At 50.6% G+C, this 55,803-nt stretch carries 63 protein-coding genes and 1 tRNA gene (2 of these 64 running past the window's edge); 5 read left to right on the top strand and 59 right to left on the bottom strand.

Annotated features, from left to right (window positions below):
* The 15 genes from yqeK to INF30_RS01835 all read right to left on the bottom strand — a co-directional run.
* Window positions 1–193, bottom strand: partial view of a bis(5'-nucleosyl)-tetraphosphatase (symmetrical) YqeK gene (yqeK, locus tag INF30_RS01905; RefSeq protein WP_076777401.1) — the beginning only. 404 nt of this gene lie to the left of the window's left edge; only the first 193 of its 597 coding nucleotides appear in the window; its start codon is at window positions 191–193; the stop codon falls past the left edge of the window.
* A 30-nt stretch (window positions 194–223) separates the two neighbouring features.
* A complete protein-coding gene (gene nadD, locus INF30_RS01900; protein ID WP_076777402.1) occupies window positions 224–835 on the bottom strand; it encodes a nicotinate-nucleotide adenylyltransferase in 612 nt (203 codons plus the stop codon).
* A 21-nt stretch (window positions 836–856) separates the two neighbouring features.
* Window positions 857–1,147 (bottom strand): ribosome assembly RNA-binding protein YhbY, encoded by a 291-nt coding sequence (yhbY, locus tag INF30_RS01895; protein WP_076777403.1) that lies wholly within the window; start codon window positions 1,145–1,147, stop codon window positions 857–859.
* 29 nt (window positions 1,148–1,176) lie between these two features.
* Window positions 1,177–2,466: a GTPase ObgE gene (gene obgE / locus INF30_RS01890; RefSeq protein WP_205147575.1), complete on the bottom strand. Its 1,290-nt coding sequence runs from the start codon at window positions 2,464–2,466 to the stop codon at window positions 1,177–1,179.
* A gap of 69 nt (window positions 2,467–2,535) precedes the next feature.
* On the bottom strand, window positions 2,536–2,820 hold the full coding sequence (rpmA, locus tag INF30_RS01885) for a 50S ribosomal protein L27 (protein WP_033125260.1): 285 nt from the start codon (window positions 2,818–2,820) through the stop codon (window positions 2,536–2,538).
* 5 nt (window positions 2,821–2,825) lie between these two features.
* On the bottom strand, window positions 2,826–3,158 hold the full coding sequence (locus INF30_RS01880; protein ID WP_205147574.1) for a ribosomal-processing cysteine protease Prp: 333 nt from the start codon (window positions 3,156–3,158) through the stop codon (window positions 2,826–2,828).
* Window positions 3,159–3,175: 17 nt separating this feature from the next.
* Window positions 3,176–3,484: a 50S ribosomal protein L21 gene (gene rplU, locus INF30_RS01875; protein ID WP_033125258.1), complete on the bottom strand. Its 309-nt coding sequence runs from the start codon at window positions 3,482–3,484 to the stop codon at window positions 3,176–3,178.
* A 184-nt stretch (window positions 3,485–3,668) separates the two neighbouring features.
* Window positions 3,669–4,679: an aspartate--ammonia ligase gene (gene asnA / locus INF30_RS01870; protein ID WP_076777406.1), complete on the bottom strand. Its 1,011-nt coding sequence runs from the start codon at window positions 4,677–4,679 to the stop codon at window positions 3,669–3,671.
* A gap of 120 nt (window positions 4,680–4,799) precedes the next feature.
* On the bottom strand, window positions 4,800–5,597 hold the full coding sequence (locus tag INF30_RS01865; RefSeq protein WP_226394052.1) for an amidohydrolase family protein: 798 nt from the start codon (window positions 5,595–5,597) through the stop codon (window positions 4,800–4,802).
* Window positions 5,590–6,030 carry a CBS domain-containing protein gene (locus tag INF30_RS01860; protein WP_076777408.1) on the bottom strand — a complete coding sequence of 147 codons (441 nt, stop codon included), beginning with the start codon at window positions 6,028–6,030 and terminating at the stop codon, window positions 5,590–5,592. Before INF30_RS01860 ends, INF30_RS01865 begins: the two co-directional genes overlap by 8 nt.
* A gap of 29 nt (window positions 6,031–6,059) precedes the next feature.
* A complete protein-coding gene (locus tag INF30_RS01855; RefSeq protein WP_226394051.1) occupies window positions 6,060–7,391 on the bottom strand; it encodes an aspartate kinase in 1,332 nt (443 codons plus the stop codon).
* Window positions 7,392–7,434: 43 nt separating this feature from the next.
* Window positions 7,435–8,052 (bottom strand): HAD family hydrolase, encoded by a 618-nt coding sequence (locus INF30_RS01850; RefSeq protein WP_076777410.1) that lies wholly within the window; start codon window positions 8,050–8,052, stop codon window positions 7,435–7,437.
* The gene (gene ybaK / locus INF30_RS01845) at window positions 8,049–8,543 is read right to left on the bottom strand and encodes a Cys-tRNA(Pro) deacylase (RefSeq protein WP_226394050.1); all 495 of its coding nucleotides are present in this window, start codon (window positions 8,541–8,543) and stop codon (window positions 8,049–8,051) included. The genes INF30_RS01850 and ybaK overlap by 4 nt, the downstream gene beginning before the upstream one ends.
* Before the next feature lie 117 nt (window positions 8,544–8,660).
* Window positions 8,661–9,350, bottom strand: a complete 690-nt coding sequence (locus INF30_RS01840; RefSeq protein WP_226394049.1) for a TIGR03936 family radical SAM-associated protein — start codon at window positions 9,348–9,350, stop codon at window positions 8,661–8,663.
* Window positions 9,334–11,199 (bottom strand): TIGR03960 family B12-binding radical SAM protein, encoded by a 1,866-nt coding sequence (locus INF30_RS01835; RefSeq protein WP_226394048.1) that lies wholly within the window; start codon window positions 11,197–11,199, stop codon window positions 9,334–9,336. The genes INF30_RS01840 and INF30_RS01835 overlap by 17 nt, the downstream gene beginning before the upstream one ends.
* A 256-nt stretch (window positions 11,200–11,455) precedes the next feature.
* Here INF30_RS01835 and INF30_RS01830 point away from each other — a divergent pair, with 256 nt between their 5' ends.
* Window positions 11,456–12,220, top strand: coding sequence for an EFR1 family ferrodoxin (locus tag INF30_RS01830; RefSeq protein ID WP_226394047.1), 765 nt, complete (start codon window positions 11,456–11,458; stop codon window positions 12,218–12,220).
* A gap of 22 nt (window positions 12,221–12,242) precedes the next feature.
* On the opposite strand, the gene INF30_RS01825 is transcribed toward INF30_RS01830, so the two are convergent.
* The 5 genes from INF30_RS01825 to INF30_RS01805 form a co-directional block, all read right to left on the bottom strand.
* Window positions 12,243–12,590 (bottom strand): hypothetical protein, encoded by a 348-nt coding sequence (locus INF30_RS01825; protein ID WP_226394046.1) that lies wholly within the window; start codon window positions 12,588–12,590, stop codon window positions 12,243–12,245.
* 84 nt (window positions 12,591–12,674) lie between these two features.
* On the bottom strand, window positions 12,675–13,328 hold the full coding sequence (locus INF30_RS01820) for an ABC transporter ATP-binding protein (protein ID WP_226394045.1): 654 nt from the start codon (window positions 13,326–13,328) through the stop codon (window positions 12,675–12,677).
* Window positions 13,329–13,342: 14 nt separating this feature from the next.
* On the bottom strand, window positions 13,343–14,596 hold the full coding sequence (locus INF30_RS01815) for an ABC transporter permease (RefSeq protein ID WP_226394044.1): 1,254 nt from the start codon (window positions 14,594–14,596) through the stop codon (window positions 13,343–13,345).
* Window positions 14,597–14,650: 54 nt separating this feature from the next.
* Window positions 14,651–16,159, bottom strand: coding sequence for an ABC transporter permease (locus tag INF30_RS01810; RefSeq protein WP_226394043.1), 1,509 nt, complete (start codon window positions 16,157–16,159; stop codon window positions 14,651–14,653).
* 1,158 nt (window positions 16,160–17,317) lie between these two features.
* Window positions 17,318–17,391: transfer RNA gene (locus tag INF30_RS01805), tRNA-Val, on the bottom strand.
* Window positions 17,392–17,581: 190 nt separating this feature from the next.
* Between INF30_RS01805 and INF30_RS01800 the strand changes: the two genes are divergently transcribed.
* Window positions 17,582–18,850 (top strand): ArsB/NhaD family transporter, encoded by a 1,269-nt coding sequence (locus INF30_RS01800; RefSeq protein WP_076777416.1) that lies wholly within the window; start codon window positions 17,582–17,584, stop codon window positions 18,848–18,850.
* Window positions 18,851–18,883: 33 nt separating this feature from the next.
* On the top strand, window positions 18,884–19,348 hold the full coding sequence (locus INF30_RS01795; protein ID WP_076777417.1) for a hypothetical protein: 465 nt from the start codon (window positions 18,884–18,886) through the stop codon (window positions 19,346–19,348).
* A gap of 90 nt (window positions 19,349–19,438) precedes the next feature.
* Here INF30_RS01795 and hisIE read toward each other — a convergent pair whose 3' ends face one another.
* The 14 genes from hisIE to INF30_RS01725 all read right to left on the bottom strand — a co-directional run bounded on the left by hisIE (window position 19,439) and on the right by INF30_RS01725 (window position 33,982).
* Window positions 19,439–20,722, bottom strand: coding sequence for a bifunctional phosphoribosyl-AMP cyclohydrolase/phosphoribosyl-ATP diphosphatase HisIE (hisIE, locus tag INF30_RS01790; RefSeq protein WP_226394042.1), 1,284 nt, complete (start codon window positions 20,720–20,722; stop codon window positions 19,439–19,441).
* A 20-nt stretch (window positions 20,723–20,742) separates the two neighbouring features.
* Window positions 20,743–21,330: an imidazoleglycerol-phosphate dehydratase HisB gene (gene hisB, locus INF30_RS01785; protein WP_226394041.1), complete on the bottom strand. Its 588-nt coding sequence runs from the start codon at window positions 21,328–21,330 to the stop codon at window positions 20,743–20,745.
* Window positions 21,331–21,337: 7 nt separating this feature from the next.
* A complete protein-coding gene (hisD, locus tag INF30_RS01780) occupies window positions 21,338–22,639 on the bottom strand; it encodes a histidinol dehydrogenase (RefSeq protein ID WP_226394040.1) in 1,302 nt (433 codons plus the stop codon).
* A gap of 75 nt (window positions 22,640–22,714) precedes the next feature.
* Window positions 22,715–23,350 (bottom strand): ATP phosphoribosyltransferase, encoded by a 636-nt coding sequence (gene hisG, locus INF30_RS01775; RefSeq protein WP_076777421.1) that lies wholly within the window; start codon window positions 23,348–23,350, stop codon window positions 22,715–22,717.
* 2 nt (window positions 23,351–23,352) lie between these two features.
* Window positions 23,353–24,609, bottom strand: coding sequence for an ATP phosphoribosyltransferase regulatory subunit (hisZ, locus tag INF30_RS01770; RefSeq protein ID WP_226394039.1), 1,257 nt, complete (start codon window positions 24,607–24,609; stop codon window positions 23,353–23,355).
* Between the two features lie 65 nt (window positions 24,610–24,674).
* Entirely contained in the window at window positions 24,675–25,223 is a 549-nt protein-coding gene (locus tag INF30_RS01765) for a Holliday junction resolvase RecU (RefSeq protein WP_076777423.1), read from the bottom strand.
* A gap of 2 nt (window positions 25,224–25,225) precedes the next feature.
* Window positions 25,226–26,230: an RluA family pseudouridine synthase gene (locus INF30_RS01760; protein ID WP_226394038.1), complete on the bottom strand. Its 1,005-nt coding sequence runs from the start codon at window positions 26,228–26,230 to the stop codon at window positions 25,226–25,228.
* A 13-nt stretch (window positions 26,231–26,243) separates the two neighbouring features.
* On the bottom strand, window positions 26,244–26,819 hold the full coding sequence (locus INF30_RS01755; protein ID WP_226394037.1) for a hypothetical protein: 576 nt from the start codon (window positions 26,817–26,819) through the stop codon (window positions 26,244–26,246).
* A gap of 1 nt (window position 26,820) precedes the next feature.
* A complete protein-coding gene (locus INF30_RS01750; RefSeq protein WP_226394036.1) occupies window positions 26,821–27,603 on the bottom strand; it encodes an SDR family NAD(P)-dependent oxidoreductase in 783 nt (260 codons plus the stop codon).
* A gap of 60 nt (window positions 27,604–27,663) precedes the next feature.
* Window positions 27,664–29,595, bottom strand: coding sequence for a YgiQ family radical SAM protein (locus INF30_RS01745; RefSeq protein ID WP_226394035.1), 1,932 nt, complete (start codon window positions 29,593–29,595; stop codon window positions 27,664–27,666).
* Entirely contained in the window at window positions 29,592–30,311 is a 720-nt protein-coding gene (locus tag INF30_RS01740; RefSeq protein WP_226394034.1) for a pseudouridine synthase, read from the bottom strand. The genes INF30_RS01745 and INF30_RS01740 overlap by 4 nt, the downstream gene beginning before the upstream one ends.
* Entirely contained in the window at window positions 30,308–31,696 is a 1,389-nt protein-coding gene (locus INF30_RS01735) for an RsmF rRNA methyltransferase first C-terminal domain-containing protein (protein ID WP_226394033.1), read from the bottom strand. Before INF30_RS01735 ends, INF30_RS01740 begins: the two co-directional genes overlap by 4 nt.
* A gap of 67 nt (window positions 31,697–31,763) precedes the next feature.
* Window positions 31,764–32,396, bottom strand: a complete 633-nt coding sequence (locus INF30_RS01730) for a M23 family metallopeptidase (RefSeq protein WP_311135988.1) — start codon at window positions 32,394–32,396, stop codon at window positions 31,764–31,766.
* A 137-nt stretch (window positions 32,397–32,533) separates the two neighbouring features.
* A complete protein-coding gene (locus INF30_RS01725) occupies window positions 32,534–33,982 on the bottom strand; it encodes an aminoacyl-histidine dipeptidase (RefSeq protein ID WP_226394031.1) in 1,449 nt (482 codons plus the stop codon).
* Window positions 33,983–34,103: 121 nt separating this feature from the next.
* Here INF30_RS01725 and INF30_RS01720 point away from each other — a divergent pair, with 121 nt between their 5' ends.
* The gene (locus INF30_RS01720) at window positions 34,104–35,051 is read left to right on the top strand and encodes a transporter (RefSeq protein ID WP_226394030.1); all 948 of its coding nucleotides are present in this window, start codon (window positions 34,104–34,106) and stop codon (window positions 35,049–35,051) included.
* A 24-nt stretch (window positions 35,052–35,075) separates the two neighbouring features.
* Here the strand turns inward: INF30_RS01720 and INF30_RS01715 are convergent, their stop codons facing one another.
* From INF30_RS01715 to INF30_RS01620, 20 genes are all read right to left on the bottom strand, one after another.
* Window positions 35,076–35,702 (bottom strand): ATPase, encoded by a 627-nt coding sequence (locus INF30_RS01715; RefSeq protein WP_076777433.1) that lies wholly within the window; start codon window positions 35,700–35,702, stop codon window positions 35,076–35,078.
* Window positions 35,699–36,196: a pantetheine-phosphate adenylyltransferase gene (coaD, locus tag INF30_RS01710; protein ID WP_076777434.1), complete on the bottom strand. Its 498-nt coding sequence runs from the start codon at window positions 36,194–36,196 to the stop codon at window positions 35,699–35,701. The genes INF30_RS01715 and coaD overlap by 4 nt, the downstream gene beginning before the upstream one ends.
* On the bottom strand, window positions 36,190–36,759 hold the full coding sequence (gene rsmD / locus INF30_RS01705; RefSeq protein ID WP_226394029.1) for a 16S rRNA (guanine(966)-N(2))-methyltransferase RsmD: 570 nt from the start codon (window positions 36,757–36,759) through the stop codon (window positions 36,190–36,192). The genes coaD and rsmD overlap by 7 nt, the downstream gene beginning before the upstream one ends.
* 220 nt (window positions 36,760–36,979) lie before the next feature.
* The gene (locus tag INF30_RS01700) at window positions 36,980–37,186 is read right to left on the bottom strand and encodes an alpha/beta-type small acid-soluble spore protein (protein WP_076777436.1); all 207 of its coding nucleotides are present in this window, start codon (window positions 37,184–37,186) and stop codon (window positions 36,980–36,982) included.
* A gap of 63 nt (window positions 37,187–37,249) precedes the next feature.
* Entirely contained in the window at window positions 37,250–39,280 is a 2,031-nt protein-coding gene (gene recG, locus INF30_RS01695) for an ATP-dependent DNA helicase RecG (RefSeq protein ID WP_226394028.1), read from the bottom strand.
* A gap of 98 nt (window positions 39,281–39,378) precedes the next feature.
* Complete coding sequence (locus INF30_RS01690; protein WP_264176838.1) at window positions 39,379–41,037, bottom strand: DAK2 domain-containing protein; 1,659 nt, start codon at window positions 41,035–41,037, stop codon at window positions 39,379–39,381.
* Window positions 41,038–41,081: 44 nt separating this feature from the next.
* Complete coding sequence (locus tag INF30_RS01685) at window positions 41,082–41,441, bottom strand: Asp23/Gls24 family envelope stress response protein (protein ID WP_076777439.1); 360 nt, start codon at window positions 41,439–41,441, stop codon at window positions 41,082–41,084.
* A 148-nt stretch (window positions 41,442–41,589) separates the two neighbouring features.
* Window positions 41,590–41,775: a 50S ribosomal protein L28 gene (gene rpmB / locus INF30_RS01680; RefSeq protein WP_076777440.1), complete on the bottom strand. Its 186-nt coding sequence runs from the start codon at window positions 41,773–41,775 to the stop codon at window positions 41,590–41,592.
* A gap of 113 nt (window positions 41,776–41,888) precedes the next feature.
* On the bottom strand, window positions 41,889–42,041 hold the full coding sequence (locus INF30_RS01675; RefSeq protein WP_173829255.1) for a hypothetical protein: 153 nt from the start codon (window positions 42,039–42,041) through the stop codon (window positions 41,889–41,891).
* A 74-nt stretch (window positions 42,042–42,115) separates the two neighbouring features.
* Window positions 42,116–42,526 (bottom strand): GerW family sporulation protein, encoded by a 411-nt coding sequence (locus tag INF30_RS01670; protein WP_076777441.1) that lies wholly within the window; start codon window positions 42,524–42,526, stop codon window positions 42,116–42,118.
* Window positions 42,527–42,547: 21 nt separating this feature from the next.
* A complete protein-coding gene (locus INF30_RS01665) occupies window positions 42,548–43,561 on the bottom strand; it encodes a DUF2953 domain-containing protein (RefSeq protein WP_226394026.1) in 1,014 nt (337 codons plus the stop codon).
* 1 nt (window position 43,562) lies between these two features.
* Complete coding sequence (locus INF30_RS01660) at window positions 43,563–43,886, bottom strand: hypothetical protein (RefSeq protein WP_076777443.1); 324 nt, start codon at window positions 43,884–43,886, stop codon at window positions 43,563–43,565.
* Window positions 43,887–43,939: 53 nt separating this feature from the next.
* On the bottom strand, window positions 43,940–45,283 hold the full coding sequence (locus tag INF30_RS01655) for a peptidoglycan D,D-transpeptidase FtsI family protein (RefSeq protein WP_076780844.1): 1,344 nt from the start codon (window positions 45,281–45,283) through the stop codon (window positions 43,940–43,942).
* Window positions 45,284–45,320: 37 nt separating this feature from the next.
* Window positions 45,321–46,796, bottom strand: coding sequence for an FtsW/RodA/SpoVE family cell cycle protein (locus INF30_RS01650; protein ID WP_226394025.1), 1,476 nt, complete (start codon window positions 46,794–46,796; stop codon window positions 45,321–45,323).
* Between the two features lie 8 nt (window positions 46,797–46,804).
* Window positions 46,805–49,015 carry a U32 family peptidase gene (locus INF30_RS01645; protein ID WP_226394024.1) on the bottom strand — a complete coding sequence of 737 codons (2,211 nt, stop codon included), beginning with the start codon at window positions 49,013–49,015 and terminating at the stop codon, window positions 46,805–46,807.
* Between the two features lie 54 nt (window positions 49,016–49,069).
* Entirely contained in the window at window positions 49,070–49,483 is a 414-nt protein-coding gene (gene zapA / locus INF30_RS01640; RefSeq protein ID WP_076777445.1) for a cell division protein ZapA, read from the bottom strand.
* A 67-nt stretch (window positions 49,484–49,550) separates the two neighbouring features.
* On the bottom strand, window positions 49,551–50,558 hold the full coding sequence (ruvB, locus tag INF30_RS01635) for a Holliday junction branch migration DNA helicase RuvB (RefSeq protein WP_226394023.1): 1,008 nt from the start codon (window positions 50,556–50,558) through the stop codon (window positions 49,551–49,553).
* Between the two features lie 15 nt (window positions 50,559–50,573).
* A complete protein-coding gene (gene ruvA, locus INF30_RS01630; protein ID WP_226394022.1) occupies window positions 50,574–51,188 on the bottom strand; it encodes a Holliday junction branch migration protein RuvA in 615 nt (204 codons plus the stop codon).
* Window positions 51,189–51,205: 17 nt separating this feature from the next.
* Window positions 51,206–51,700, bottom strand: a complete 495-nt coding sequence (locus INF30_RS01625; RefSeq protein ID WP_076777448.1) for a Gx transporter family protein — start codon at window positions 51,698–51,700, stop codon at window positions 51,206–51,208.
* 12 nt (window positions 51,701–51,712) lie between these two features.
* On the bottom strand, window positions 51,713–52,084 hold the full coding sequence (locus INF30_RS01620; protein WP_076777449.1) for a NusG domain II-containing protein: 372 nt from the start codon (window positions 52,082–52,084) through the stop codon (window positions 51,713–51,715).
* Between the two features lie 209 nt (window positions 52,085–52,293).
* On the opposite strand from INF30_RS01620, the gene INF30_RS01615 reads away from it, so the two are divergent.
* Window positions 52,294–53,283 (top strand): FAD:protein FMN transferase, encoded by a 990-nt coding sequence (locus INF30_RS01615; RefSeq protein WP_226394021.1) that lies wholly within the window; start codon window positions 52,294–52,296, stop codon window positions 53,281–53,283.
* A gap of 83 nt (window positions 53,284–53,366) precedes the next feature.
* On the opposite strand, the gene INF30_RS01610 is transcribed toward INF30_RS01615, so the two are convergent.
* The 5 genes in view from INF30_RS01610 to rsxE are tightly spaced (at most 40 nt apart) and all read right to left on the bottom strand, a layout consistent with a single transcriptional unit that may run on beyond the window.
* Window positions 53,367–53,894: a hypothetical protein gene (locus INF30_RS01610; protein WP_076777451.1), complete on the bottom strand. Its 528-nt coding sequence runs from the start codon at window positions 53,892–53,894 to the stop codon at window positions 53,367–53,369.
* A gap of 40 nt (window positions 53,895–53,934) precedes the next feature.
* Entirely contained in the window at window positions 53,935–54,387 is a 453-nt protein-coding gene (locus tag INF30_RS14885; protein ID WP_226394186.1) for a DUF2752 domain-containing protein, read from the bottom strand.
* A 14-nt stretch (window positions 54,388–54,401) separates the two neighbouring features.
* Window positions 54,402–55,193 (bottom strand): RnfABCDGE type electron transport complex subunit B, encoded by a 792-nt coding sequence (locus INF30_RS01600; RefSeq protein ID WP_076777452.1) that lies wholly within the window; start codon window positions 55,191–55,193, stop codon window positions 54,402–54,404.
* A gap of 13 nt (window positions 55,194–55,206) precedes the next feature.
* Window positions 55,207–55,788 carry an electron transport complex protein RnfA gene (locus INF30_RS01595; RefSeq protein ID WP_226394020.1) on the bottom strand — a complete coding sequence of 194 codons (582 nt, stop codon included), beginning with the start codon at window positions 55,786–55,788 and terminating at the stop codon, window positions 55,207–55,209.
* A gap of 11 nt (window positions 55,789–55,799) precedes the next feature.
* Window positions 55,800–55,803 carry the end of an electron transport complex subunit RsxE gene (gene rsxE, locus INF30_RS01590; protein ID WP_226394019.1) on the bottom strand. The gene runs 713 nt beyond the window's last position, so only the last 4 of its 717 coding nucleotides appear in the window; its start codon lies beyond the right edge, outside the window — the gene reads right to left on this strand; the stop codon is at window positions 55,800–55,802.

The raw sequence follows: 55,803 nt of genomic DNA, 5'->3' as shown, positions 1-55,803 counted from the left end.
GGATTTTTTTATCGTTAGGGATGCACTTGGCGCAGTCGTGGAGAAGGCCTGCTGTCAGTGCCCGGTCCATGTCCGTCCCGTAGCGCATGGCGAGGGCTCCTGCTGTGTACATGACGCCAAGGGTGTGGTTGTATCGGTTTTTATCCAGATATTTTTTTACCTTTTTGCGCATTACATCAATATTTTCATTCATGTCACACACTTCCTTCATACATTCTTTATCTTACTGCGATGCATAGAGCTGCTTTTTCTGTATATAGTCCACCACTGCCCTGGGCATGAGACCATCTACATTTTCATGGTCCTTCAGCATGCGGCGCAGCTCATGGGAAGATATATCCACAAGGGGCGTGGAAAGCAGTCGGATGTCCGCATCGTACTTCTCTGTCAGCAGTTGGATCTGCCTGTCCATGACTTCCCGGCTGCTCTTGTCTCCCCGAAAGGCGGCAAGGAGTGTGCAGGTGGGGAAAAGACGCTCCACATGCACCCACTGCTCCAGGGAGAACAGCGAGTCGGCGCCGATGATAAAATAAAAATGGTCCTGCGGATATAGCTTTTTAAAGTACTCCATGGTCCGGTAAGAACAGCTCACATCCTTGCGCCTGAGCTCATAGTCTTCCAGGCGGAAATTCCGGTGTCCACTGATGGCAAGTGAGACCATGTAAGCCCTCTCCCGGGGCGTAGAGACGATATTCTTATTATCTTTGTGGGGAGGATTTCCGTTGGGCATGAACCAGACCTGGTCAAGCTGATAATCCCGGCAGGCATATTCTGCCAGAGTCAGGTGACCGTTGTGGACCGGATCGAATGTCCCCCCCATGATCCCGATCTTCATAAAGGACCTCCTTTGATCTTTTTATGGAAGCTGGATCTTCTTTTTCTCGTTTTTGCCCTCTTTGTAGAGAACGATCTTCTTGCCGATGACCTGCACGACCTGTGACCGGGTGCGCTCTGCCAGCATGGAGGCCAGCTCTTTCGGATCGTCGGCACAGTTCTGGAGAACGCTCACCTTGATGAGTTCACGCGCCTCCAGCGCCTCGTCCACGGCTTTTGTGAGCTCAGGAGTCATGCTGTTCTTTCCGATCTGGAAAATAGGATCCATGGTCATGGCAAGGCTTTTTAAATAAGCCCGCTGTTTTGTTGTCATTTTGCCTTCTCTCCTATCTGTTCTGAAAACTATTTATAATAATCAAACTGAAGTCCGTACATGCGCACGGTGTCGCCTTCCTGGATGCCTTTGGCCTCCAGCTCCTCCAGTATGCCAGTGTCCTTGAGGAACTTCTGGAAAAACTGGAATCCCTTCTCTGAGTCCAGGTTTGTGTATCCCAGCATCTTCTCGATCTTGGGCCCCTCCACAACGTAGATATCGTCTTCCTTCTCCACGGTGTAGGGGAGGTCTTCGTAGATCAGCTCGTCCTCCGGGAAGTATTCCTGCTGGAAGATAACAGGCTCGTCGTCCAGCTCATCCAGTCTTCTGGACACTTCGTACAGAAGCTCCTGTATGCCCTCTCCCGTCACGCCTGATATGGGGAATACAGGGATGCCCTCGGGCTCAAATTCCCTCTTCAGACGCTCTACAGGGCTCTCCTGCCCTTCTTCCCGGTAGATGGCATCGATCTTGTTGGCCGCGATGATCTGCGGCCTTCCTGCGATCTCCGGATTGTAGGCATGAAGCTCCGCGTTGATCTTGCGAATATCCTCCACCGGGTCGCGTCCCTCTGTACCGGCTGCATCCACCACATGGATGATGAGCTTGGTGCGCTCGATATGGCGGAGAAATTCGTGTCCAAGTCCCACTCCCTCAGATGCTCCCTCGATGAGTCCAGGGATGTCGGCGATGACAAATCCCCTCGTTCCCGGCATGTCCACCACACCCAGATTGGGACTCAGCGTGGTGAAGTGGTAGTTGGCGATCTTCGGCTTTGCGTTGGTGACTCTGGAAAGGAAAGTGGATTTCCCTACATTGGGGAAACCGACCAGTCCCACGTCCGCAATGACTTTGAGCTCCAGGTTTACCCACAGTTCCTGTGCCGGCTGCCCGGGCTGGGCGTACTTGGGGATCTGCATGGTAGCTGTGGCAAAATGCTGGTTGCCAAGGCCTCCCCGGCCGCCTTTCAGGATGACCTGCCTGCGGTTATCGCCGGACATGTCCGCAATGACCTTGCCGGACTGTGCCTCTTTGATGACCGTGCCCTCCGGTACTCTCAGTACGATATCGTCCGCATCAGCGCCGTGGCATCTTCTCTTGCCTCCCGGCTCCCCGTCTTTTGCTGCGTATTTTCTTTTGTGGCGGAAATCCTGGAGGGTGTTGAGACCTTCATCCACCTCAAAGATCACGTCGCCTCCACGGCCTCCGTCACCGCCGTCCGGGCCGCCGTTGGGGACGTAGAGCTCCCGTCGGAAGCTAACATGTCCGTCTCCGCCTTTGCCGGAGCGGATAAATATTTTTGCTCTGTCTGCAAACATGTCTTCAATCTCCTTATGAAAAAAGAGCCCTGCCGTTTACAATATACGGCAGGGTCTTACCTTCGCTGATTACTGTGCTACTGGATAGATAGAAACCTGTTTCTTATCTCTTCCTTTTCTTTCAAATCTGACAACACCATCTACTAATGCAAATAATGTATCATCTCCGCCGCGTCCTACGTTGACACCTGGATGGATCTTCGTTCCACGCTGTCTGTAAAGGATGTTGCCGGCTTTTACGAACTGTCCGTCAGCTCTCTTTGCACCTAATCTCTTAGACTCGGAGTCACGTCCGTTCTTTGTAGAACCTACACCTTTTTTATGAGCAAAAAACTGAAGATTTAATTTCATCATGGTCGTTACACCTCCTCAAATCTTACCTGAATGTATTCCGAATAGTTGCTGTCATTTGCCATCTCCTCTAGTCCGAGGATCATGGCCTTTAACAGAAGCGCTGCCTCTTTGCCGGGACGGTCTGTGAGACGGAAATCAATGAGCCCTTCCATATCATCTGATACAAGAGAAGTCTTGTCATCCGTAAATGCCTCAATAGCGTTCACTGTGTTAATCATCAGCACAGATGCCGCCGCGCAGACAATGTCCTGTCCCGCTTCACTGAAGCCTGCATGTCCCTTTGCCAGAAAACCTGCGCATTCTTTCTTTTCGTTCTGATAAATCGTCACCCGGATCATAAAGTGTCACCAGATGATTAAGCGTTGATTTTTTCGATCTTAACTGCTGTGTACTGCTGTCTGTGACCGTTTTTCTTATGATATCCAGTTTTTCTCTTATACTTGTAAACGATGACCTTCTTAGCTTTGCCGTTCTCTACAACGGAAGCCTCAACAGTCGCGCCTTCTACAGTAGGATTTCCGACTTTCAGTCCGTTATCGCTTACTGCAAGCACCTGGTCAAATGTATAAGTCTCTCCAGCTTCCACACCAAGTTTTTCTACTTTAATGATATCGCCTTCTGCTACTTTGTACTGTTTACCACCTGTTGCTATGATTGCGTACATATGGCACCTCCTATTATCATTACTCGCCAGCTTCGGCGGCTCTCCGCTTCGGAGCGCACTTATAGAACCTCGCTGTGCGGCACACTAGTGTAGTTTAGCATAAAGGTTCGCGAAAATCAATGATTTTCAGAAAAATAAACGAAATATTTTTTGCATGCTCTGACAGCTGCAGGGAAAGACTTCCCTACAGCAGATGAATATTGTGAGCCTCTGCTGCTTCTACTGTCTCATCCGGCCAGATGGAGGACTGCACTTCGCCGATGTGGGCTTTGCGCAGGCAGAACATACAGATTCTTGACTGGCCGATACCGCCTCCGATCGTGTAGGGAAGCTCGCCGGCAAGCAGAGATTTCTGGAAAGGAAGCTCGGCGCGGTCTTCGCAGCCTGCCTCTTTCAGCTGGCGGCGCAGCGCATCCTCGTCCACTCGCACACCCATGGAGGACAGCTCCAGGGCAATGTCCAGCACCGGATAGTAGACGATGATATCTCCGTTCAGCTCCCAGTCATCGTAGTCCGGAGCACGGCCGTCATGCTTTTCACCGGAAGCCAGGACTTTTCCGATCTGGGATACAAAGATGGCCTTCTTCTCTTTGGCGTAGGCCTTCTCTCTGTCTTTGGATGAAAGATCCGGATACATGTCCTCTAATTCCTGGGAAGTGATGAATGTGATATCTTCAGGAAGCAGCGGTTCTATGTAATTGTAGCGTCTGGAAATATAGTTTTCTGTCTCTTTCAGAGCCTCGTAGACTTTGCGGACCGTGTAGTGCAGTGTTTCTGTGTTCCGCTCCTCTTTTGAGATCACCTTCTCCCAGTCCCACTGGTCCACGTAGATGGAGTGGAGATTGTCTGTGTCCTCATCTCTGCGGATGGCGTTCATATCTGTGTACAGACCTTCGCCTGAGTGGAAGCCGTAGCGCTTTAAAGCGTAGCGTTTCCACTTGGCAAGGGAGTGCACGATCTCTGCAATGTCGTCATCCTGTTCTTTAATGCCAAAAGCCACCGGCCGCTCGACACCGTTCAGGTTGTCATTGAGGCCTGTGGAGGGCTTGACAAAAAGGGGCGCGGAGACACGGGTCAGATGGAGGGACTTTGCAAGGGCCCTCTCAAAAAAATCTTTCACTTCTTTGATCGCGACTTCTGTCTCGCGAATGGTGAGGGGGGATGTGTATCCCTCCGGTGTCATGAGACTGCTCATAGTATCTACCTCACTTTTCTTTTTCGCTGTAATAAAACATTATAGTTTATAATTATACAAAAATTTTTATAAAATACAATATCAGTTTTTCACATTCACCTTCCCGTCGGCAGGCCGGCTTTATTCTGACAGGCCCAGAAGCTCCAGAGCATTGAACCGGAAGATCCGGTCCTGCTCCTCTTCTGTGAGGGGAAGTTCCTTTATATACTGTACAAATTCTTTCTGTCCTGCCCAGGGAGAGTCCGTGGCAAAGAGGATGCGGTCTGCGCCCTGGTTTTGGACGATCCGGATAAACTGCTGGTCCGGGATCTCTCCCAGGACGGCTGCGGTATCGAACCAGACCGGCTCACCTACCAGGTACTCTTCCACCTCGTCCCACCTCCGGTAACCGCCCATATGTGCCAGAACCAGCCGCTCGGGCTGCACGTCATGGATCATGTCCCTAGCCAGCTTTGGAGGACAGTGGACGCACTCCGGGTATCCCGGATCAAAACCGGCATGCACACAGATGATCAGTCCCAGTTCCGTGGCGTAGCTGATGATCCGCTTGAATCGTATATCGTCGATCATGACACCCTGGTAGTCCGGATGGAGCTTGATCCCTTTCAGGCCCGCGTCTTTTATATAGCGCAGCTTTGCCCTGTAATCCTCATTGTCCGGATGAATGCCGCCAAAGGATAAAAGCCCGTCCCCCGGATCTTGCATCTGCAGGGCAAACCGGTTGATGGAATCAAACTGGGAAGGCTTTGTCACCACAGGGAGAACGATGGAGAAGGAAAGTTCCGCCTCCCGGGTGGATGCGCGAAGCCCGTCAGCCATCCCGTTTGTATAGGGGCTGATATGGCATCTGGCGGCAAGAAATTCCAGGGTCTTACCGGCAATCTTTTCCGGAAAAATGTGTGTGTGAAAATCAATCACTGCATGTTTCCTCCTGCTTCTTCATCTCATTGTAACAGTATCCGATAATGTCCTTTCGTGTGATGATGCCAATGAAATTATCCTGATCATCCACCACAGGGACAAAATTCTGTTCCATGGCTCTGCCGATCAGATCTTCCATCTTTGATTTTGCCGTTACACACTGGTAGTCCAGGCGCCGGTCCACTTTCATAATGCTCACGTTCTCTGCATCTTTCAGGTTGTTCAGATGGAGTTTTTTGACACCCCACAGAAGATCTCCCTCTGTGATAGAGCCCACATATTTGCCATCTCTGCTCAGGATCGGAATGGAAGAATACTTGTGGTGCTCCATGATTTCAAGAGCCTGGCGCACGGTGTGATAATCATAAATGTACGCGATCTCCACCTTGGGTTTCAAGAAGAACAGGATGTTGCTGTTTGCGTGTTTCATTTTTATCTTAACGCTCCTTACGCATATTTTTAGATCTGTGTTGTGACAAAGATGTCATAGATGGCACGGACTGCCGCCTCAAAATCATGGTTGCGGACTCCGATGATGATGTTCAGCTCGCTGGATCCCTGGTCGATCATCTTTACATTGACATTCGCATGGGCCAGCGCGGAGAAGATACGTCCGGAAGTACCTCTGGTGGCTTTCATGCCTCTCCCCACAACGGCGATGAGGGCAAGGTCGGACTCCAGCTCCACAAAATCCGGTTCCACGGCTCTGTGGATGCCCGCGATGACCTCCTGCTCCTTCTCTTCAAACTCATCCTGGTGGACGAAGATGGTCATGGTGTCGATCCCGGAAGGCATATGCTCAATGGAAATGTCGTTGTCGGCAAATACACCCAGCACTTTGTGACAGAAACCTACCTGGGAGTTCATCATAGCCTTCTCCACTGTGATGGAGGCGAAATCTCTCTTTCCTGCTATGCCGGTGATAGTAAATCTGGGAGTTCTGCAGGTGGCTTCCACAATCAGCGTGCCCTTGTCTTCAGGGCAGTTGGTGTTGCGGATGTTGATGGGGATCCCTTCCTTGCGGACAGGGAAGATAGCGTCCTCGTGGAGTACTGAAGCCCCCATGTAGGACAGCTCCCGCAGTTCCCGGTATGTAATGACGTCAATGGCCTTCGGGTTTTTGACGATCCGCGGGTCAGCCACAAGGAAGCCGGAGACGTCTGTCCAGTTCTCATACATGTCAGCATGTACTGCCTTAGCCACGATAGAGCCTGTCACATCCGACCCTCCTCTAGAGAAAGTTTTGACCTTTCCATCCGGGAGGGAGCCGTAAAAGCCGGGGATGACTGCTCTCTCGCAGTCCGCCAGCCGCTCTGAGAGGACCTGGTTGGTCTTTTCAGCGTCAAAGGCGCCGGACTCTTTGAAAAAGATCACATCTGCCGCGTCGATAAAGGGATAGCCCAGATATGCAGCCATAACGATCCCGTTGAGATATTCTCCTCTGGAAGCGGCATAGTCCCGCCCAATCTTCCGGCTGAAGTTTTCCCGGATAATCTGAAATTCGTCTGTAAGATCCAGTGTGAGGTCCAGCCCGCGGATGATCTCATCGTATCTCGACTTGATGGCAAGGATCATCTCCTCGAACTGCTCTTCTTCCTCCTCCTCCCGAAGGGCAAGGAGATAACAGCTGTAGAGCATATCTGTCACCTTGGTGTCCTGGGGATGCCGTTTCCCCGGTGCTGACGGGACAACATATCTGCGGGTGCTGTCTTGGCGTATGATGTGCCCTGCCTTCTTGAACTGAGCTGCGCTTGCCAGGGAGCTTCCACCGAATTTTACTACTTTTTTCATCTGTCTATCCTCCGTAATCTTATGTTTTTGTATCCAGCGTCATTTATATGTCCAGTATGTGATAGGCCATGTCCGGCTCAAATACCACGCCCTTGATGCCCAGGCGGGAAGCTGCCTCTGTGTTGACCTGCCTGTCATCAAAAAATATTGCTTTTTCCGGGACAATGCTGTACTTGTCCAGAAGCAGACGGTATATTTTTTCTTCGGGTTTGATACTCAATACTTCGTAGGAAAAGAGACCGCCGTCAAACTCCTCCAGAAACCCCATGTGCTGGCGCGTCTTTTTGTACAGGTGCTCTGAATAATTGGAAAGATAATAGAGCTTCAGCCCCCGCATTTTCAGAAAGCGCACAAGTCTCTCCGTGTAGGGGAGCGGGTAGATCGTCTGCTCAATCCCGCTGTACACCCGCCGGATCTGCTTTTCATAGTCAGGGGCGTTTTCAACGAAAAGCTGTTCCCACTCCTGAGAAGTGATACCGCCTCTGTCGCCTCTCTCCCAGTCCTCGTTGAGGAAGATGGCCTCCGCCAGTATCTCGTTTGTCCGGTCGTCATATCCAAGCGACGCAAGGTAGGGCCGCCAGTCATATCCAAGCAGAACATTTCCAAGATCAAAGATGACCGCCTCTGTATGTTCATCTATAAAAGCGAGTTTTTCTTTCATTTCGTATCCTCCTTTGCCGTTACGTCTGCGAAGGAGGCGCCCGTTACTTTCTGCAGGTCCATGGGGGAAAGGCACAGCTGCATGCCCAGCTTCCCGCCGCTGATGTAGATATGGTCAAGCCCCTGCGCATCCTTCTGGATAACGGTGGGGAACTGCTTTTTCATGCCTATGGAGGTACAGCCTCCCCGGACATATCCGGTGACTTTTGTCAGATCCTTCAGATGAAGCATCTCCAGAGATTTCTCTCCCACGGATCTGGCTGCCTTCTTAAAGTCGATCTCCTCCGCAACGGGGATCACGAACACATAGTGCTGGCCCGTCTTTCCTACGGCGACAAGGGTCTTGTATACCTGGGCGACAGGAAGCCCCAGCCCGGTGGCCACATGCACACCGTCTGTAAATTCATCGCACTCGTAAGTCTGGTATGTGTAGGGGATCCCGGCACGGTCCAGAATACGCATGGCGTTGGTCTTTAATTCTTTTTTGCTCATGGTTCCCTCCTTCATTTCCTGTTCTATCATAACACCCTGGCAGGCAGTTGCGCAACGTCTGTTTCCGTCAGGGCATACCGGTAGATTCCTGCAGGGCATACCGGCAGCTCTGAAGTTCTACTGGATGTTGTGCCCTGCGTCCTCCAGAGTGATAAAGCCGTCCTCTGTCCTGGCGAACAGGTCAAGACGGTGGAAGTGAAGGGGCTCCGGGGACATTCCCGCCCAGTTATAGAAGGTATCCATTACCAGATCCGGCTTCAGGTTGTCCGCGCTTCCGGCGGCAAGTTTCAAGAACAGCCCGTTTTCCGTGATGGAAGCCTCGTAGATCAGCGGACGTATGTCCATTTCCTTTTCGCTGCGTTTTGTCTTTTTCATGACAAGGATGGAGGGCTGAGCCAGGAAGTCTCCCAGCTTTTCCTGCCAGAATGCGGCGCCCGTGTCCGCGCCTCTTAGTGTGACAAGATAATCTGCGGCGGCCACAATGGTCATGCCGCTGCTTTTTTTGTCATCGCTGATCTGCCGGAAGCTGACAACTTCCATGCCCTCAGTCATAACAGCATTCAGGTCTTCCACCGCTTTGGCGGAGGAGATAGAATCTGTCAGCTCGATGTCCATATATTCCCCGTCACTTGTCAGGCCGATGCCCAGGGGCTGGGCAAATGACATGATCATATGTGGGCTGTAGCCTCCTGTAAAGGCGATGGGGATGTCGGCCCTTCTCATGGCTTTCTGGAAGTAGCGCATGACATCCAGATGGCCGATGAAACGCAGGATGCCGTATTTGCGAAATTTAATTCTTACCTTCAATGCAGACCCCTCCTTTCCACCTTGCCACGCCGCAGCCGGAACACTGCTGCCGGCAGTTTGGTGTGACTTCGCCTTTCATGGCTCTCTCCCACTCTCTTCGCAGGAATTGCTTTGTCACGCCGATATCGATAAAGTCCCAGGGGAAGATCTCGTCTGCGTCTCTCTCCCTCTCGTTGTAAAAGGCGATGTCCACGCCTGTCTTTTCAAAGGCTTTCAGCCATTTTTCATAGTCAAAATTCTCGCTCCAGGCGTCGTAAATACAGCCGGATCTGTAAGCTTCCAGTATGGCGGGGCCCACTCTCCTGTCTCCCCTTGCCAGCACGCCCTCCAGTACGGTGACTTCCGCATCGTGCCAGTTGTACTTGAGGCTTTTTCTGTTGAGCTGGTTCTGGAATGCATGTTTTACGGTGGCTGCACGGGAAATATACTCCTCATTGCTGTACATGCGTGCCCACTGGAAGGGGGTAAAGGGCTTTGGAATAAAGAAGGAGGAGCTGGCTGTGATCTGGCATTTTCCGTTGCGCTGATCCTTGGGGATCTCGTAGTATTTCCGCGCCACCTTGTCCGCCAGGACAGCGATGGCCTCCATGTCTTCTTTCTCTTCCGTGGGAAGTCCCAGCATGAAGTAGAGCTTCACCTTGTTCCAGCCGCCCTGGAAGGCCTGCTCCGCCCCTGTCAGGATATCTTCCTCTGTCAGTCCTTTGTTGATCACGTTCCGCATTCTCTGGGAGCCTGCCTCCGGGGCAAAGGTGAGACTACTCTTCTTTATATCCTGCACCTTCCCCATGACATCCAGGGAGAAGGCGTCGATGCGAAGCGAAGGCAGGGAGATATTGATCCCCTTTCCACCGAACTCATCGATAAGGAATGTGACCAGCTCTTCCAGGTGGGTGTAGTCACTGGAGCTTAAGGAACTTAAGGAAATCTCCTCATGCCCGGTATTTTTCAGCATTTTGTATGCATACTCTTTCAAGGTCTCTACATTCCGCTCCCGCACAGGACGGTAGAGCATGCCTGCCTGGCAGAAACGGCAGCCCCGGATACATCCTCTCTGGATCTCCAGCACCACCCGGTCCTGGGTTACCTTGATGAAGGGGACAATGGGCCGCTCCGGGTAAGTGGTTTCAGACATGTCCATAACCACCTGTTTCTTTATTACGGCCGGGGCACAGGGATGATCCGGTGTAAAGGAGCCGATGGTCCCGTCCTCCTTATATGTGACGGAGTAGAGAGAGGGGACGTAGATTCCCTCGATCTGAGCCGCCTTTATAAGAAAGTCTCTGCGGCTGCCGCCTGCTTTCTTGTTCTCACGGTAGGCGTCCAGGAGTTCCCGGTAGACAGTCTCACCCTCCCCGATATAGAAAAGATCGAAGAAGTCTGCCAGGGGCTCCGGATTGTAGGCGCAGGGGCCGCCTCCGATGACGATGGGGCAGCCCTCCCCTCTTTCGGATGAAAGAAGGGAGATACCGGACAGATCCAGTATCTGCAGGATGTTTGTGTAGCACATCTCATACTGGATGGTGATGCCCAGAAAATCAAACTCTTTTATTGGATCCTGGGATTCCAGGGCAAAGAGCGGGATCTTCTCCTGGCGCATAATCGCATCCAGGTCCGTCCAGGGGGAATATACACGCTCGCACCATACATCCTCCATGCGGTTGAACATGTCGTAGAGAATCTGGATGCCCAGGTGGGACATTCCGATTTCGTACACGTCCGGGAAACACATGGCGAAACGGATATCTATCTCATTCCTGTCCTTCATCACCGAATTCACCTCCCCGCCTATGTAGCGGGCGGGTTTTTCGATTTTCAATAATATTTCATCATCTAACGCTAATTTTCTCATATATACTCCTGTTTTCTGTGCTTTCATAAAGGTCTGCTGTACCTTGTAAACATTAGTAGTTTAACGTATTACGGAAAGATTTTCAAATTTTATTTAAGATCTGCAAATAAAAAGCCTCCCGTTTCCTGAAAAACGGGAGGAAAACTGCCCTGGAAACAGGCAACGCAAAGTTGACATCGCACCTCCCACATCTATATAATCAATTACAGTACCCTTTACTGCGCAGAGGGCATCTGAATCAAAGGAGGAATGTTTCATGGAGATTTTACAGATTGTTTTCAGCCCCACAGGCGGGACGCAGAAGGTGGCAGATCTTCTGGCAGAGGAATGGGGGCATACAGTGTGCCGGGTGGATCTGGCAGATCCCGGACTGGATGCCAGGGAGGCCATCTCACTTCCAGAGGCGGACCTGGCTCTGATCGCAGTTCCCTCCTACGCAGGGCGCGTCCCGGCTGTGGCCGCAGAGCGTCTTGGCCATATCCGTGCCGATGGGATGAAATGCGTCCTTGTCTGTGTATATGGGAACAGGGCGTATGAGGACACACTGGTGGAACTACAGGATAGAGCAAATGTCTGCGGCTTTGCCGTAACTGCCGCCGTGGCTGCCATTGCGGAACACTCTATCATGCACCAGTATGCCGCAGGGCGCCCTGATGCGGAAGATCGAGAAGAGTTAAAAGAGATTGCGCAAAAAATCAAAGAGAAGCTGGCCTGTGGTGAGGAGAAACCTGTATCCGTGCCGGGAAACCGCCCCTACAAGGAGGCGAAAGCTGCCAGTATGGTGCCTGCGGCAGGGGAGGCCTGTACCGGCTGCGGCCTGTGCGCAGAAAAATGTCCGGTCCGTGCGATCTCAAAGGAACATCCGGACCTGACAGATGAAACACGATGCATCTCCTGTATGAAATGTGTGGCAGTCTGCCCGCAGAAAGCAAGAAAAGCGGACAGTGAAAAGGTGGCCGGACTTGCTGCGCGGCTGAAAGAGGTCTGTTCTGTCCGCAAGGGGAACGAGCTCTTTATTTAGTCCCTCTGCGTAAGATGCTTCTCTACGGAACATCCTCTTGTCCGGCAAAGTTCTGGAGCTCCTGCCACACGGCCTGCACGTCTACCCCATCTTTCACAGCCTCCGTGATCTGGCTGCTGCTGACATCCGCCACTTTGAGGTCATAATTGTCCATCATGACAAAACCGATAAAGAGCAGGCAGCAGAAAACCACGCGGAGGCCGAAGGTGCTGGCAGGTTCTTCGTCCTCCCTGTCTCCGTAAATGCTGTTGTAGGCATTGCGGTATCTTGGATGGACAGCCGGGGCAGAGTGCCTTTCGCTGTACAGACTTCTTGTCTGGGCAAGAAGCTTGCGCCTTCTTTTTTCAGTGTCACTTCTATCCATCTGCATCTGCTCTTCTTTCCTTCCGTATTACGGATTATTCTATCTGTATGCAGAAAGGACGAGGATAATGACCGGGAACTGCTCCTGGCTTTAAGTTCTTGTCATATCCGCACGGACCAGGGAACCGTTTTCGATTTTATATACGAAATCAGCTGCAAGAGCGATCTCTTTAGAGTGGGTTACGATAATGACTGTTTTTGATTTGTCACGCACTTGTTTCCTGAGCAGATCCACTATCTCGTCTGAGGTCTTTTCGTCAAGATTCCCGGTAGGTTCGTCAGCCAGAATAATAGGAGTTTCGGAAGCCACAGCTCTCGCAATTGCGACCCTTTGCTGCTGACCTCCCGATAATTTCAAGACATTTCTTTTGGCTTCCTCTTCCGTTATTCCCACATCTTTAAGGAACTCTAGAGGAGAAGACTTAGAAGTCAGCATAACATTTTCCAGTGAAGTCATATAGTCGATCAGATTATAATTTTGAAATACAAAGGAGACGCATTCTCTTCGATATTTTTCGTAACCAATATCGTCTATGCTTTTCCCCTTGAATAGGATCTGCCCTTCCATGGTACGGTCCAGTCCGCCCATCAGAGACAATAGTGTTGTTTTGCCGGAACCGGATCGTCCTACAATAGCGTATAATTTTCCACTGACAAAGGACGCTTGAACTTTGTCCAGTATTTTCGCAGATTTGTTATACCAGTAGCTGACATCTTGAAGTTCTAAGACCTTTTCTTCGCGCATATTTTTCCCCTTTCTTATGAAAATGTACTTAAAATACGTCTGGGGCTAAACCGTACTACAAGCAGCTGGGAGAATAATGTGGCTAATATAACAACAAGCAGTCCGATGGCGCCGGAAATGCAGGCTTCTCCAACAGCAAAGTGCAGGGACATCCCGGCGAAAAGGCTATTGAAAATGGTGACTGCAAAATAAGCGAAGATCACTGCAATTATCCAGGCCAGAAGGTATAGGATAAGGTTCTCTGCCATATGCTGCATAATAATGCTGGATTTTTTATATCCTAGTGACAAGAAAATGGCTGTCTCTTTTTTCCTTGCCTTTAGGTGGATCTGCATTATACCAAACAGTATCAATATCCCTGCAAATGTTATGATCCCCAGATATATACGTGTTAACAGCGTCATGGACTGGAGAGGCGCTTCTGATCTTTCATAGACCAAATTCGTAGTGTCAATTTCTCTGGCGCCAAGATCCATGGTTTCTTTTATTTTGTCAATGGTCTTGTCTATATCCCTCGGGGAGGCTGTAAAAAACTGTACCCCTTCACTGTAGACACTTTTTCTGTTCCCCTGTAAATAGGATGCAATTTCTTTTCCTGTATAGTTGTCAATGAAAATGTAATTGTCCTCTATATTGCATTCAGCTGTATCTGCGCTGACATTTTGCTCGTAATTATTTATATATATACCAGAAATGCGGAATGTGTAGGACTTCCCCTTAGCTGTATCTTCAAACAGATTTAAACTGCTTTCTACTATTTCAGCAGTGAACGTATCTCCCACTTTGTAGCCATTCATGTTTGCTAAATTATCAGAAATGATCGCAGTTCCAGAGTCGCTATCCACTATATGGCTTCCTGATATCAGCTCATATCGTTTGCTTATAAAATACGCGTAATCACTGCTTCTGGTATTGCTTATAAAGCGTGTCATGTGTTCTTCAGCACTCCCGCTTCCATAGAATCTGCCCGGGATCAACAGCATATCGGGGAGACTTAAATACATTTCATTTGTTGCATTGTATCTCACTATGGAGTTTTCATCCGTAATCTCACGAATAAAATGATCATCAATGGGACAGGAAGGATCAGCAGAGCTGACCCGGAAGTGCCCCTCTAATCCCTGGTATAACATTTCCATGCTGTTTTGAATTCCACTGTATACTGCAATTCCACCCATTAACAGCAGCAAAACTAAGGTCATGACCAATAAAAGGGATATATTCCTTTTTTTCAATCTTCTCAGATAGATAAACGCTCTTCTAAGCATATCGTCCCCCTTTGCTTCCGCTCTCCGTTTCCTGTATTCAACATAAGGATTATATCAATAATAATCCTGGAAAATATGGCCTGGTTTCATTTGCAGGATGGGGCGCGACGACACAAAAACGGCTGCCAGGAGAAGCAAATTTAATGTGAAGTAAAGGCCTAACAGGATAGATACAGACAGACTGCTGTCAATCGTTTTCGGTGTGCCGGATGTCTCCTGAATCTCAAACAGTTCCTCTGTCGACCCATTCCTGATCTGCTCCATGAGCTCCTGCTCAGATATTTCTTCCACAGCCTCCGCTTTTGGAGTAAAGGCAGAAAGGATAAAGCCGCCAGTCTGATCTGCCAGTTTGGCAGACACTGCACCTGCTATGATATATGCCGCGATCAGAATGACCATACATTCCATGATCAGCTGCAGTAGGATCTTCTTCTTTGAAATACCAATAGAAAGGTAAATTCCTATCTCCCGTTTCCTGTCTTTTACCCGGCTCGCAAGAATCATATAAAATATGAAAAATGTGATCCCGAATGTCGCAATAATAAGGACAGAAAGAAAAATATTAATATGTTTTAGCGGTTTTATGGCGCCACTGTAAAGGGAGTCATCCTCCTCCACATAGAAATTTGCCCACTCGATACTGCTGTCACTCTCAATGCTTTCGATGATAGAGTTGAGCTTTTTAGGATCCTGGACAAAGAAAGTGACCTTGTCATATTCCGTGTCATATCCCCCGTAATCATCGAGCGTTTTAATGTCAGACACGCTTGCAAACATCAGGTTGTCAGCTATCTGATCTTCTGCTGTATATTTATTGACAGACTGAGAACTGTTCACATGGAAAAATCCTATCACTTCCAGATTGAGTGGCTGGCCAAGATTTTTATCTACAGCGCCGTCATACAGATACAGACATTCTCGCATCTCAGCTTTCAAATAATCACCCAATTTGATGCCGTTCTTTTCAGCCAGTTTGTCAGATATCAGCACAACGCCACTGTCCTGGTCAGTAATCGGCCTCCCGGCACAGAGTTCAAAGCTGCCTGTCTGGAAATAATGGTGGAGCGAGCTGTCGGTGCAACCATAGAGACCGGTTGCTTGCTTATATATATTTTTTTTGGACATTTCTTCTTCAGTCATGGTTGCAGCATATTGCGGATCGCTGCCAGCCTTTTCTATGATCCCCTGATATAATCCGGGGAAGAGGGAAATATCATCAATGTAAACGGTCATCCAATTATCTACAGAGTAATTTACAACACCATCATGCTTAAGAACAGTCTGGATCATCTTTTCATCAATCAATGGACCCACATAAGAGCTGATCGTTCCTCCGTTGGGCAAGGTTGTAATTTTCTTATATGCCGGGTCATCACTTATAATTGCCTCCATCTTAAACGAACCACCTAAAGACTCACGGATGTTCTTCTGCGCCTCCTGGGAGCCACGGAATATGGCTGCACTGGTAAGAGCTACTGTAAATAGGATGATCAAAAGAAATAGAAGGATCAGATTGGTTCTTTTTCTTCTGACATAAAGAAAAGAGCGTCTAAGTGTATTCATAACATCATCCTTATCTGAGAGATAAATTGGTATTACAAGGTTACCTGATACACAATTTGAATGTACAATATTTTCTGTTTTAAATAAATTATACAATTATTTTTGGTGGAAATCCATTGATTTAGTTAAATATCGAAAAAGAACATAGTATGGCCTATACGGAGGTTATGCTTATATAGTATTTGTCATCTCCGATCGTGACGCGGTATGCGGACTCGTTTCTGCATAATTCCCACTTGTATAAAAACGGAAAGATCTGTCTTGCTCTGGTATCCTGCTGTGAACGGTCACACTCGACAGATACGGGCTCAAACCCCAGGCAGAAAAGGTAAACAGTCTGTATATCCTCATCGTGGCGCAATGTCAATCCCAAGTCGTATTGATGATCATAGCTGCTTACTTTCATTTTTGTCAGAAATCCGTCCCGGGCGTAAATGTAATGGTTTTCGACTCTTCTCTGGAGCCGTGTTTGTATACCACCGAGAAATTGCAGGTAATAGGATCGTCTGTATATATAGGCGTTCTTGGAACCAAATAGATAAAGGCGCTTCCGTTAGGACGTGAGGTGACTTTGGGTGAGATACGTGGATTCCTTAATCCGGCTTCAAAAGATAGACTTCCAATCCCAGCTCTTTTGGGGGTAGACTGGTAGTTGAAAGGATAATACATTCTGTCAGAGACATTATAAACCATGTTTGTCACTTTGTATTCAGATGAGTCATCGAACGTAAAGCAGGCAGGATCCCAGTTTACAGTGACCAGATCCGAGCTAAGTGATCCCGGAGTGATGTTCCAATAATAGTCTATAACAAGCAAAAGCTGCGCAATTTCTGAGTCTGATACGACAGGAACCTGCGTTATAGTCAGTTCTAATTGTGATTTGGGAATGTCTGTCCCCTGATATCCTGCTGCGCAGGCTGCTGTTCCGCCTACCAGGCACAGACAGGAGAATACGGATAGTAAACGGGCTGTTTTTTTCAGGACTGCCTTCACTCCTATTCTTCAGAAATAAACGTACCTTTGTAACTGTTACAATATGATACCTTCAGTATAATTGGGGGCGGGTATTTTGTAAACAACTTTGAAGCTCACAGTTAAAACTAAATCCCCGGAAGCATGTCCGCCTCCGGGGATCCATCATATTTTACAAAAAAAGAATGGAAGCAATGGGGCTCGAACCCATGACCTCTCGCGTGTGAGGCGAACGCTCATCCCGGCTGAGCTATGCTTCCATATCTGTTATTATAGCACTGTGCCAGCAAAATGCAAGGTATGAAAATAAAGGAAAATCAAAATTTGAAAACAATTGTGTTAAAAGTTTGACATTTAAAATAATATTTAGAAAATTATATTTACAAAACAAGGAAATGAGAGTAGAATACCATCTGAACTGAACTTTTTTTTACTAGGAGGTAACAAAAGATGAATACAGAAGCAGTGATCTCAGTCATTGTCTTTCTACTCGTCATGGCTGCGATCATTTCTGAAAAAATGCACCGCGCTGTCGCCGCCATGGCAGGAGCGGTCATTCTTCTGCTCTTTCACGTGCTGTCGGTCGATGAGGCCACGACATACGTGGATATCAACACCATCGGCGTTCTGGTGGGGATGATGCTCTTTGTGGCAGTCGTCAAGAATTCCGGACTGTTTGAGTATGTCGCCATCAAGGCGGCAAAGCTTACGAAAGGACGCCCAATGGCCATACTGGTCGTGTTTGCCATTATTACAGCGGTATTGTCCGCTTTCCTTGACAACGTAACGACCGTACTTCTGATTGGTCCTATGACCATTGCCATCACACAGATGCTGGAGGTGAACCCCATCCCCTATCTTCTGTCTCAGATTATGGCGTCCAATATCGGCGGCACAGCCACGCTGATCGGTGACCCGCCAAATATTATGATCGGCAGTGCGGCGGGCCTGAGCTTTATGGACTTTGTGGTCAATACAGGAAGTGTTATTGTGATCATCCTGGCAGTGACTGTACTGATCTACTATTTTATGTACCGGGGCCAGATCAGTGTGATAGAGGAGAACATGCATAAAGTAATGGAGCTGGACGAAAACCGCTCCATCAAAGATAAGCCGCTGCTGATAAAAAGTGTTATAATGACTGTAGTGGTTGTGATCGGGTTTGTCTTTCACTCACAGCTGCAGGTTGAGTCAGCGACAGTAGCTCTTTTTGCTGCAGGCTTTATGCTGGTCTTTGGAAAACAGGATGCAGAGGAGATCATCCTTGGCGTTGAGTGGTCCACCATCCTCTTCTTTATCGGACTCTTTGTTGTGGTGGGCGGCATGCAGAAGTCAGGCGTTATCACCTCACTGGCAGAGCTGATGATGGAGTTCATAGGAAATAACGAGGCCCTGGGCATTGTCATTATCCTCTGGGTGTCAGCGATCATCTCGTCTTTCCTGGACAACATCCCCTTTGTGGCAACGCTCATTCCGCTGATCCTCACAATGGAAAGCGGCGGCGTGGATGTGACCCCGCTGTGGTGGGCGCTCTCCCTGGGCGCATGTCTGGGCGGAAACGGTACACTGGTGGGAGCCAGCGCCAATGTGGTACTGGCGGGAGTCAGCGCAAAGAACGGCTATCCGATCACCTTTATGCAGTACACAAAAACAGGATTTCCGCTGATGCTTATTTCAATCCTGATCAGTACAGTTTATCTGCTGCTCCGTTTTGCATAAGCGTCTGCAGGAACAAAGGAAGGAGAATCTTGTATGAACAAAAACACAGTAAGCGGGGATATTGTCGACTGGCAGCTCAGGCAGATGGGCGCGTCTAATATCACTTTTGTAAACAGTAATATGTACATAGTGGATTTTAAACTCGAGAAAGGCCTGCTTGTATCTTACGTGTTCAACATTACCCGGGGAGACAAATATTTTCTCCAGAGAATGCGGCCCTACGCCATGGTGCAGGGAAAGTATGCCAACACGGCAGAGATTGCCGAGTTCATTGAAAAGGATCTGTCCAGGTTCCGCAATGCAGAGCACAGCAGCAATTTCGACAAATTTATTGAAATCTCAAAGAAAGGTGCGGAGTTTGCAGAGGCTCTGGAAAATCTCTTCCTCAACTACAACGTGGACAAAGATGAGATGGAGAGGATGGACGAGAAGCTGGACAAACTGCTGGAACATCTGGAGCAGGCCAGGGAAAAGGCAGCACCTATCCAGATGCCCTGACATCTGACCGGAAAAATGTCAGACAGAGAAAAAACCTCATGAGGCGAAAAATGCCCATGAGGTTTTTCTATATTTATCATTTTTATCACTTTACCTGTCTGCCAGCTCTTTTACAATGTCCTCCCAGCTGATGCCCCGCTCTACCATCAGCACCATGGCATGATAGAGAAAATCAGCCATCTCGTATTTTACTTCTTCCGGGTTGGGGTTCTTGGCCGCAATGATGATCTCTGTGGCCTCCTCTCCCACCTTCTTGAGGATCTTGTCGATCCCCTTCTCAAAGAGATAGTTTGTGTAGGAACCTTCCTTTGGATGGTCTCTTCTGTCCACGATCGTATCGTAGACGCTCTCAAACACCTGGAGCGGGTTTGTCTCATCGTAGTCAGAGCCCACCAGAGGCTGGAAGAAGCATGTGGGGTTGCCGGTGTGGCAGGCGGCGCCTACCTGGTCTACCTTGGCAAGAAGTGTGTCCTTGTCACAGTCGATGGTCAGGGAGTGGACATACTGGAAGTGTCCGCTTGTCTCGCCTTTCACCCAGAGACACTGGCGGCTCCGGCTGTAGTAAGTCATCCGTCCGGTCTTGATGGTCTGGTCAAATGCCTCCTCGTTCATGTAGGCCAGCATCAGCACTTCCTGGGTCTTGTAGTGCTGCACAATGACCGGGATCAGCCCGTTTGCGTCTGTCTTAAACTCAGAGAAATCCATCATGCTCTCAAAGGAGGTCATCTGGATCTGCTCCTCCTCACATTTTTTCTTGAAGGCGGAGAAATCCATGTCTGTCTGACTCACATATTTTCCAGAGAGTCCCCGGACGCCGGAGCACTTCAGGATCTTAAAGAGCTCACTTTCCTCCATGGTGTCTGTCAGCACGACACAGGGAATATCTGTCACATTGATCACAGAATTCAAATCCAAACGATGCATGAACACCAGCTCGCTGGCGTACTCATTAATGAGATGCTGGTGCTTGAAGAGAGCGTCAAAGTCGTTCAGTGAGACAGCGATCTTCTCCTTTCCAAAACGCTTGGATACATCTTCTATCAGCTTCTGGTTGTCTGCCTTGGAGAAATTCAGCAACGCCCTCTTTGCGCCTGTATAGAGGATCTTCTTGATATCTTCCTGGCGCTTGACGTTTCCGCCGGCTACCATGGGAATGTGGATGACACGGTTAATCTTTTTCATCAAATCAATGGCCTCATCGTGATCTTCGTCAGATTCTGAAAGATCAAATACAAGAAGCTCGTCTGCGCCGTGCCCGCTGTAATACTTGGCAAGGGAAATGACATCGTCGCTCAGTACCGTGTGGTCGTCGAACCAGCGAACTGCCTTGCCGGAGTCGATAAAGATACAGGGTATCAGTCTTTTATAACTCATTTCTCTTCCCTCTTCCTTTCCTATAAAGTGCCCTTTGTGGTCCAGGTGCCCTCAACGCGGGGGTCCACGGATACCGCCATATCCAGGGCTTTTCCGAAGCCTTTAAAGATCGCTTCGGCGATATGGTGGTTGTTTATGCCGTCCAGCACCTTCAGGTGCAGGTTCATTTTCGCACTGTAAGAGACAGCATAGAAAAATTCTCTCACCATCTCTGTGTCCAGATCTCCAATCCTCTCTGCTGTAAAAGGAGCGTCATAGTTCAGATAAGGGCGACCGGACAGATCGATAGCGCACAGAATCAGGGTCTCGTCCATAGGCAGCAGGAAATTGCCGTATCGCTTGATCCCCTCCTTGCCGCCGAGAGCCTCCAGGATGGCGCTTCCAAGTACAATGCCTGTATCCTCTACCGTGTGATGGCAGTCCACATCCAGGTCTCCCGCAGCCTTCACAGTCAGGTCAAAGAGGCCATGACGGGCAAAACCGTCCAGCATGTGGTCGAAAAAGCCGATGCCGGTCTCTATATCTGTCTTTCCGGTACCGTCCAGGCAGATGGTGACTTCTATATCTGTCTCTTTTGTGGTTCTTCTGATTGTAGCTTTCCTGTCCATATCTGTATTACGCCTCCTTATCTTCAAAGCGGACTTTGATGGAATTGGCATGCGCTGTCAGCTGTTCAGCCTGTGCAAAAGCCTCAATGTCCGTGTGTATCCTCTCAAGTGCCTCCCGGGAGTAGCCGATGATGCTTGATTTCTTGATAAAATCGTCCACAGACAAGGGCGAGAAAAACCGCGCTGTCCCGTTTGTGGGAAGCACATGATTGGGCCCTGCAAAATAGTCACCCAGCGGCTCGCTGGCGTACTCTCCGATAAAGATGGCGCCGGCGTTGCGGATCCGGGTCATCACATCGTAGGGATTCCGGGTCTGAATCTCCAGATGCTCTGACGCGATCTCGTTGGCAATGTCAATGGCGTCCTCCATGCTTTCAGCCACAAGGATATAGCCATAATTGTCCAGAGATTTCCGAATGATCTCGCTTCTGGAGAGCTCCTGCAAAAATCCGTCCACTTCTTTGGACACCGCTTCTGCCAGCTCCTCGCTTGTGGTGACAAGGATGGCGCTGGCCAGTTCATCGTGCTCTGCCTGGGACAAAAGGTCTGCCGCCACATACCGGGGATTCGCAGTTTCATCTGCAATGACCAGGATTTCACTGGGGCCTGCGATGGCGTCAATGCTGACGTGTCCATAGACCGCCTTTTTAGCCAGGGCGACATAGATATTTCCCGGTCCCACGATCTTGTCCACCTTGGGAATACATGATGTGCCGTAGGCCAGGGCGCCTACTGCCTGAGCGCCTCCCACTTTATAGATCACATCTGCGCCTGCCTCGTGGGCAGCTACCAGTGTATTGGGGTTCACCTTTCCGTCTCTGCCCGGAGGAGTCACCATGACAATCTCCTCCACCCCGGCAACTTTGGCGGGAACAATATTCATCAGAACGGAAGAAGGATAAGCGGCTTTCCCGCCGGGGACATAGACCCCCACCCTTTGCAGAGCAGTGACCTTCTGACCCAGGATGGTGCCGTCCGGTTTACTGTCAAACCAGCTGTACTGCCGCTGCTTCTCGTGGTAGCTTTGTATGTTGGCAAGTGCCTTGCGGATGATGGAGACAAGCTCCTCTCCGGCCAGCTCATAGGCCTCGCGGATCTCCTCCTCTGTCACTTGGATGTTCTGCTCATTTATGCTGGCATGGTCGAATGTTTCTGTATACGCAAACAGCGCTTCGTCTCCTTTGTTCCTCACATCCTCCAGGATACGGGCTACTCCTGCCTCGTACTCTCCGTACTGATTGGGGCTTCTCTTTAAAAGATCCTCCAGGAGATTTCTCTTTGTGTGGCTGTCCAGTTTCTGTATCCTCATGTTCACAATCCCTTCTTTCCAATACTTGTATGCCCGCTATGTCCGGGCTGTATGCTTTCCGCAAATACAGGGGCCTCAGATCACGGTCCGCAGCCGGGTGATGAGATCCCTGATCCGATCGCTATCCATGCGCATGCTGACAGGGTTCACGATCATCCGTGCGGAGATAGGGCATACCTCCTCCAGGACTGTCAGACCATTCTCCCGCAGGGTGGACCCGGTCTCCACAATATCAACGATCACTTCTGACAAGCCAACAATGGGAGCCAGTTCAATGGAGCCGTTCAGTTTGATGATCTCCACAGTCTGGTGTTTTGTGTTGTAGAAATAATCTTTGGCTATATTGGGATACTTTGTGGCGACACGGATGATCTCGTGGTTCTCCAGCAGGGGCGCTGCCTTCAGTGGGCCGCACACGCACATCCTGCAGGAGCCGTATCCAAGGTCCATAACCTCGTGGACTTTGCGGCCCTCTTCCAGGATCGTGTCTTTGCCTACGACCCCGATATCTGCCGCACCATATTCCACATAGGTAGGCACATCGGGTCCCTTAGAGAGGAAAAAGCGGAGTTTCAGCTCCTCGTTTGTGAAAATGAGCTTTCTGGAATTTTCGTCCTTCATCTCGTCGCAGGTGATGCCGATCTTCTCAAAAAGTTCCAGTGTATGTTTTGCAAGTCTGCCCTTGCCCAGGGCAAATGTCAGATATCTCATAATTACTGCTCCTGTTCTTTACTGCCTACAACCTTCTCCTCCCCTGTGACAAGGTTGACCATTAAGATCTGCCTGTCTTCCTGTATGTAGATCAGGCTTCCGGCATAGTATTTCTTTCCGTACTTTTTGTAGTCGTCCAGAGTCTTTCCCGGCTCTTTGCAGAGAAGCTCTGTGTTTTTGAACTTATCCCGGAATTCTTTTGCCAGCTCGATAGCTGACTTTTCCATTCCCTTGTCATACAGGATCAAATTGTTTTTGCGGGAGTATGTGATCCGCACATGCTGCCTTGTGAGAGCCTTCATCAGCTCATCGATGACCAAGGCAAAACCGATGGAGGGCGACTCTTTCCCGAATTTTTCCAAAAGATGGTCATAGCGTCCGCCCTTTACGATGGCGTCCCCTGTGCCAAAAGTGTATCCTCTGAAAATAATGCCGGTGTAGTATCCGTAAGTGCCGCTCATGCTCAGATCAAAGCTGATATACTTCTCTGCTCCGTATATTTTTAATATCTCATAGATCAGCTCCAGGCGGCGCACAGCCATGATAGCCTTGGAGTTCGGAGCGATATTCCGGGCCTTGGTCAGAACTTCCACTCCTCCGAACAGGTCGCCCAGACCAGAGAGAGCCTCCTTGGCACTTCTGCGCACCTGGATGCTGTCCAGATACTCTTCCACGCCGAAATAGTTCCGGTTTCCGATCAGCTCGCGCACCCGTCTCTCTGACTCTGCGTCCAGAGAGGCGTCCTCGATCAGGCTCTGGAAGAAATCCACGTTGCCCACACTGACCTGGAACTCCCGCAGCCCGATGGAGGACAGACAGTCCACCACCATGGCAAGCATCTCAGCGTCAGCCTCCACTGTATCTACACCGATCAGCTCGGCGCCCATCTGGGTATTTTCACGCATCCGTCCCTGATAGCTGGAATGATTGACAAAGGTATTCCCTGTGTAGCAGAGGCGGATAGGAAGATCCTCATCTCCAAAAAGTGTGGCGGCTGCCCGTGCGATGGAGGGGGTGATGTCCGGCCGGAGCACCAGCGTGTTCCCCTCCTTGTCAAAGAACTTGTACAGATCTTTTGAGGGGATGGTGCCGATCTCTTTGCGGAAGACATCAAAATATTCAAAAGTAGGTGTCTGGATGTCGTGATAGCCATAGAGCTGCAGCACTTTGTGCAGACGGCTCTCCAAAGACAGCTTCTTGCCGCACTCTACATTATATATATCACGGACTCCTTCCGGTGTATGTAGTAACTGTTTCATGAAAATCCTCCTCACACTTTACCGTGGTAAAACACTAAAACTCTTTTGCAATTATACGCACTTTTTTATGTATTGTCAAGTTCGTCCCTCATAGACAGGTCCAGGTTCATAAGATCCAGGTAAGGCAGATAGACATTTGCCTTCATATCCATAAAGAAGCGCGGGTCTAGCTCGTCTATGCGGAAGCTTTTCCGTCCCCCCTGCCGGGAACGGTTCCAGAATTTCAGAAGCTCCTCGAATCTCATATAGTAGGCTCTGTTCTCCCCGCTGAAATAGATGAGGAGAAAGGCCACCCCGCCCTGCCGTTCAAAGCGCTCCATGAAAACGGCCTGGTGCTCGTGGATATTCTGGATAGGGAAGGTAGTCTCCGCACATTCCTTTGCGTCAAAACATACGGGGATCCCCTGGACAACGCCGATGTAATCTACAGTACTGCGCTGTTCGAAATAGGCCAGGGTGATCTGCCTGTGTTCTTTATCCATGCGGACCGGAGTGATAGGGGTGGGGATCTTCTGGATCAGAGCGATATTCTTTTCTGCATACCGCTCATTGGTCCTGTTAATGATATCCTCCAGCTCCGAACCCCGCAGTCCTCTTGTGCTCCATGTTGCCATGTCTACTTTTCCCCCTCTTCTTTAAGAATGCTGGAAAAAAGATCCGGAAGGGGCGCCTCAAAGGTCTTTCCGGACAGGTAGGAAAGGGGGCCGGAAAGATCCGGAAAGACGAGACGGTACGCGTGGAGGAGCTGGCTGTCAAGCCCCCAGTCTCTCTTCCACCGGTCATTCTGTCGTCTGTCCCCGTATTTGTAATCTCCCACAATGGGGTGCCCTGTCCCTGCCAGGTGAGCCCTGATCTGGTGGGTGCGTCCGGTCACAAGGTGGACTTCCAGCAGTGTGGTGTCCCTGTACAGGGCGACCGGCCGGTATTCGGTCTCAATAAAGAGATCTTTTGGTCCCCGCTTCTGTGCGTGGATGGAGACCTTGTTTGTCTTTTCATCCTTCTGCAGCCATCCCCTTATGCGCATAGATTTTTCTACCCGGCCGCTGACCAGACACAGATAATATTTTTTCAGTGTCCTGTCCTTAAAAAGACGGCTCAGCTCCTGCAGGCCTGCCAGGCTCTTTCCCGCGGCGATGAGACCGCTTGTATTCCTGTCCAGACGGTTGCAGACAGAAGGTCGGAACGTGCGAAGCTCCTCTTTTGTAAGCTGCCCGGTTGTGAGCAGGTAGTCGGTCACATACTCGGTCATGGACCACTCCTTGTTGTCCGCTCGCTGGGACAGTAGGCCGGCCGGTTTGTTTAAAAGAAGAATGTGGTCGTCCTCATAGACAATGTTTCCCCTTCCCAGGCGGAAATCTCCTCTTTTCCCCGGGAGAGACTTCTCTTTTGAAGCAGGGGCTTCTTCTGAAAACTGGTCAATGGTCTCCTGGGAGAGGAAGAGGCGCACCACGTCGCCTGAGGACAGCTTCTCGCTTCCGGCTGCCTTCTTTCCGTTGAGGACGATATTCTTTTTTCTGAGCATTTTATAGAAAAAGCTTTTGGGCGCCTTTTTCATATATTTGGCAAGAAATTTGTCCAGGCGCTGTCCTGCTTCGTTTTCTGTTATCTTTAATTCCTGCATGTCTCTTGCTTTCCTACATGGAGATATTGAGAAGGATCCGGCGGATCCGGTTCTCTCTTTTCCTGTGTTCGCTCTGCTCCACCTGAGCAATGCTGTTCAGCCCTTCTGCCCGTGTTAGAAAGGGCGTGTAGTCGGAAAAGATCTTTACGGTGATCTTGGTCAGACGGTTTTCCTCCAGGATGTTCTTAATATGTCTGGCTGCCTCCTCCGGGACAGTCTTTTTGTTGGGGGCATAGCCGCAGACTGTATTGCCGGAGATGACCACTGCCTCCACGGGCATGATCTTTTCACGGCTGGTGATGACCAGGTCAAAAGCTGTGGTAAGAAGAGGTGCCTTGTCCTGGATCTCAGCCGCCTTTTCCTGGTCAGCGGTCCTGTAGGGCAGCACGGTGATAAGACCCACCAGCATTTTGCAGGCAGGCAGGCAGCCCACGATGGCTACCACAGTAAGCAGATTCAGCTTAGTGCCGGTCTGCATGTATCCCAGTACCAGGAGGGCGATCACGATGCCAAACTCCAGGAGAGTGAGCAGTAAAAGCCGTATTTTTCTGGCGTTCAGATAGCCAGGTGTTCCTTTTTCAATCTTCATCTTAAGTCAGACTCCTTGTATTCATTTTGTTCATAAACCAGTCGGTCAGTCTGTCGGGAGCGATCTTGGCGGCAGTCCGCGCTCCCTGCATGGCTGCGCCATAGACAGACACCCTGCGGCGCTTCCTCACGTCAGACAGAGCTTTTCTCACGACCTTTCCGGGCTGGGCCATAAGCTTCTTTCTGGCTCCGCCTGCCGGATCTCCGGCTGTCCGGAAGAAAGCTGTCTCCACAGGTCCGGGGCACACGGCAGTGACAAAGATCATTTTGTCAGCCAGCTCGCGCCCCAGGGCTCTGCTGAAGCTGAGCACGTAGGATTTTGTGGCTCCGTACACCGCTGCCCCGGGCTGGGGTGCAAATGCGGCAGCGGAGGCCATATTGACGATGCGGCTTCCCCTGTTCATATAGGGGAGGCAAAGGCTGGTCAGATGGGTCAGGGCCACACAGTTCAGCTGGATCATCCCTGTCAGGGTATCGGTGTCTGACTGGGAGACCGGGGCATTGCACCCGGTCCCGGCACTGTTGACCAGCATGCGGATATCCGGCTTCAGTGCCTCCAGGTCCCGCTGAAGATGGTAGTAGATATAATTCCTGGTGAGATCGCTGTCGTAGATGCGGCAGTAGATGCCGCTCTCCCGTGTCAGCTCTTCTCTGAGCTGTTCCAGCTTGTCGCTGCTGCGGGCGATGAGCCATATCTCATCCAGATTCCGGTAGAACTTCGGTATCTGTCTGGCAAACTCCCTTCCAAGTCCGGAGGAAGCGCCGGTAACAATCGCTGTTTTCATATAAATCCCTTCTTTATCAATTATCTATACTTGTCTGCGTGTTACAACTTTCCCTGGCTGTCAGGCTTTCTTTTTATGTATATTGCGGATTATCTTTTTCTTTCCGCTTTTTCTGGCCCCTCTCTCCCCCGGACCAGATGCGTACGGATTTTTGCGCGGTTTTTTCTGGACAATGCCGCTTTCCTTCTCTTTTGGCTTCCTGGGCCGGATCAGACACTTTCTGTCAAATCCTACCAGGTCCATCCGCCCCTCACGCTTCAGGGCCTCCAGGACCAGGTCATAATTCTTCGGATCCCGGAACTGGATCAGAGCCCGCTGCATAGCCTTTTCATGCGGATTTTTCGGCACATAGACTTTTTCCATATTCCTGGGATCTACTTCTGTATAGTACATGCAGGTGGAAATGGTGGAGGGGGTGGGATAAAAATCCTGGACCTGCTCCGGCATCACGCCCAGATCCCGCAGGTACTCTGCCAGGGCGATGGCCTCCTTCAGCGTGGAGCCGGGATGGGAGGACATCAGGTAAGGGACAAGGTACTGCTTTTTCCCGAGCTGTCGGTTGATCTTCTCGTATTTCTGAACAAAAGACTGGTAGACACTGTTTTCCGGTTTTCCCATTTTCTGAAGTACGGAATCTGCTATGTGCTCCGGCGCCACCTTCAGCTGTCCGCTCACATGGTACATGCACAGCTCCCTTAAGAAAGTGTCATCTCTGTCAGCCATCACATAGTCAAAGCGGATGCCGGAGCGTATGAACACTTTCTTAACACCAGGCACATCTCTTAGTTTCCGTAATAATTTTACGTAGTCTTTATGGCTGACTTCCATATTTTTACAGGGTTTTGGAAAAAGGCACTGCCTTCTGCTGCACACGCCTTCTGTCAGCTGTTTTTTGCAGGAGGGCTGCCGGAAATTGGCGGTGGGGCCTCCTACATCGTGGATGTATCCTTTGAAATCCTGATCCTGTGTCATCTGCCGTGCCTCTGAAAGCAGGGACTCGTGGCTCCTCGTCTGGAGGATACGACCCTGGTGGAATGTCAGCGCACAGAAACTGCAGCCTCCAAAGCATCCCCTGTTACTGACAAGGGAGAACTTGACTTCCTGGATGGCGGGGATTCCCCCTGCCTCCTGGTAGGACGGATGCCAGGTACGCATGTATGGATAGCTGTATACCTGGTCCAGCTCCTCCTGGCTGAGAGGTTTGGATGGCGGATTCTGGACCACAAAGCAGTGATCGGAATAGGGTTCTACCAGCCTCCTGCCGGAAAAAGGATCTGTGTTGCAGTACTGGGTATAAAAGCTTTTGGCGTAGTTTATCCTGTCTCTTTTCAGATCTTCGTAGGAAGGCAGGATCACAGGATCGTAGACACTGGACAGATCCCGCACCTTGCACACAGTCCCATCGATATAGGTGAGATCCCGGATGGAGAGACCAGCATCCAGCGCTTCTGCAATGGCTGCGATGGACCGCTCACCCATTCCGTAGGAAATAAGATCTGCTCCTGAGTCCAGCAGAATGGACCGCTTCAATGTGTCGGACCAGTAGTCATAGTGGGCGAGACGGCGCAGGCTGGCTTCAATGCCCCCGATGATGACCGGCGTGTGTTTGTACACCTGCCGGATCAGATTACAGTACACTACGACAGCGTAGTCCGGGCGTTTTCCCATGACGCCGCCTGGAGAGAAAGCGTCTGTACGGCGCTTTCTCTTTGCCACTGTGTAGTGGTTGACCATGGAGTCCATGTTCCCCGCTGACACTAGAAAAGCCAGCCGTGGCTCCCCGAACTCCATGATACTCTCCCGCTTCCGCCAGTCCGGCTGAGCCAGGATGCACACTTTATATCCAAGGGACTCTAAAAGTCTTGTGATGATGGCATGGCCAAAGGAGGGGTGATCCACGTAGGCGTCCCCGGACACATAGACGAAATCCGGCTGGCTCCATCCTCTGTCCTCCATCTCTTTTCTGCAAATCGGTAAAAATCCCTGTTTCATTCTTCTTTTAACCTCTTGATCTCATGTTCAGTGAGAGGGCGGTACTCGCCCGGGGCAAGGCTGTCATCCAGACGCAGCGAGCCCATGGACTCCCGCTTCAGATAGGTTACCTCCATCCCCTGGGAAAGGAACATCCGCTTCACCTGGTGGAATTTTCCCTCCCGTATGGTAAGGCGCACCCGGGACAGAGACTGGCCTGCCTCAAGGATCTCCAGCCTGGCGGGCATAGTGACCAAGGGTTCCTCCTCAGTGCCGATATTGACCCCTCTCTGGAAGGCTGCCCTGGTTTCCTCCGTCACATGACCCTGCACCTCCACGTAGTAGGTCTTGTCCACATGGTGTCTCGGAGACAGAAGTCTGTGTGATAAAGCGCCGTCATTGGTGATCAGAAGGAGTCCCTCTGTATCTTTGTCGAGGCGCCCTACCGGAAAGAGATCTTTTCTCTTCTTATACTGGATCAGATCCAGGACGGTCCGGTCTCTTTTGTCTTCCGTGGCGGATACAACCCCAGCCGGCTTGTTGAGCATGAAATACTCTTCCGCCGCGTAGGAGACTTTTCTTCCATCCAGGCAGACTTGGTCTCTTTCATCCACCTTGCGCTCCGGCGAGCGGACCTGCTCACCATTGACAGTGACAGAGCCTCTGCGGATATATTTTTTTACTTCCTGGCGGGTGCCCTCACCCATGTCTGCCAGGTATTTATCTAATCTCATCATACGGACTGCCATCTCCATCCCGGCAGATATTTGTTCTTGAGAGTTCCGCCGGCCAGTTTACCCCAGCCGAGAGGATACCCGTCCACACAGAAGAGATGCCAGCCCTTCTGCGACGGGGAGACCAGATCTTCCACGTTCAGGGTCTCGCCTTTCAGATAGCGGACCACCCGCTCATCGCTGCAGGGCAGGCTGATGACCTGGTCAAATTCTTCTGCTTTGAGTGCCATTGCCAGAGCCTGACTGGGCTCGAAACGGTTTTTCTTAATCTCGCCCAGGAGAAGCCCTGTCCGAAGGAAACGGATCCCCCGGATATCAGAAAGTCCTTCGGGCATATAATAAACCCTTTCGCCGTGAATATCCAGTCTGGACGGGCTTAAATCTATCTTAAGTTTCTCTAAAAACTTTTCCAGTTCCTCAGGCAGCTTTCGGTTTCTCCGCTTCAAAGGCTCCTTTATTTCCGGCCCGGATACCTGCTTTCCCTTTTGGAGCAGGGCCAGGAAATGCCCCTCCCCGTGCATCCTGTGGGGGAAGATGCGGACCGTATCAGCCAGGGAGGGGTCTCCGTTCTGGACCAGATCCGGCCTGCCGGGAGCAAAGCCCTGGTAGGGATCTATGGGGCAGACATGGAATTCCGGCCGCTCTCTTAAAAGGTGGGCAATGACCTCCTCGTTTTCCGACGGGTCAAACGTGCAGGTGGAATAGAGCATCATGCCTCCCTCCTTCAGCATGGAGGCCGCCTGCAGGATGATATTTTTCTGTATCTTTGAAAAAAAGGCGGGACCGTGTTCTTCCCAGGCCTTTACCATCTTCCGGTCTTTGCGGAACATGCCCTCCCCGGAGCAGGGAGCATCAATGAGGATCTTGTCAAAGAACGAGGGGAAGAACTCTGCCAGGCGTCCGGGTTCTTCGCTGGATATAAGAACATTTCCTATACCGAAAAGTTCGATGTTCTTTAAGAGACCCTTGGCTCTGGAGCTGCTGATGTCGTTGGCGGCAAGAAGGCCTCTCCCACCCAGCTTTGCCCCCAGCTCTGTTGCCTTGCCGCCGGGGGCGGCGCACAGATCCAGCACTCTGTCGCCGGGTTCCACAGGAAGCCTGCTTGCCGGTGTCATGGCGCTGGGCTCCTGCAGATAGTAGAGGCCTGCAAAATAATAGGGGTGCCTGGCAGGGGATACTTCCTCCCCATTATAGTAAAAACCATTTTCAATCCAGGGAACTTCCCGGATCTTAAAAGGACAGATCCTGCGAAAGTCTTCCACAGATATTTTCTTTGTGTTGACCCTGAGCCCGTAATACCTGGGTTCCTCGTAACAGGCTATATATGATGGGAATTCGTCGCCCAGAAGGCGTTTCATTTTCTCTTCAAACTCAGATGGGAGTTTCATCTTTTTCCTCCGTTTTTATCTTGTAGTCATCTGATAAAGTATAACACAGATGGGCAGATTACACCAGCTAAGAATATTGGTATTTCAGCCGGTGCTCCTCCAGCGATCGCAGCAGATAGTAGGGATTTACACTGATCTCCTCCCCTGTCCCCCAGGAGTAAATGCCAAGGTGGAGGTGAACATCAAACTCACCTTTGGTTCCCTCCGGCCCATAGCCAGAATCTCCCATAAATCCCAGCAGCTGTCCTGCCTTCACTGTATTCCCCTCACGGATATCCGTGTAGGAGTCCAGGTGTGCATAGTAATAGTAGACGCCCTGGGGAGAAGTGATGCCGATCCTCCACCCGCCCAGCTCCAGCCATCCCAGATTGGTGATGGTCCCGTCAGATATGCTGACGACCGGGTAGATTCCCCTCTCGTTCCTGGCGGCCATGATATCTGTGCCCTCATGGCTGTTCCCTTCCTTGTAGTTTCTCTCGTACATCCAGGAATCTACGTAGGACACGGTGAGAGAAGGATCCAGGGAGGACGCAGGTACAGGGAAATAGATGCTGTCCTCTTCCACCTGCTTAAGGAATGTTCTGCACTCCCGGGAGAGAAGGGTCTGGTCCTTGCGCATGCCGGGGGAGAAAAAGTCCTTTCGATAGGAGGCAGATGAGATGGTTCTTGAGGCCAGCGTGTTCTGTCGTCCTTTCTCCATAAGACATCCAATCCCGAGAACACAGAAAAAAGAAAATAGTAATACAAGAAGGAGCAGCCTTCCGGCTTTTATTTGTGTCAATGCAAAACTCCTTTTTGTATTACTATATGAATGACTACAGGTATTTTAGTCGTGTACTATCTGCATTTGGCAAGAACGGCCTTAAGATAGTCGTAGCATCTCTCTGTGGAGGCGATATCCAGTTTCTCGCGGACAGAGTGCACATCCAGAATGTCCGGGCCAAAGGATACGCAGTCCAGATCCGGACGCTTGCCAAGGAACAGGCCGCACTCCAGACCGGCATGGATGGTGATGACTTTTGGATCCTCGCCGTACATCTCTTTGTAGGTATCTACCATGATCTCGCGAAGAGGTGAGTGCTCTTTGTACATCCAGCCCGGATAGTCGCTGTCTGCTGTAAAATCAGCATCGAAGAGAGCTGCAAGAATGCGCAGTCTTTCCTGCAGTGCCTCCTTCTTGCTGTCTACTGAGCTTCTGACAAGGGTACATATGGTGAGGACATCGTCTTTCACGGACATGACACCGGGATTGAGAGAAGTCTCTACCAGCCCTGCAAGTCCGCGGCTGTAATCCTGTGTGCCGTTGGGCATGAGATAGAGATAGTCAATGACCTGTGTGGTCCGCTCCGGTGCAGCAGCCTCCAGCTCCTTCTCCCCTGCTTCTTCCACCGTCACTTTAAGGCCGGGCTCTTCTCCCATAAATTCTACATCCCATGTCTCCTTCATTGCCTGTGCAGCTTTCTCTATCTTCTCCAGGCTGCCTGCAGGTGCCAGGACAGAGGCAGTGCAGTCCATGGCGATGACATTCTCTTTACTTCCGCCTGACAGGCTCACAAGCTGAAGGCCAGTCTCCTGGTTCAGCTGATGGAGAAGCTGTCCCATGAGCTTCAGGGCATTTCCCTTCTGCATATGGATCTCTGCTCCGGAATGTCCGCCTCTCAGGCCGGAAATGCGGATCACAAGAGAGAGTCCGCGGCTGGTCTGCCGGTCAAGGGCAAATGAGGTGCGGCAGGTGATCCCTCCTGCACATCCGCAAGTGAGGTATCCTTCTTCCTCTGAGTCGATATTGATCAGTTTTGTTCCTTTTAAGACACTCAGATCCACAGCCATAGCACCGCCCATGCCGGTCTCTTCATCTGTGGTAAACAGAGCTTCCAGAGGCGGATGAGGAATGTCCTTGCTGTCCAGAATAGCCAGAGCCATGGCGATAGCAATCCCGTCGTCTCCTCCCAGGGAAGTGTTTTTTGCTTTGACGAAACCATCCTCAATATACAGGTCAAGCCCATCCTTTTTAAAATCGTGATCGGAATCTTCTGTCTTCTCGCAGACCATATCCAGATGTCCCTGGATGATCACAGGCTCACTTGTCTCGTAGCCCTCTGTTCCGTTCTTTCTGATGATCACATTATTTGCTTCATCCTGGATAACCTCCAGTCCCCGCTCTTCGGCAAAGCGAACACAGTAATCGCTGATCCGCTTCGTGTCAAATGTCCCGTGGGGGATGCTGCACAGCTCCTCAAAAAAGTGAAAAACTGCTTTTGGTTCCAGATTGTCAAGTACTGCCATTGTATTACTCTCCTTTGTCTTATATGATTGTCTTCCTCTATTGTGTCACGGAATACATAAAAATGCAAGCCACACCATAAAATAAACCAGATCTTCTTTTACGCACCGGAGGTGCCATCCCATGAAACGCCGCCTCTTCACACTGGCAGTCATCTTCTTTTTCTTTGTCATGCTTCTCTTTCCGGGGCCTGTGTTTGCGGGGGCAAGCCAGGGGATCCTGCTCTGGTTCCGCACTGTCCTTCCCACCCTTCTCCCCTTTATGATCGCTGCCAATCTGATGGTGCGCACAAGTGCAGTGCACTATATTTCCCGCCTGGCAGGCGGTGTGCTGGGGCGGGTGCTGAAGGTGTCGGGGTGCGGGGCTTTTGCGGTCCTCTCCGGATTTCTCTGCGGATATCCCATGGGGGCAAAGGTGACGGCAGATCTCTTGAAGGAGGGAAAGATCTGCAGGGATGAGGCAGGGTATCTGCTGTCTTTTTGCAACAATACGAGTCCCATGTTTATTGTAAGCTATGTGGTGATGCAGAATATTGAAAGGACCGCCTACTTTGTCCCGTCTGTGGCCATTCTCTTTCTGTCTCCGGTTGTGTGCAGCCAGTTTTTTTACAGGATCCTCCGAAAAAAATACGATGACAGCCTGGACGCTGCCGGAAGATTTAAGAGTCCTATCGGAGGGAGACGCACCTTTTTTTCCTTTGATGTACTGGATCGCTGTATCATGGACAGTTTTGATTCCATCACACGTGTGGGCGGGTATATTATGCTCTTTTCTGTCTGCACAGAGCTGGCCTTTCTGCTCCCGGGAACCGGAGGGGCTACATCCGTGTGTCTCTTTTCATTTTTGGAGATCACAGCCGGCATTCCTATGCTCTCCGGGCTGGAGGCGGCCTTCCCGGTGCGGTGGGTGCTGATCATGGCTCTAACATCTTTTGGCGGATTCTGCGCGTCTGCGCAGACCTACAGTATGATCCAGGGCACTGGGCTGAAAATCTCTGTCTATCTCATAGAAAAGCTGGTCACCGCAGTGGTGACCAGCTGTATGTGCATCCTCTATCTGTGTATGTTCTGACAGGAGTATACGAGGCAGGATTTCTTACTCCAGCTCGATGCTGTCTTCCTCATAGGCCTCTACCGGCTCCTCCGGTGTTCCGTACTCGGCTTCCAGCCCTCTTGCAGACTGATCCGGGATCTCCAGCTCGGAGCGGTTGTTGCGTACCATGTCGTAGCACTCCTGGAGGGAGTTGACAAGGCCGTCATATTTTGTCGTGTAGCTGTCCAGCGTGTGGCCGATGATGCTCTCCGCGTTGGCAAGGAGGTCATCTGTGTACTGCATAGCCCCGATACGGATGTCGTTGGCATCGTTGGTGGCGTTGTCCAGGATCTGCTGTGCCTGCTCTGTGGCGGCTGTCACGATCTCATTTGCCTGGGCATAGGCCTGCTGCATGATCTCGTGCTCGCTGACCAGCTCAGATGTCTGGATCTGTGCCTCCTGGAGCATGCTGTCTGCCTTGGCCTGCGCATCAGCCAGGATAGCGTCTTTATTTGCAATGATCTTCTGATAGCGCTTGATCTCATCCGGTGTCTTCATACGGAGTTCACGGAGAAGCTCGTCTATCTGATCCTTGTTTACAATGATCTTTGTGGTGGACAGAGGCTGAAATTTACAACTGTCGATGTACTCCTCGATCTCTTCGATAATCTGTTCAATACGGCTGCTCATAATTTACACTCTCCTTTTTTATCCATTTTTTCCTGCATTCGCTCTATTACGATATCAGGTACAAACTGTGAGATGTCTCCCCCGAAAGCGGCTACTTCCTTTACTGTGCTGGAGCTCAGATAAGAATACTCCAGGCCGGTGGTCAGAAAGATCGTCTCCAGATCCGGCTCCAGCTTGTGATTGGTCTGGGCCATCTGAAGCTCGTACTCAAAATCTGTGATGGCACGAAGTCCTCTCACCACCATCTGCGCTTCCATTTTTCTCACAAATTCTACCAGCAGTCCCTCAAATGGAATGACTTTTACATTTGGAAGATTTTCCACTGTTTTCTCTAGTATTTTAACACGTTCTTCTACGGAAAACAACGGACTTTTTGCGTTATTTACCAATACTCCGACGATTAATTCATCCACCAGTTTTGCGGATCGTGTAATGATGTCCAGATGTCCGAATGTGACCGGGTCAAAACTGCCCGGGTAAACCGCTCTTAACATATTTCTTTCCTCCCCGAAGGCTCTATAAAGACGTGCTTATTCGTCTTGTAGACTTTCTCTTTTATGATTTGAAATCCCAGCTCATCCAGATAGTCGAAGGAAGTATCCTTTGCGGCCTCCACGATGATCACGCCCTGGTGCGCCAGAAGATCGGACTCAGCCAGATAGGTGAGCACCTGCTTTTCCAGCTCCTGGTTGTAGGGGGGATCCATAAAAATGTAGTCAAACTGTTTCTCCCCCTCCAGCCGGTAGAGGGCTGTCATCACATCGGAGGAGATGGTGAGAGCTTTCCGCTCCAGGTGAGTATGTTTCAGATTGTCCTTTATGCAGGCCATGGCTTTTGGATTCTTCTCCACAAAGACAGCCTCCATGGCTCCCCGGCTCAGGGCCTCGATCCCGATCCCGCCGCTGCCGGCAAAAAGATCCAGAAAAATACAGTCATAGAGATAGGGGGCCAGCATATTGAAAAGCGTTTCCTTTATGCGGTCCGTTGTGGGGCGGGTGTCAAGCCCGTCCAGCGTTTTCAGCTGCAGGCTTCGTGCAGTTCCGGCGATCACACGCATGAAATCACATCCTTTTTGTTCATTTGGGACGTAATACTTTTAAAAAGTATTACGTCCCAAATTATACTAACTGGTGTGTAATTGTGTCAACAGAAATAAACAAAAAGCACCCGACAGATATTATTTCAATCTGCCAGGCACTTTTTGTTTTGATATTTCGGAATTTTCGCAGGTATTTATACACTTTATTTCAGCTGCGCATTCTAGAGCGGTTTTCAGCCTATTTTCCGGCCATCTGTCTCTCCTGCTGTTCGATCATCTTTTTCACCATATAACCCCCAACAGATCCGTTCTGTCTGGAAGTAAGGTCACCGTTGTAGCCCTCTGTGAGCGGTACGCCCAGCTCGCTTGCAACCTCGTATTTGAATTTGTCCAGTGCACCCTTTGCTTCAGGTACTGCTGCTTTGTTAGATGAACGATTAGTCATTTTTATACTCCTCCTTTTTTGTAACATTTTGTTTTGTTGTTACACCGATAGTATATGGAGGATTTATAATATTACACTAGCATTTCCTGCATGCTTTTCCATTTTTTTCAACCATTCAGAATCGGCAGCTTCCGGGGAGGAGACAGCCTCACTGGCCATCTGGAGAAGCCTTGCGTCCTGGAAGACATCCCCCAGCTTAAAATTCATAAGACCGCTCTGGCGGATGCCGAACAGGTCTCCCGGTCCCCGCAGCTTCAGGTCCTCGGCTGCGATCTTGAAGCCGTCGTTGCTCTTGTTTAAGATGTCCAGCCGCTTCTTCGTCTCCTCATCGTGGGAGCCGGTCATAAAAATGCAGTAGGATTGGTATTTCCCCCGCCCCACCCGGCCCCGCAGCTGGTGAAGCTGAGCCAGGCCGAAGCGCTCCGCGTTCTCCACCATCATGACGGTGGCGTTGGGCACATTGATGCCAACCTCGATAACCGTGGTGGAGACAAGTACCTGGATCTTTCCACTGCCAAAGCGCTCCATGATCTCGTCTTTTTGTGCTTGCTTCATCTTTCCGTGAAGGAAGTCGACAGCGATGCCCTCCCCCAGCTCCTCCTGGAGCATGGCAGCATAGTCTGTCACATTTTCCACCTCCAGATGCTCGCTCTCCTCCACCATGGGGCAGATGATGTAGCACTGGCGTCCCTCTGCCACCTGTTTTTCTATAAACCGGTAAGCCGTTTTTCGATAGTTTGTGTCCACCACGCAGTTTTTGATGGGCAGACGGTCGGAGGGCAGCTCGTCAATGACGGAAATATCCAGATCTCCGTACAGGATAATAGCCAGTGTCCGGGGGATGGGGGTGGCACTCATGACAAGAATGTGGGGCATCTGTCCCTTCTGGGCCAGCATCTCACGCTGTTTGACTCCGAACCGGTGCTGCTCGTCTGTCACAACCAGAGCCAGATTCTTGTAGCCTGCCTTTTTCTGGATGAGGGCGTGTGTGCCGATGATGATCTGAGCGGTCCCATCCCCCATCCGCTGGTAGGCCTCCCGCTTCTCTTTTGCCGTCATGGAGCCGGTAAGGAGTTCAGTACGGATGGGAATGTGGTGCTCCTCCAGCATGGAGGTGATGGACTCGTAGTGCTGCTTGGCCAGCACCTCGGTGGGGGCCATGAGAGCGCCCTGGAAACCATTCAGTGCCGCTGTCATAAGAGCCAGAAGAGCGATGACTGTCTTTCCGGATCCTACGTCTCCCTGGACCAGGCGGGACATAGAAAAATCTTTCTGCATATCCGTAAGGATCTCATCCCAGACCCGCTTCTGAGCCCCTGTGAGCTGATAAGGCAGCTCGCGGATAAAGGCGTCTACCTGTGGCTTTGGCGTGATATGGAAATCATTGCGTGCCCGGTCTGTCTCCTCCTTCAGCAGCCGCAGGGAACAGACAAACTGGGAAAATTCCTCGAACACAAGCCGGTTCCTAGCGTGAAAGTACACTTCCTTGTCCTCAGGGAAATGAATGCCGCGCAGGGCATAATTGTACTCTGCCAGCTGATAGCTGAGCCGCAGCGTCTCCGGCAGCAGTTCCCGCTCCAGAGGCAGACTATCCAGTGCCTGGCGGACTGCCTTCATGACCGTATTGTTGGAGAGGCCGCTGGTCAGCGGGTAGACAGGCTGCATGGTATGGAGCTTCTCCTCATACTTGGCAGAGGGGTAGAAAATCTCCGGGTGCTCCATGACAAGGCCGCTCTTTTTCCGGGACACAAGTCCGCGCAGGGTGATGACGCCGCCCCTTGCCAGTGTGTTCCGAAGAAAGGGCATGCGGAACCAGACCACTTTCAGTGTGCCGCTGATATCCTTCAGACAGAGGGACGTAACCTGCATGGACCGGTTCCCTGACACCTGCACTCTGCCGAAAATAGCGCCTGTGACGGTCTGGACTTTGCCCTCCACAACCTCACTGATCAGGACCGGCTCCTCGTACACATCATAGCCTCTTGGATAGTACTGGATCAGGTCCCCCACGGTATGGATATCCAGTTTCAAAAAAAGTTTTTCTGTCTTTTCTCCGATCCCTTTCAGCTCATGGACCGGTGTCAGTTTATTCATACGACAATCTCCTGCTTTACTATCTGATTTTTCCGGACAAAAGAAATAACAGGCAAAACCAATGCCTGCTATTCCCTGCTATAACGTATCCTTTGGATCTATTCTACAGCCAGCACATAATAATAGATGGGCTGTCCGCCGTAATGTGCATCCACATCCACGTCCGGATATTTTTCTTCGATCTCAGCCACAAAGCGCTGCGCTTCCTCCTCTTTCACTTCCTCGCCGTAATACAGACTGATAAGCTCAGAGTCCTCATCTACCAGCTGATCCAGCATCTGCCGTGCGGTCTCCTCGATCTGCGTACCTACAGCAATGATACCCGCATCGCCGATGCCCATGATATCGCCTTCATGGATCTCCTTGTCGTCGATCTTTGTATCGCGCACAGCGTATGTCACCTGGCCGGATTTCACCTGTTCGATGGCCTCCAGCATGGCCTCCTCATTCGCCTTCCCGTCGGCCTCAGGCATAAAGCTGATAATAGCTGTGATCCCCTGTGGTACGGTCTTTGTCGGGATGACGATGATCTCCTTGTCTTTCACAAGAGCTTTGGCCTGGTTGGCTGCCAGGACAATGTTTTTATTGTTGGGGAGGATGAAAATTGTGTCCGCATTTACATGATCCACTGCATTGAGCATATCCTCTGTGCTCGGATTCATGGTCTGTCCACCCTCAATAATGTAATCAGCACCCAGTTCACGGAAGATCTCATTGAGTCCTTCGCCTATGGAGACAGTAATGAATCCCATGGGCTTTCTGGGCTGCGCAGCAGCGGCCTTCTCCTCCGCTTCCTTCTGCTGTTTTGCCAGCTTCTCAGCGTCACGGATCAGCTTCTCCTGGTGTTCCTCGCGCATGTTGTCGATCTTCATGCGGGAGAGCTGGCCATAGGTGAGGGCTTTCTGAATGGCAAGTCCCGGATCATTTGTGTGTACATGGACTTTCACCACGTCCTCATCAGCCACGCAGACGATGGAGTCGCCAATGGACTCCAGATAAGCCTTGAATTCATGCTCATCTGTCTCTGTGAACTCTTTCTCTGTCATAATGATAAATTCGGTACAGTAACCAAACTTGATATCAGCCGCGGACTCAGCGGAAACTTTCTGCTGGCCGGCCAAGGCAGATCCGGCACTCTCGGATGCGAGAGAGCTGTAATCAATCTCCTTGCCAAGGAAAGCATCGTAGGCACCCTTCAGGACTTCCATAAGTCCCTGTCCGCCGGAGTCCACAACACCTGCCTCCTTCAGAACCGGAAGCATGTCCGGAGTCTTTGCAAGGACTGCATCTCCCTCCTCAAGCAGGGCAGGGATGAACACTTCCAGATCATCCGTGGTCTCAGCCAGTTCACTCGCCTTCTCAGCGATGCCCCTGGCAACGGTGAGGATCGTCCCCTCCTTTGGTTTCATGACAGCCTTGTAGGCTGTGTCCTTGGCACGCTCGCAGGCTGCCGCGAGGTTTTGTACATTGATCTCCTGCTCATCCCGCAGAGCCTTTGTAAAGCCACGCAGAAGCTGGGATAAGATCACGCCGGAATTTCCCCTTGCACCCCGAAGAGATCCAGATGAGATAGCCTTCGCCAGAGATTTCATATCCATGTCAGCGAGAGCTGTCACTTCTTTTGCCGCCGCCATGATGGTCAGCGACATATTCGTACCTGTATCGCCGTCCGGCACAGGAAACACGTTGAGTTCGTTGATATATTCCTTTTTCGCCTCAATATTCTGCGCCCCGGCAAGAAACATCCTGGCGAGCATATCCACACTTATAGAATTTGTAGCCACTTAAAAGTCCTCCTTAACTAATCGATGACTCTGACGCCTTCGATGTAGATATTGATTTTATCCACCGGCATGCCGGAAAATTCTTCCACTTTGTATTTTACATTGCTGATCAGATTGTCCGTGACAGCGGAAATGCTGACACCGTAGGACACGATCACATGGAAATCAATGGTGATCCGGTTATCCTCTGATATGGTCACCTGGATGCCGTGAGTGAGACTGTCTTTTTTCAGAAGTCTGACAAGGCCATCCTTCACGTTGACCGCTGCCATGCCGACAATGCCGAAGCACTCAACGGCAACAGTACCCGCATATTTTGCGATTACTTCAGGATTTACTGTGATGATACCAAGATCTGTGCTCATGCTTCCCTTCATATAGTTCCCTCCAATGCTCTATTTTCATACTTTGATATAAGTCTGCTTAACAAAGGTATTATACTCTGTTTTCCATTGTTTTACAACAAAAAAAGACTAACTTCCCATGTCTGTATAGGGAAATTAGCCCTCTTTTCTCACTCGCTGATTAAGCACGCTCTACTTTGCCGGATTTTAAGCAAGAAGTACATACATACATTCTCTTTGCTCCGCTCTCTGTTTTTACACGTACAGATTTTACGTTTGATTTCCACATTTTCGGTGTCTTTCTATGAGAGTGGCTGACACTGTTTCCAAAGTGAGCACCCTTTTCGCAAATAGCACATTTCGCCATGACTGCACCTCCTAACGCTCATAATAGTCTGTTCTCCAGACTCGCAACAATCACATTCTATCAGAAGAAGTTCTAAAATGCAAGCATTTCTTTCTGATTTTCAAAAATATTTCTCACTTGTCATCTTTGCAGCAGAAAAACAGTTCATATGCAATCAGAAGACAAAGGATAATACAGAGGACTTCCACAAACAAGTTGGGAAGCCAGATGCTGATCAGAACCCCAACTGCGATCCAAAATAAGGCAAAGCCGGCTACCCGTTTCATAAAGACATCTCCCCCGCACAGGGTTTCTTCTTTCTATCTTATGTCTTGCCGCAGCCGGGCAGAACTTACAGTTCTTACTTTTTCTCCTCTTCTGCTTCGTCCAGAATATCGTTCAGGTCCTCCTCGGACATCTTGCCATTTCCTTTGGAAGTGAAACGGTCCAGCACATCCGGAACCATGTCCAGGATTTTGGTGATGGTATCCTGGTTCTTGATATTTACAAGACGCGTCGTGCCATTCTGGATGACAAGGACAGCGCTGGGAGTCATCTTGCCGCCCAGACCACCTGCACCTTTCTCTTTTTTCTCGCCGCTTTTGTCCCCGTTAAAGGCGCCGGCCCCAACGGCAAAGGACACATCCACGAGGGGAAGAATGATGGTGTCGTTGATATGGATGGCGTCTCCTACCACCGTCCTGGAAGAAATGACAGCGTCCATCCCCTGAAACAGAGCTTCCACAGTCCCTTTAAAATTATTGTCAGCCATATTAGTTAACCTCCTATGTTCTTATGCTTCCGCATGCAGCAATCCCCGTATATCCCGGAAAGTCTCCCGCACTGCCCGGCGCCGGATCAGCTGGAAAACCGCAAAGACGAGACTGGCTGTATAAAGCCGTCCCTCCAGTTTCGCCGCGCCCTGAAAGATCCGTTCCTCAAAGTCGGGAGAGATGCGTACTTCTCCAGGCAGAAAAGGATAGAATACCGCGATCCCTGCCAGCAGCTGCCCTGTGTGATAGGGATCCTCAAATCCAAAGCGCAGAGAAAGTTTGAAATGCCTGGGAAGGACATGTACGAGAAGCCGGATGACTTCCTTTTTTGTAATATAGAATGCCTTTTTATGGATCTCGTCACTTAAAAAATCTGATACCTGCTCTTTCTTTTCCATGAACAGGTCTATTTTATCACAGATCTTGCGAAAAGTACATTTTATCTTTTGAATGACCTGCTGAAGCCGCCGGCATATTTTTTCAAGCGCTTCGCGGATCTTATGGTGCTCCTCTTCATCGCCGGCCCGTGTTTCTTTGCTCCGCGCATAAGTTTCTTCAAGCGCTTCACGAGAAGTTTCAGTTGTCTTCTCAGCTGGCGCAGATGCTGCTGGCGCTTCTTCAATTGTCTCAGTCTTCTGCGGATCTTTTTCATGTTTTTCTTCATGTTCTTCTCCATGCTCTTCCTCCTTCTGCGGTCGAACTTCATCCGTACTCTTTTCCGGCTCCGGTGCCCGGGAAAGTGCCGGCTCCTCTTCCTGACTGTCTGTGCGGAAGCTGCCAAGCTTTTTCCAGGCGATCCTGCCCCTCACAGAAGATCTGCCGTCCTTGAATGCAAACCGTATCTCGAGCAGGCCGAGCAGCCAGGTGACCCGTCCCTGGGCTTTGAAATCCTTTTTGCCTGCATCCCATTTTGCCGCCCCCTGATAGCAGAAAGGGACAAAGAGAATGATACATAGCACTAATAGGAGTATGCCCAGTATGACGGCTAATATGACGCCTGCAATTTTTAAGATCAACAATAAAATATGAAGCATATTACTTTTCCTGTTCCCTGTAGTGTATGTAGCCGCAGACATCTGTCCCCATGTTTGTCTCTATCGTCTCCTGGGTGATCTGTCTGACAAGTTCCAGGGCTTCATCATAGTCACTGGCGATACCTGCGATAAAAAGTCCCTCAGAGGGGTAACCTTTCTGCAGAAGTTCTGCGGAGGAAAGGATCTCCATACGCTCCTGGCCATAGTTGCACAGGGCGACCAGATACACCGGCACCTGGAGTTTTCCCCGGCGCAGACGGCGGATCACCTTCTCCTTCTTCTTTTCCAATCCCTCTGACAGATACAGACGCTTTGCAAATTTCATAACGACAAGTCCTCTTTATACAATCTGCGAGCCGGTACGGTTCCACAGATCTGCTACTGATTATAATAATAACTGTCCAGGATCTCTTTTGCAACATCTACTGCTCTTGTACCGCCGTCAGACTGTTCCACAATCACGCAGATGGCAAGGCTTGGATTGTCCACATCTGTAAATCCGACGAACCAGGAGTGGTTTTTGGAAGAGTCGCCGTCCGCGTACTCAGCCGTCCCGGTCTTGCCGGCCACACTGTAGCCTGCTCCGGAAAAGACGGAACCTGTGCCGTAGTCTGTCACATTCTGCATGTATGACTTCAGCTGTGCCGCTTCCTGGGATGTCATAAGGGATCCATAGCTGTCAGGGGAGACCTCACGGACGATGGAACCTGTATAGTTCGTCACCTGCTCCACCAGGTAAGGGCGCATCAGATTGCCGCCGTTTGCAATGGCGGAAGTGATGAGCGCCATATGATAGGGGCTGACCTGAGTCTCCCCCTGCCCCATGGCTGTCATCATCCTTTCTGAGGAGGAGGCGTTCCCGTCCAGGGAAAAGCTGCTCTTGACCGGGGAGATGTCGTTGCCTGGAAGGGCTTTGTTAAAGAGCAGGTCTCCGGCTGTGTCCCGGTAGCCGGAAATATCCAGCGAAAGTCCGATGTTACAGAAGGATGAGTTGCAGGAGTAGGCAAAGGAGTCTGCCAGGCTGACCGTCCCGTGAACCTGCCCGCCGGCGCAGGGAATGGTCACACCATCGGAGGTGATGGAACCATTGCATGTGTAGACATAGCTGTCATAGTCTGCATGTTCCCGGATATATTCCAGAGCCGTCACGATCTTGAAGGTGGATCCAGGGGCGTACTGCCCCTGGATAGCGCGGTTCAGAAGACTGCTGTCCGGGTCGCTGTTTAAAGCGTCCCAGTTCTGTTCTACTGTGTTGGGGTCAAAGTCCGGCTTGGACAGCATGGTAAGGATCTTCCCTGTGGTGGGTTCCAAGATCACCACAGCCCCCTTATTGTCACCCAGGGCATTGTAGGAGGCCTGCTGAAGGCTGGTGTCCAGTGTGGTCACGACATTGTCACCTATGTTCTTTTCATCCCGGAATTCATTGCTTAGTTTCTCCAGGAAAAAGGCGTTGGAAGTGAGCAGTTCAAAGTTCTCTGTGGACTCCAGCCCGGATTTCCCCTGGCTGGAATACCCTACCACATGGGCATAGAGACTTCCATAGGGGTAGCTGCGGTATTCGCTGCCGTCCTCCGCTGTCTCTGTGGAAGCCAGGACATTTCCGTCCTTATCAAGGATACTCCCCCGCACCACCCGGTCTGCCATGGAGTCCAGCCTTGGGTTGTAGGGGCTGTTGATGATATCCTTGCTCTCCACAATGTTGAAATATCCGATATAGACCATCAGCACAAGGAAGAGAGCTACAAAGGCATAGGTCACTCTAGCGAACTCTTTGTTTACTTCCCGCTTTTTCTTTTTTTCTTTCTTTTCCCGCTGTTTTAACTCTTTTTTGCCCTGACGGCTCAGAGAGGCCTGCTCCTGCCGCCTCTTTTGGCGTTCTTCTTCTTTTCTGAGCTCGTAGCTTCTGTTCTTTCTTTCTTCTTTCAATGCTTTCTTCCTCGTCCTCTCTTAAGATGTAAAGTCCCTGGATGATCGCGAACATGATCAGTGTGCTGATCATGGAGCTTCCCCCGTAGCTGACAAGGGGAAGGGTCACGCCGGTGGACGGAATGAATTTGATCACGCCGCCTATATTCAGAAATACCTGAAAGATGTAGCAGGTTCCAAGTCCCAGCGCCACCAGCTTATAGAACTGATTGTGGAGCTGCATGGCAATGTTCAGGAACATGATATAGCAGCTCACAAATATAAGGATGAGACAGAGGGCAAAAATAAGCCCCAGCTCCTCCGCGATGGCTGAAAAGATAAAGTCTGAGTCCCGCACCGGGATGCTCTCCGGTGATCCCTGGCACAGCCCCATGCCGAACCAGCTGCCGGTTCCGATGGCGAACAGAGACTGAGCTACCTGGTAGCCGCCGCTGTCGTAGGTTGCAAAGGGATCTCTCCACACATTGACACGGGTCTGTACATGGGAGAACAGATAGTACCCTGCCACCGACGCACAGGCCCCGGCGCCGATACCGGCCAGCATATAAAGGGGCTGCCTTGTAGCCACGTACAGCATGACCAGATACACGACAAAAATAATGAGGGCAGCCCCCAGATCTGTGGAAACGACAAGGATCAGAACATGGAGGGCAGCGATCATAGTAGTCACCACCACATTTTTAAACTCGGTAGACTCCTTCAGGCTGGCCGCCACGTAAAATACGAAAATGATCTTCACAAGCTCAGAGGGCTGTATGCTGATGGAGCCGATGGTAAATCCCAGTTTGGCTCCGTAGGAGACTTGCCCCAGCACTGCCACGACGGCAAGGGAAGCCATGCCGGCGATGGCATACAGTTTCCGCAGTTTTGCAAGGCCTTTTACTTTCCGGATAATAACAGGAACAATAAGACTCAGGGCAATGCCGGCAGCCGCAAACACAAACTGCCGCATGGCTGTGCCGTAGTCAAGCCGGGTCAGCATCACAAGCCCGATGCACAGGAGCATGCACATATTGTTGACCACAAGCCGGGATACTCTCGGGTAGATCTTCGTGTATAAAAAGATCGTCATAGCAAAAAGCAAAACCTGGGCCAGATACAGCCCTGCGATCCGGATATCATCCATCTCCAGGTACAGGACCAGGAATGCGATGAGATGAAAAAGGAACATGAGGATGTTCTGCCTGCGCAGCATCTCCTGCTTCTTCTGCATATCATGGTAGCCAAATATTGTGAAGCACAGGTATGTGTACATGATGATCAGTATAATGATCAGATATTTTGAAAGTTCTACAATAATATTAACCAACGTTTCACCTACTTTACTCCCCGTTTGAAATGCCCCCGGGTAAATCCTTCCTCCCACTGGGGCGTCTGGCCGCCGCAAAGCCACTTGCGGAACATTTCCAGCACCTCCCGGGTTCTCTCCCCGCTCTCCCAGGTAAACCCGCAGAGGAGTGCGCCGGGTGCCAGAGCCCGGATTTCTTTTTCCTGCCCAAAAAGGACAAGAGGATCGGGGTTATATAGTATATTATAACAGTAAAGGCATTCACTTCGCACCATAAATTTCTTGTGATACCGGTCTGTCACAGAAGTCCACCCGGCCTTTCTGGTACATGCCTTTGTATGCTTTCGGATACATCCCGCGCTGACCATGACCGGAAGATACCCGTACACGGGCAGGATCATCCTGCTCCTGTCCAGATCCCCCAGCTCCTGCGCGTTCAGCTCCAGCGGCGCCTCCATAAAGTCTGCCCCCAGATCCCGCCAGAATGCACAGGCCCTCCTGTTCCAGGCGTAGGCGGAAGCACCGGTGTCCACAGGTTTGGAGAAACCTTTCTCTTTCAGTAGAAGAAAGCTCTCCAGATTTTTCACCATGGCTCCGTCGAAATTCCGGGCTATGGCGTCCAAATGTTTCCCGTAAAAATCTTCTGCCTCTCTGCGGTAAATCTCAGCCATGGAAACATACACTTTCACCTGCTGGCTTCTGGCCTTGTCCAGAAGCTCCTGCGCACCGCCCTGGGCCCAGACTGTGTCTGAGAGATAGATCCTTTTCACAGTGGGGATGGACAGAGCGGCCCATGCCTGCTCTGCAGACATAGCGGCGACAAAGAGAGGGATCTCTCCAAGAGGGCGCTCCTTCGAAGGCTCACTGCAGGGAATGCAGGACACTTTCTGCACATCGTCTGTTCTTCGGAAACTGCCTGTGATCCTGTCTTTCAGCTTTTCCAGGCCTGCCCGCCGCAATGCATTGAGAGACTGAAGGGGAAGGAAGATATCTCCCTCTGTCCGGATGTCCAGATCCTGGAACGCAAATTCTGTATTGCCGGTTTTTTGCATCTGCTTTTGCAGCTGTTCCCGGGAAAGAGGCCTGCTGAGGGCTTCCTGCACGGTGTCGCCGGTGACAGTTACCTCCGCACGTCCCCCTGTAAGGGCGGCAGATAAAATAAGTGTAGCACTTTTTCCGGGGGAAAGTATTAATTTCCCATTAATTTTTTTCTGCAATGGCTGTTCTTTCCCGGTTTTGACGGCAGTTTCCTTCTTCTGCGCCTGCGCCGGACGGTTCAGGGAAAGCATCTCCCTGCCGTTGTGGCGGGTATAGTATCCATCTGTGTATCCCCGCCGCTGGTAGGCCTCCATGAGTATCCTGCGGTCTTCCGCCGACACGCGAAAGTCATCCTGCTTTCCTTCTTTCAGGCTGTTATACAGATCTGTGTATTTCCGGTACATGGCAGTGACTGTCTCCACGTAGGAAGGCTGCTTCATCCGCCCCTCGATCTTGAAGGACGTGATGCCTGCCCGGACCAGATCCGGTATGAGATCAATGGCACAAAGATCCTTCAGGCTTAAAAGATCCCTCTCTTTTCTGTCATGCTCCGCTCTCCAGGGAAGGCGGCACGGCTGGGCACACTGGCCCCGGTTTCCGCTCCTGCCGCCGATCATGCTGCTCATAAGACAGCGCCCGGAATAGCAGTAACAGAGGGCTCCGTGTACAAAACACTCGATCTCCAGATCTGTCCTGTCAGAGATCTGCCGGATCTCTCCAAGAGAAAGCTCCCTGGCAGGCACCACCCTTGTGACTCCTTTTTGCTCCAAAAAGGATGCGCTGATGGCGTTTGTCACAGTCATCTGTGTGCTGGCATGGATGGGGAGATGCGGGAACTGCTCCCGGATAAATTCCATCACTCCCATGTCCTGTACAATGACCGCGTCCAGCCCCTGTCTGTAAAAAGGAAGAAGATAGTTGTAGAGCTGGTCAAACTCCCGCTCTTTGACAAGAGTATTGACTGTCAGATACAGTTTTTTTCCGTGGATGTGGGCATAGTCGATCCCTTCCAGCAGCTCCTCCTCTGTAAAATTCTGTGCAAAAGCCCTGGCTCCAAAACAGGCTCCCCCCGCGTAGACTGCGTCGGCACCTGCTGCAAAGGCGCACTTCAGTATATCCAGCGAGCCGGCCGGAGACAGGATCTCCACGGGGCCGCCCTTCTGCCCTGGTTCTTTTTTATCTGTTTGATGCGGATATGGCATATCTGTCTTTCCTCTCTCTTTGATCTGCATTTAAAAAGGCTGTCACATGACAGCCTATTTTTTCTGATTGTTCTTCATCTCTGTTTCCAGCTTGACGATCTTCATCTGAAGCTCTCTGTTCTCTTCCTTCATGCGGTCCAGAGCTTTCTCTGCGTTTTCAAGCTTGATCTGCACGGAAATGAGCTCATGCTTCAGATCGTACATCTCTTTATCTTTTGCCTCGATATCGCTCTCCAGAGTGCCGCCCTGCTTCTTGGCCTTGAAATAATCGTCGGCAATGTTCAGCGCAAGGAGGATGCTCCTCGTCTCGGCGCTCTGCTTGCGGTATCCCTCACTGTTCGTACACTCTTCTAATTTATGGTTCAGATAGGTGGACACTCTCTGCAGATACTCTTCACTTTCAAATCCACTAAGCGTGAAGACTTTCCCCCCTATAAGAACTTCTGTATAATTTTTTGATGATGCCATAAATGACCTCCCGCCCTTTTACGTTTATCCTGCAATCCATTATAAACTATTTACATATAAAAACCAACTATTTTTCGATATTTTCAGGTGAAATTCCCAGATGCTCATAGCTGAGAGCCGTCACTACGCGGCCCCGGGGCGTCCGCTGTATGAACCCGTTCTTCAGAAGATAAGGCTCGTAGACATCCTCGATGGTGCCAGCGTCCTCCCCCACGGAGGCTGCCAGCGTATCAAGCCCCACAGGTCCGCCCTGAAATTTTTCGATCATGGTAAGAAGGATATTTCTGTCAATATGATCCAGCCCGTACTTGTCCACATCCAGAAGATCCAGGGCAAAGTCCGCCACTTCCTTAGTGATCATGCCGTCGTATTTTACCTGGGCAAAATCCCTCACACGCTTGAGAAGCCGGTTAGCCAGCCTGGGCGTCCCCCGGGATCTTCTGGCAAGCTCCATGGCCCCGGCCTCGTCGATCTCCACGCCCAGCACAGCTGCCGAATTCATGATGATGGTCCGAAGCTCCGGGACTGTGTAGAACTCCAGATGATGGACAACTCCAAAACGGTCCCTCAGCGGCGCTGTCAGCATGCCTGCCCTTGTGGTCGCTCCCACCAGGGTAAACTTGGGAAGATCCAGCCGGATGGACCGGGCCCCGGCGCCTTTGCCGATGACAATGTCAATGGCGTAATCTTCCATGGCCGGGTAGAGTACTTCCTCCACCTGCCGGTTCAGGCGATGGATCTCATCCACAAAAAGCACATCCCCCTCCTGGAGGTTGTTCAGGATGGCAGCCATCTCCCCCGGCTTTTCAATGGCCGGCCCGGAGGTGACTTTCATGTGAACATCCATCTCATTGGCAATGATGCCCGCCAGCGTAGTCTTTCCAAGACCCGGAGGGCCGTAGAACAGGACATGGTCCAGAGCTTCGCCCCTGGCCTTTGCCGCCTCAATATAGATCTTCAGTGTGGCCTTTGCCTTCTCCTGCCCGATGTAATCTTTCAGATACTTGGGACGGAGACTGTTTTCTATCTTAACATCTTCTTCCAGATTTTCTGTTGTGATAATTCTTCGTGTCATGTCATCTACCTGCTTTTAGAACATCATTAATTTGAGAGCGCGCTTCAGTACGCCCTCCACCTGCATGTCCTCGGTGATCTCCACCTGGCGCACCGCCTTCAGGGCCTCCGTACTTCCATAGCCGAGAGCCACAAGAGCCTGCACCGCGTCATTCTGGACAGAGCCGGAAAGAACGACTCCAGGGCCAGGCGCGCTGTCCGCTTCCTGGGAGTGACTGAGGGCATCTTCCAGGTTCAGCTTGTCTTTCAGCTCCAGGATCAGCTTTTCTGCCGTCTTCTTCCCAATGCCGGGAGCGGCCGAGATAGCCTTCACATCACCCGAGAACACAGCAAAACGCAGCTCGTCTGAGGTCAGCTGGGACAAGATATTCAGGCCTCCTTTGGGGCCGATGCCGCTGACGCCTATGACAAGCCGGAACACTTCCAGGTCGTCTCTTGTGAGGAAGCCAAACAACTGCATGCTGTCTTCCTTTACGCTGAAATAAGTATGGATCTTCACCTGGCTGCCGATGGCAGGAAGTCGTCCGATGGCACTGCCGGGCATAAAGATTCCGTATCCAATGCCCCCGGCTTCCACTACGATCCTGTCCTCTTCCACTGCGGCAAGCTCGCCTCGTATATATGAAATCATGTGACTTATCTCCTTTGTCAGTTTAATGTAATGCCTGTCAGGCGTCTCAGCATGCTGTCAGCGGCAATGCCGATGACAAGCCCGGTAATGAGCCCGGCTATCAGGAGCACAGGAATATAGTAAGAGACACTGAAGGTCTGGACCACAAACATGGCCACGATCAGCTGACCTACATTGTGCATGACACCACCTGCGATGCTGACTCCCAGAATACTGAAGCCTCCGCTCTTTTTCAGAAGAGCCATCACAGTCAGGCTGAGCAGAGCGCCGGCAAGACTGTACAGAATACTGAACATGCTGCCAAAAATAAGGCCGGCCAGGACAACTCTTGTTACAGACAAAAGATAAGCCTCTCTGAGGCTCATCTTGTAAAGTGCGATCACTATGATCAGATTGGCAAGTCCAAGTTTAACTCCCGGAATACCGATCTGGAATGGTATAAGGGATTCCACATAACTGAAAATCAGGGCCAGTGCCGTGAAAACCCCGAAATAAGCGACTCTGGTCTTCAAAAGCAGCACCTCCTAATTTGTGACAGCGTCGTATTCGCTCTCCTGGCGGGACTGGATCTCAACGATCACCCGGTTGGGGAGGCAAATTATGCTCTCATTGTCAGCAGATACAGCGCGCTGATTCACGCAGAGCTGATCCGGACAATCTGCATCGATCATCTTGGCACTTCCATTTCTGATCCGAAGCGTGTTGGACCCTCCGTTGATGGATATCTCCCGGTCTTCCGTGAGAGGATAAGTGCCCTCTATCACACCATCCACACGGATCACGGCCACACCGCTGCCTGTGTCCTTGAGCACCTCATGGAGAAGCCAGGCTCCCGCGGCTACCACCAGGATGAGAATGATCAGTATGATATCTTTTGCCTTCAGATGTTTTCTCATGTCTACTGCTTTCGCTTTCTTCTAAATACTATATGTGCTATTCTACCATATCGTTTTGTGATATGCAACCACATGTTCGGACTGGCTGTTCTGCCACGGCCATGGTATAATAACCACATCGTGGTCAGTATAGCTGCTTACAGAACAGATCCTGCAGGGCAGCAGCAAAGTGCAGCGCTGGCCCAACTTTGACAAATGAGGTGGAAAATATGATTTTACGCAAGAAAAGGTCCATTGCAGGCCTGGCAGCTGCAGCGGCTGTCTTTCTGACATCTGGCTGTTCGGCCGTCTCCTCTGAACCTATGACATATACTGACACACTATTCGACAGTGTGATCTCTCTGCAGATCTACGACAAAAAGGATCGGGACATCCTGGAGGAATGCAAAGAGCTGTGCAAGAAGTACGACGCTATGTTTTCCCGGACCAACGAGGAGAGCGAAGTCTCCAGGATCAACAACGCCCAGGGAAATCCGGTGGAAGTGTCTCCAGACACAGCCAAGCTTGTCAAGAAGGGGCTCTACTACGGCAAGCTTTCAAACGGCGCCTTTGACATTACCATCGGTTCCGTGTCCAGGCTGTGGGATTTTAAAGCTGAGGCACCAGCTCCTCCGGATCCGACAGCTATCGCCTCTGCCCTGGCTCATGTGAATTACAGGAAGGTAGTTGTGGAGGGGAACACAGTTACCCTTCAGGACCCTGCGGCAGCTATCGATCTGGGAGCTGTGGCAAAGGGATACATAGCAGACAGGCTGAAGGAGTACCTGGAGGGAGAGGGTGTGCACCACGCACTCATAAATCTGGGGGGCAATGTGCTGGCAGTGGGCGACAAGCCGGATGGTTCGCCCTTTCATATAGGCATTCAGAAGCCTTTTGACAAGAGCGGCATCCCGCTTACGTCTGTCAGGATTGATGACAAATCCATTGTCACATCAGGAACCTACCAGAGATATTTTGAGAAGGACGGTTCTCTGTACCACCATATCTTAGATGCCGCATCCGGCTATCCCTGCAATAATGGTCTGGCTAGCGTTTCCATCATCACTGACTCCTCTCTCACTGCCGATGCGCTGAGCACCACCTGCTTTCTGCTGGGTCCTGAAAAAGGCATGAACCTTGTCAACCAGCTGGAGAATGTGGAGGCCGTATTCGTGGACACGGACAATCGGATTACCTACTCAAATAACTTTCAGAAATAAGATAAAAAGGAACTTCTCAGGTTGAGTAAGTTCCTTTTTCATATGCAGTCTATCGTTCATCAAAGTACCATCGCAGCTTAAGATCAATAGCCATATGTCGGGTAAGCGCTGAAGAGCGCAGCTCCAAAGACAAACATGACAAGAATGGTAAGAACAATGACCACCGCCTCGATGATCAGGGCAGCCCGGCAGTAATTTCTGCGGTTGATGTTTCCGTTTTTACCAAAAGCCCATACGAAATAGAGAATGATGCCTGCGCAGGGGATCATCAGTGCCAGGATGGTGAGTACCCAGTCTCCCATAGACATGGGGCTTGTGTCCATGCCGCCATACTGCTGGGGATTGTAACCGCCGTTTCCTCCATACTGCTGATTATAGTTCTGGCTGTAATTGTAATTCTGGTACTGATACTGGCTCTGGTCCTGGTACTGGGTCTGGCCGTTCTGGCTGTAGTATCCTCCCTGTCCCTGACTGCCGCCATAGCTGTATCCAGCGTTGGGATCCGTGTACTGCTGCTCCTGCTGATTTTGGGTATTCCCCGCGCTGTCTCCATTTCCGGAATATGTATTGTCCTGTCCGTTATCCGGCTGATTGTTATAATTATTATCCATTTTGTTTCCTCCTTGAGACACATGATGATTTGTGCACATTTTACCATAATTGTCTGTAAATGACAATCTTTTGGATGAGATTATCAGAATGGTAAATATAGGGCGCTCTGTCAGGAAAATATCTGCACATGGATATGACATAGAAGACGACCATTCCGCAGATGAGGAGAATACCCGCCCACTTCATCCATCCAAAGAGACGTGCCCTGAGACAGACGTACCTCTGTACAAAGGCTGCCGCAAGCCACAGTATGATGGGGAAGATAAAGGGCTGCATCTCCCATGCGCCGCGAAAGTCCAGAGTGAGGGCCAAAAATCCCGCCCTGGTGAGGCCGCAGGCCGGACAGGGGAAGCCGGTCAGACCTGCGATCGGACATATGCTCCCGAACAAAATATATAAAAATATAAAACAGGCGATTATACAAATAACCGCCCATTTTATATTCTTTATATCTGTCCAGAGTAGCTTCGCACTGGATCGGATATGTTTCATCATGTAAAACCCTTTTACAGTATCACTTTCTTCGGACACTTCTCCGCACACTTTCCGCAGTTAGTGCACTTAGAAGGATCGATGTGGGCAATATTGTCTACCACTTTTACAGCATCGAACTCGCAGACCTTCTCACACATCTTACATCCGATACATCCCACGGAGCATACAGACATGACATCCTTACCTTTGTCCCTGGAGCTGCACTGTACAAGATGCTTCTGCTCGTACGGAACAAGCTCGATCAGATGACGCGGACATACGGCGATACATTTGCCGCAGGCCTTGCAGGCTTCTTTGTCAACGACAGCCACGCCGTCCACCACATGGATGGCGTCAAAGGGACAGGCCTGCACACAGGAACCCTCGCCGAGGCATCCGAACGTACAACCTTTCGGTCCGCCGTTCTGCATCATGTTAACCATGATACAGTCATGTACACCATTATAGTTGTATGTCTGTTTCGCTACTTCACAGTTTCCTGCACATTTTACAAATGCCACTTCCCGGATCTGCTCACCAGCATCCACTCCCATGATCTCGCCTACTTTGGCTGCCACAGGGGCACCGCCTACAGGACAGGCGTTAACCGGAGCTTCTCCTTTTGAGATGGCCGCAGCAAGTCCGGAACATCCCGGGTATCCGCATCCGCCGCAGTTGTTGCCCGGCAGCACGCCCAGGATCTGCTCTTCTTTTTCATCTACTTCTACTGCAAACTGTTTGTCTGCAAGTCCGAGGAAAATACCGATGAATAAACCAGTACCGCCTACAATGACTGCAGCCAAGATAATTCCTGTTATACTCATAGTTTTTTTCCTCCTATATCAGTCCTGAAAATCCGAAGAACGCAATCGCCATCAGTGTGGATGTAAGAAGAACGATCGGCATTCCCTTGAAGGATTCCGGGATATCGTTGTATTCCATTTTCTCTCTGATACCTGCCAGCAGGACAATGGCGATCAGATAGCCGACGCCTGTGGCAAAACCGTTTACAACACCCTCAAGCAGGTTGTATCCGTCCTGTACGTTGTTAAGAGCAACACCGAGAACGGCACAGTTTGTTGTGATCAGAGGAAGATAAACGCCCAGAGCGCTGTAAAGCGACGGAACGAATTTCTTCAGGAACATTTCTACAATCTGTACAAGAGCCGCAATGACAAGAATGAACACGATGGTGTTCAGATAGTCAAAGCCAAGCGGCTGCAGGATAAACTGATGCAGAAGTCCTGCCACCAGAGACGCCAGGGTGATAACGAAGATAACGGCTCCGCCCATACCGACGGAAGTCTCGATCTTTTTGGATACACCGAGGAAGGAACAGATTCCGAGGAACTGGCTGAGCACTACGTTGCTCACAAGACAGGAACCTACTGCTATTAATACTAAATTTGCTAAATCCATCTTTCACCCTCCTAT

It is taken from the genome of Claveliimonas monacensis (genome assembly GCF_014982975.1).
Lineage (GTDB): Bacteria > Bacillota > Clostridia > Lachnospirales > Lachnospiraceae > Claveliimonas > Claveliimonas monacensis.
The sequence above is the reverse complement of the archived record's forward strand: the minus strand, read 5'-3'. Positions and strand labels throughout refer to the sequence as shown.

Bases quoted from the DNA above. Each gene is read 5' to 3' on its own strand.
- nadD (WP_076777402.1), bottom strand. From the start codon at position 835: ATGAAGATCGGGATCATGGGGGGGACATTCGATCCGGTCCACAACGGT.
- yhbY (WP_076777403.1), bottom strand. From the start codon at position 1,147: ATGACAACAAAACAGCGGGCTTATTTAAAAAGCCTTGCCATGACCATG.
- obgE (WP_205147575.1), bottom strand. From the start codon at position 2,466: ATGTTTGCAGACAGAGCAAAAATATTTATCCGCTCCGGCAAAGGCGGA.
- rpmA (WP_033125260.1), bottom strand. From the start codon at position 2,820: ATGATGAAATTAAATCTTCAGTTTTTTGCTCATAAAAAAGGTGTAGGT.
- INF30_RS01880 (WP_205147574.1), bottom strand. From the start codon at position 3,158: ATGATCCGGGTGACGATTTATCAGAACGAAAAGAAAGAATGCGCAGGT.
- rplU (WP_033125258.1), bottom strand. From the start codon at position 3,484: ATGTACGCAATCATAGCAACAGGTGGTAAACAGTACAAAGTAGCAGAA.
- asnA (WP_076777406.1), bottom strand. From the start codon at position 4,679: ATGAGCAGTCTCATGACACCGGAGGGATACACATCCCCCCTCACCATT.
- INF30_RS01860 (WP_076777408.1), bottom strand. From the start codon at position 6,030: ATGAAACACGCAAACAGCAACATCCTGTTCTTCTTGAAACCCAAGGTG.
- INF30_RS01855 (WP_226394051.1), bottom strand. From the start codon at position 7,391: ATGAAAAAAGTAGTAAAATTCGGTGGAAGCTCCCTGGCAAGCGCAGCT.
- INF30_RS01850 (WP_076777410.1), bottom strand. From the start codon at position 8,052: ATGAAAGAAAAACTCGCTTTTATAGATGAACATACAGAGGCGGTCATC.
- ybaK (WP_226394050.1), bottom strand. From the start codon at position 8,543: ATGAGCAAAAAAGAATTAAAGACCAACGCCATGCGTATTCTGGACCGT.
- INF30_RS01835 (WP_226394048.1), bottom strand. From the start codon at position 11,199: ATGAGAAAATTAGCGTTAGATGATGAAATATTATTGAAAATCGAAAAA.
- INF30_RS01830 (WP_226394047.1), top strand. From the start codon at position 11,456: ATGGAGATTTTACAGATTGTTTTCAGCCCCACAGGCGGGACGCAGAAG.
- INF30_RS01825 (WP_226394046.1), bottom strand. From the start codon at position 12,590: ATGCAGATGGATAGAAGTGACACTGAAAAAAGAAGGCGCAAGCTTCTT.
- INF30_RS01820 (WP_226394045.1), bottom strand. From the start codon at position 13,328: ATGCGCGAAGAAAAGGTCTTAGAACTTCAAGATGTCAGCTACTGGTAT.
- INF30_RS01815 (WP_226394044.1), bottom strand. From the start codon at position 14,596: ATGCTTAGAAGAGCGTTTATCTATCTGAGAAGATTGAAAAAAAGGAAT.
- INF30_RS01810 (WP_226394043.1), bottom strand. From the start codon at position 16,159: ATGAATACACTTAGACGCTCTTTTCTTTATGTCAGAAGAAAAAGAACC.
- INF30_RS01800 (WP_076777416.1), top strand. From the start codon at position 17,582: ATGAATACAGAAGCAGTGATCTCAGTCATTGTCTTTCTACTCGTCATG.
- INF30_RS01795 (WP_076777417.1), top strand. From the start codon at position 18,884: ATGAACAAAAACACAGTAAGCGGGGATATTGTCGACTGGCAGCTCAGG.
- hisIE (WP_226394042.1), bottom strand. From the start codon at position 20,722: ATGAGTTATAAAAGACTGATACCCTGTATCTTTATCGACTCCGGCAAG.
- hisB (WP_226394041.1), bottom strand. From the start codon at position 21,330: ATGGACAGGAAAGCTACAATCAGAAGAACCACAAAAGAGACAGATATA.
- hisD (WP_226394040.1), bottom strand. From the start codon at position 22,639: ATGAGGATACAGAAACTGGACAGCCACACAAAGAGAAATCTCCTGGAG.
- hisG (WP_076777421.1), bottom strand. From the start codon at position 23,350: ATGAGATATCTGACATTTGCCCTGGGCAAGGGCAGACTTGCAAAACAT.
- hisZ (WP_226394039.1), bottom strand. From the start codon at position 24,609: ATGAAACAGTTACTACATACACCGGAAGGAGTCCGTGATATATATAAT.
- INF30_RS01765 (WP_076777423.1), bottom strand. From the start codon at position 25,223: ATGGCAACATGGAGCACAAGAGGACTGCGGGGTTCGGAGCTGGAGGAT.
- INF30_RS01760 (WP_226394038.1), bottom strand. From the start codon at position 26,230: ATGCAGGAATTAAAGATAACAGAAAACGAAGCAGGACAGCGCCTGGAC.
- INF30_RS01755 (WP_226394037.1), bottom strand. From the start codon at position 26,819: ATGAAGATTGAAAAAGGAACACCTGGCTATCTGAACGCCAGAAAAATA.
- INF30_RS01750 (WP_226394036.1), bottom strand. From the start codon at position 27,603: ATGAAAACAGCGATTGTTACCGGCGCTTCCTCCGGACTTGGAAGGGAG.
- INF30_RS01745 (WP_226394035.1), bottom strand. From the start codon at position 29,595: ATGAAACAGGGATTTTTACCGATTTGCAGAAAAGAGATGGAGGACAGA.
- INF30_RS01740 (WP_226394034.1), bottom strand. From the start codon at position 30,311: ATGATGAGATTAGATAAATACCTGGCAGACATGGGTGAGGGCACCCGC.
- INF30_RS01735 (WP_226394033.1), bottom strand. From the start codon at position 31,696: ATGAAACTCCCATCTGAGTTTGAAGAGAAAATGAAACGCCTTCTGGGC.
- INF30_RS01730 (WP_311135988.1), bottom strand. From the start codon at position 32,396: ATGGAGAAAGGACGACAGAACACGCTGGCCTCAAGAACCATCTCATCT.
- INF30_RS01725 (WP_226394031.1), bottom strand. From the start codon at position 33,982: ATGGCAGTACTTGACAATCTGGAACCAAAAGCAGTTTTTCACTTTTTT.
- INF30_RS01720 (WP_226394030.1), top strand. From the start codon at position 34,104: ATGAAACGCCGCCTCTTCACACTGGCAGTCATCTTCTTTTTCTTTGTC.
- INF30_RS01715 (WP_076777433.1), bottom strand. From the start codon at position 35,702: ATGAGCAGCCGTATTGAACAGATTATCGAAGAGATCGAGGAGTACATC.
- coaD (WP_076777434.1), bottom strand. From the start codon at position 36,196: ATGTTAAGAGCGGTTTACCCGGGCAGTTTTGACCCGGTCACATTCGGA.
- rsmD (WP_226394029.1), bottom strand. From the start codon at position 36,759: ATGCGTGTGATCGCCGGAACTGCACGAAGCCTGCAGCTGAAAACGCTG.
- INF30_RS01700 (WP_076777436.1), bottom strand. From the start codon at position 37,186: ATGACTAATCGTTCATCTAACAAAGCAGCAGTACCTGAAGCAAAGGGT.
- recG (WP_226394028.1), bottom strand. From the start codon at position 39,280: ATGAATAAACTGACACCGGTCCATGAGCTGAAAGGGATCGGAGAAAAG.
- INF30_RS01690 (WP_264176838.1), bottom strand. From the start codon at position 41,037: ATGCTCGCCAGGATGTTTCTTGCCGGGGCGCAGAATATTGAGGCGAAA.
- INF30_RS01685 (WP_076777439.1), bottom strand. From the start codon at position 41,441: ATGAAGGGAAGCATGAGCACAGATCTTGGTATCATCACAGTAAATCCT.
- rpmB (WP_076777440.1), bottom strand. From the start codon at position 41,775: ATGGCGAAATGTGCTATTTGCGAAAAGGGTGCTCACTTTGGAAACAGT.
- INF30_RS01675 (WP_173829255.1), bottom strand. From the start codon at position 42,041: ATGAAACGGGTAGCCGGCTTTGCCTTATTTTGGATCGCAGTTGGGGTT.
- INF30_RS01670 (WP_076777441.1), bottom strand. From the start codon at position 42,526: ATGGCTGACAATAATTTTAAAGGGACTGTGGAAGCTCTGTTTCAGGGG.
- INF30_RS01665 (WP_226394026.1), bottom strand. From the start codon at position 43,561: ATGCTTCATATTTTATTGTTGATCTTAAAAATTGCAGGCGTCATATTA.
- INF30_RS01660 (WP_076777443.1), bottom strand. From the start codon at position 43,886: ATGAAATTTGCAAAGCGTCTGTATCTGTCAGAGGGATTGGAAAAGAAG.
- INF30_RS01655 (WP_076780844.1), bottom strand. From the start codon at position 45,283: ATGGTCTATATCGGATATTTCAACATTGTGGAGAGCAAGGATATCATC.
- INF30_RS01645 (WP_226394024.1), bottom strand. From the start codon at position 49,015: ATGCCATATCCGCATCAAACAGATAAAAAAGAACCAGGGCAGAAGGGC.
- zapA (WP_076777445.1), bottom strand. From the start codon at position 49,483: ATGGCATCATCAAAAAATTATACAGAAGTTCTTATAGGGGGGAAAGTC.
- ruvB (WP_226394023.1), bottom strand. From the start codon at position 50,558: ATGACACGAAGAATTATCACAACAGAAAATCTGGAAGAAGATGTTAAG.
- ruvA (WP_226394022.1), bottom strand. From the start codon at position 51,188: ATGATTTCATATATACGAGGCGAGCTTGCCGCAGTGGAAGAGGACAGG.
- INF30_RS01620 (WP_076777449.1), bottom strand. From the start codon at position 52,084: ATGAGAAAACATCTGAAGGCAAAAGATATCATACTGATCATTCTCATC.
- INF30_RS01615 (WP_226394021.1), top strand. From the start codon at position 52,294: ATGATTTTACGCAAGAAAAGGTCCATTGCAGGCCTGGCAGCTGCAGCG.
- INF30_RS01610 (WP_076777451.1), bottom strand. From the start codon at position 53,894: ATGGATAATAATTATAACAATCAGCCGGATAACGGACAGGACAATACA.
- INF30_RS14885 (WP_226394186.1), bottom strand. From the start codon at position 54,387: ATGAAACATATCCGATCCAGTGCGAAGCTACTCTGGACAGATATAAAG.
- INF30_RS01600 (WP_076777452.1), bottom strand. From the start codon at position 55,193: ATGAGTATAACAGGAATTATCTTGGCTGCAGTCATTGTAGGCGGTACT.
- INF30_RS01595 (WP_226394020.1), bottom strand. From the start codon at position 55,788: ATGGATTTAGCAAATTTAGTATTAATAGCAGTAGGTTCCTGTCTTGTG.